The sequence below is a fragment of the Haladaptatus sp. HS23 genome, assembly GCF_056892285.1.
Genome location: NZ_JBXGLH010000004.1, coordinates 270,486 through 322,932, shown reverse-complemented (window position 1 = coordinate 322,932; position 52,447 = coordinate 270,486). Strand labels below are relative to the sequence as shown.

Below are 52,447 nucleotides of genomic sequence, written 5' to 3'. Positions count from 1 at the left end.
CGGCTTCGTACGTCGTGACGTTGATGCTGAAGTCGTCGTCCGAATCAACTCGGAGGGTCAGACGGTCGAGTTGGAAGGTCCCGACGTGCGAGAGGGGCGCGCTCTCCGTGTCCGCGTGGTCCGAGTTGGTGACGTCTACCTGTGGACCTTCGATGATGATGGGCAATCCAGCGAGGAGATGAACGTATTTGCAGGTTGTTAGAAGGGGATGTCATCGGTGACTACTCCCGTCGTTCTCTGCCCATGGTGTGGAAGTCGTCGTTCGGCCGCCAGTCGGCGAACAGCGCCATCCGGTTCGAGAGGTTGAAGAAGGCCGTCACGCTCCCGATGTCCCATATCTCCTCGGCGCTGTAGCCGACGTCGCGTAACCGTTGCAAGTCGTCATCGGACACCTCGGTCGGCCGTTCGGTGAGTTTCACCGCCACGTCCAGCATGGCCATCCGTTTCTCACTCACGTCGGCCTGTCGGTAGTTCGCCACCAATTGGTCGGCGAGGGTGGGGTGTTTCGCGTATATTCGAACGAGCGCGCCGTGGGCGACGTTGCAGTAATAACAGTGGTTGACGCCGGAGACGGCGACCACTATCATCTCTATCTCCTCGCGGTCGAGCGACGTATCGTCCACGAGGGCGTCGTGGAACGCCATGAACGCGCGGAAGTGCGAGGGCTTGTACGCGAGTGTCGCGAACACGTTCGGCGTGAACCCGGCCCGGTCGGTCTCCTCGTCGATGCGTTCGCGGAGGTCATCGGGAACCTCATCGTAGTCGGGGACCGGAAATCGTCGCTGTGCCTCGTCGGAGAGGGTCGGTTCGGGCATAACGGCGAATTTGGCGTGTTGGAACTTAACAAGGCCGTCCGAAGCGAAAGTGAACGCTACCCGATGCCCCCCCGGACGTTCACGGCGTCACTGCCGGAGAATCGTCCCTGAAGCGAACGCCGAGGGAGCGGCGTCGATTTAACAATCCTCTTCGGACTCGTCGCCGCTCGATTCGGACTCGTCCGCTTCGTCTTCGCTCCCCGATTCCGCGCCGGTCGTCCCGTCCGACGAATCGTCATCATTAGACCCGCTGTCGTCGGTCGGTTCACTGTCGTCGGTCGATTCTTCGTTCGCGTCGTCCGATCGGTCCTCCGTCTCGGTCGATGTCGTCCTATCGTCACCGCCGTCGGATTCTTCGCCACCGTCGTCGGACCCCTCGTCCTCGGTGGTAGTGGTCGTCGTCGAGTCCGAACCCCCGTTACTCTTGGCGATGACGGTCGATTCGTCCGGCGTGAGAAGGGCAACGACATCGTGGTCGTCGTTGTTCAACACTTCTCCCTCGTAGTCGAATTTCACGTCCGCTATCGGGACCTCCTTCGCACCCGTCGCGACGATGAGGGACTGACCGCCGCCGATGACCGTGTCGTCAGGCAGTTTCCTTCGCTGGTCGGTGTCCGGGTTGCCGTATTCGAACGCGACCACGTAGCCCGAGATGTCCACGTCGTCCATCTCCGTGTTCTCGAACACGACGTACTCTTCCTCGGACGCGACTTGCGTGACTTCGATGGGGAGACTCTCCCGAGCGATGACCTGACTTGCACCTGCGCCGACGGTGGCGAGCGTTGCGACTGCACCCAATACCGAGCGTCGTGTCGTATTCATGTACAGAACGGTAGAAACGTTCGGACCATAAGAAATGCAGTTAAATTATCCAGTCATGTCTGATGACATATCGTGGCGGATTTTGTACGGTGTCGGATTCGAGAGTCGATTCCTCCCTCGAATGGTCGACGACCACGACCGGGTGACATCGGTGTTAGCGAACGGTTATTATTCACGTTAGCATTCATCACAGTATGGTCTGTCCGTATCTCGACTATCGGGATGGAAAGAGCGACCCGACGGACGACGCGAACGCCACGGAACGGGTCTTCGACGAACCGCGAGCGTTCTGTACTGCCGTCGGGGAGTTCGTCCAACCGATGCGCGCCGACATCTGCAACGACCGATACGGACTGGAGCACGAACGCCACTGCGAGATATACCGGAAACACGAATCGGACGGGGAAGACGGATGAGCTACGCGGCGTATCTCGCGGGCGAACCGGTCATCGTCACGGCGGCGCTGACGGGCGGCGTCCACGGAAAGGAAGCGAACCCGAACCTGCCGGAAACACCGGGGGAAATCGGTCGCGCGGCGGCCGCAGTCGAGGATGCGGGTGCCGCCGTCGTCCACGTTCACGCTCGCACCGAAAACGGCGAGCGGTCGTTCGAAACCGAGCGGTTTCAGGCGATAGACGACGCCATCAGGGAGCGGACGGACGACGTCATCATCCAGCACTCGACGGGTGGCACCGGCGCACCCGCCGCGGACCGTCATCTCCCCTTGCGAACCGACCCGCCGCCGGAGATGGCGTCGCTCGACATGGGACCGCTGAACCGGTACGACCACCTCACCAGCGAGAACACGCGGGCGATGGTCGATTCGCTGCACGAAGAGATGGTGGAGCGGGGAATCAAACCGGAATTAGAGGTGTTCAACGACGGCCACCGAAACGAGGTGTACGGCCTCCTCGACCGGCGAAGTCTCGCCGAACCGGTGTACGCGACGCTCATCTTCGGACCGGGAACCCTCACTCGTCCGACGCCGGCGAACTTCGTGAATGCCATCGGGGATTTGCCCGACGGCGTGCTGTTCAACACGCTCGGATTCGGACGACATCAGTTGCCGTTCGCGGCGATGGGAATCCTGTTCGGCGGCCACGTGCGCGTCGGGTTGGAGGACAACGTGTACTATCGCCGCGGGGAACTCGCAGAGAGCAACGCCCAACTCGTCCGGCGGGTCGTCCGTCTCGCCGACGAACTCGAACGAGCGGTCGCGACGCCGTCGCAGGCACGCGAGATTCTCGGCCTGTACTGAAAGTCGAACGGGGGACCCTCGAGTCGATTCGCCGGTAGAGTAACACATTGAGGACTCGAACGTCCACCGAGGACAATGACGACGCCGGAAGAACACGAAACGAGGATTCACCGCCTCTACGACGGGGTATGGAACGGAAACGACCCGGACGTTGCCGACGAACTCGTCCATCCCGAGTACGTCATCCACGACCGGGAACTCGCCGAGGAACTCCGCGGCCCGGAGTTGTACGGGGCGCTCGCGGATTCGACCCGGGAGATATTTCCGGACATGACGTTCACCATCGAGGATTCGTTCGCCGCGGGTGACGAGGTGGCCGTTCGCTGGACGATGGTCGGCACGCAGGAGGGCGCGATGGTCGGCGTCGAACCCACCGGAGAACGGGTGACGCTTCGTGCCATCGAAATCGATCGATTCGAGGGCGGCCTCCTCGCCGAAACGTGGACGCAGAGCGATATGCTCTCGCTGCTGGAGCAACTCGATGCGGTGTGAGTTCGGAGAAAGAATTTACACACTCACATCCCGTTTTTCGAGTATCGAAGATGGGTTCCGACGACACGTCCGACGCGGCGACAGCCTTCGGCACGCTGAGTGACCCGACGCGGGTCGAAATCGTTCGGGAACTCTCGACCCGCCAGCGGGAGCAACCGGGAAGTCCGGCCCTCTCGTTCGCGGAGTTGCGGAAGGGCGTCGGCGTCCGTGATTCCGGGCGATTTCTGTACCACCTGAAGAAACTCCGCGGTCATTTCATCGAGAAGACCGAGGAGGGATATCGGCTCAACTACGCCGGTGGCGAGATGGCCGCGTCCATCCTCGCCGGGCCTACACCGAGCGCGAAACGCTCGGCCCGGTCGAACTCGACAGCACGTGCATCGACTGCGACGGAACCGCCAGCGGGCGGTACGAGAACGGAATCCTCACCGTCGCCTGCGAGAACGACCACCTGCTGTTTCAGTGGGGATTGCCGCCCAACGCCGCGGCGGACGCGACGGTCGAGAAACTGGTCGACCTGGCGACGACGCTCCTCTTTCACGCCGTCGAACTGTCGCTTGTCGGGACGTGTCCGAAGTGCTACGACGCGATGACGACGGTCGCGGAACCCGTCGAACCCGAACACCTCACCCCGCGATTTCGCGCGACCTGCGGGACGTGCGGGTGTCTGATTCTCGGTCCGCTCGGTTTCTGCCTGCTCGGACAGACGGACGTGAACGCGTTTTACCACCGTCACGGGCGGTCGGTGGAGACGGCCCGTCTGTGGGAACTCGAATTCGCGGGGAACGACGCAGCCCTCGTCTCCGAGGAGGACGATGGGCGATTCGTGCTATCCTTCCGGCTCGGCGGCGAGGAGCTGTCCGTCACCATAGACGACACCGCCCACGTCGTGGAAACGACCCGTCGAACGGTGGAGTAAGTGTCAATATTCGAATCGAAGAATCGTTCGCCAAACACTAAAACATCTGACCGGCCCATCTATTTCCGATGTCTGGCGCACACAGTCCGACCGATTCCGGAGACGGTGGAGAATCGACTCGACGGAGCGATTTCCTCCGGAAGGTCCCCGACCCGACGTACCTCTTCCTCCTCGGTTTCATCTCGATTCCCGGCTATCTGTTCCCCCCGCTTCGACCCCTCAAACGATTCGCTCTGTTCTTCCTCTTCGGAATGTGGCCGCTCGTCCGCGGCGTCCTCCCCTCGTTCGGCGAGGACGTGGAAGACCCGACCGATTGGATAGCTATCGGCGGAACATCGTACACGTGGCGGGTGCGTCTGTCACTCCTCCTGCTTCAGTTGAACCCGTTCGTGTTCGTACAGGGCGTGCTTCAGTTCGCCGGACACGTCCCGACACTCCTCCGATACCGTGGCCGGTTGCCGAACCCCGACCGATTCGAGCAGTCGGGGTCCTACCGGTTGCCGTTCGGTGATGGTGCGGTCGGGGATGGGTCCACTGATGGAGATGGTGTGACAGCAATGAACGGCGGAACGTGGACAGTCGTCAACGGAAGTCCCACCCGCGAACACTCCCATTCGTGGAGTATCCTCACCCAGCGATACGCCTACGACTTCGTCATAACGGACGAAGAGGGCCACACTCACGTCGGCGACGGGTCGCGCCCGGAGCAGTACTACTGCTACGGCGAACCGATACTCGCACCCGCGGACGGCGTCGTCGTCGCAGCACACGACGGCCATCGTGACGGACCTCGCGCCGGTGGATGGCTCGACCTGCGCCAGCGTAACATCCTCGGTAACTACGTCACCTTCGAACACGCGAACGGTGAGTACAGCGTGTTGGCACACCTTCAGTGCGGGAGCGTCGCGGTTACCGAGGGCGACCGCGTAGAGCGCGGACAGCGAGTCGGTCGCTGTGGCCACTCCGGCAATTCGACCGAACCCCACCTCCACTTCCACGTCCAAGACCGCCCGAACTTCTATCTCGGAATGGGACTACCGATTCGGTTCGACGGCGTTCGAACGACGACGGAAAACGATACCGAAGGAGATCGGACGGTGAGCGACGAAGAAGCCGCGGAGAGGAGGTACATATCCGCCGGACAGCGCGTGGTTTCGAACTCGGAGTGAGAACGGTCACTCCTCCCCGCGAAGTCGATGGAGGGAGAGTCCCGTTCCGATGAAACCCGAAATCGCCGTCAACACTCCCAAACCGTCCTGTCCGTCGGGGGACGTGGTTTTCGTTCCCGCGCCGCTCGCCCCCGACTCGGCGGTCGTGTCACGGGTCGATTCGCTCGTCGTGTCCGTCGTTTTCGAATCCGACGTGGTGACCGTAGTCCCTGTCGTTCGTGCGTTGGTCGTGGTTCGTGCACCGGTCGTGGTTCGTGTCCCGGTGGTTTTCGTCGTTTTTTGCGTCGTCGTTTCCGTCCCACCCGACCTGCGACAGCGACCAGCGTGAATGACGACCGGACGTTCCATGTCGAGCGACCGCCAGCGATATCCCGCCGAATCGGCGGCGAGAACGTTCCACTCCTCGACCGGTCCGACGTAGTTTCGGTTCACGTGTTGTCTGTACAACCGCGCCGCGGCGTTGAACGCGGGGTCGATGGTCACGGTATCGTCGGGGGTGATTCCTCGGAACGCGCCGCCGTCGGCACCTCCGCCGTGATGGGAATCTCCCGCCCACGTCCAATCGACCTGCCATCCGTCGTCGGATTCCGCGAAGGTGTCGTAGTTGGTCGAGGCATCGTACTGGTCGTCCGTCACCGCCCACGTCCCATCGTCCGGAAGTCCCGAGAGCTGGAACGTGACGGACCCACCGCCCTCGCTGCCGCGCTTTCCGTGCATGAAGACGAGGCTCGTCCCCTCCGGACCGCGGTAGAGATAGAGGACGCTGTTTCCAGCCTGTTCGAGCGCGGTTGCGGGACCGTACGCGCTGTACCACCCTTGTGGGTCCGTGTCCGACGAGCGGTAGTCGTAGAACTTCTCGACCGGCATATCGGACGTGACAACCCCGAGCGGAACGCAGGTGTCGCCCTGTTCGAGGATGAATCCCGAAGGGCGGATGGACCCGTTCGAGAAGGACCAATCGCCACCGTCTGCGCTTCCCGTCCCGTCACTGACCGCGCCGACTCCGCCGAATGTGCTTCCCGCTCCGACGGCGCTGGCGGTCGCGAGGAGGAACGTTCGCCGGTCGAGTCCGTCCCGTGTCGAATCCGTCATGCTGCGTGGCAAGTCGTCTTCGGCGGGAGGGGGCGACTGGCGAGCGGAACCGGAAGTCGAGGCGATTTCGGCGTCATTCCGAGACCACCCTGAGCGCGGACGGAAGCCGTCGGTACACCCCGGTCACGGCCTGCATGCGGGTCGCCTTCCGCTGGACCGTGTGGTAGGCGACCGGTTCCGGACCGAACTTCGACTTGTACCGACAGAGGCGGGGCAGGTTCGCGCCGACGAGGTCGTACCGGGACAGCCCTCGCTCCCGTGCGTCCTGAATGATGTGCCAGTCGAGCAGGTCGTTGATGGGCACGTCGAGGTCGTGTTTCGCACCACCCTGCCACCGGTAGATGGTGTCCCCGCCCTCGAGCGTGACCATGCCGCCGAGGATTTCGCCGCCGCGCTCGCAGACGTAGGGACGAACGCACCCTTCGGGCAGTCGCTCGTACAGTTCGGTGACGAACGGGGGGTCGATGCGGTATTCCTTTCCCTGTGCCGCGTGGCGGTCCTGAATCTGGCCGATGACCGCCTCGATACCTTCGACGCCCGCCTCCCGAATGGTACAGTCGTCGTCGCGGTTCCGGACGTTGCTTCGGGCGTCCCGACTGAACCCCATCAGCAGGTCCTCTTCCGTCAAATCGAGGATGTACGTGTACGACGGCGAGACGTCGAACCCGTTCCACGAGAAGGGTCGGAGGTCGGTGTACCCATCCACGGTCCGAACGTCCACGTAGTGCGGGTCGATTTCGTCGTCTATCCACGACAGACAGCCGTCGATGAACGACCGGTGTCGGCGTTCCGCCTTCCGCTGTTTCAGCTTCGAGAAGTTGAGCAACGCCGGGCCGAGGTAGTACACTTCGAGGTGTGGCGGCGGCGAGTACACCATCCGAAACGGTCCCTTCGTCGTCTCGAAAATCGGGAAGATGCCGACCGGTTCCTGTCCCTTGTAGCCGACGAGGAGTCGTAGCTCCGCGTTCGCCGTTTCGGCGAGGTGCGTGAGCGCCTCGCGTCGATGAAACGGGGTCGTTTCGTCCGATCTGTCCACGAACGAATTCCATCGTTCGAGCGTGCTGTCGTCCGCTTCCTTTACGTCTATTGTCATGCGTGTTATTCCAAGTAGCCGAGTGCCGCGAGTCGGTTCTCCATCCGCTCCTCGGATGTGGTCGATTCGTCCGATTCCGTCGTGTGGGCCGATTGGGTCGCGCGTTCGGAATCAGCGTCCTCCTGTCGTTGTGTCGAGTACGAACGCTTGCCGACGAACTCGACGGGGGACAACACCTCGCCGTCCATCTCGGTGCTCATCGGAACGCCGAACAGGGCGAGGAGCGTCGGCGTCACGTCGAAGAGGTGGGCGTTTTCGAGGGGTCCATCGACGCCGTCACCTGCCATCGCGACGACGCCGTTTCGCTTGTGGTTCCACGGTTGTCCCGGTTCGGCGAACTCGCTCCCCGAAAGCTCCGCCGAGAGGAAGTGGTCGAAGTCGGCCGGGATTGTGACGATATCGACCGCCCGGTCGGCGTCCGGCCCGTCGAAGTACGCTTCCCGACGGGCGACGTCCTCGAACAACGGTTCCCCGTCCGGCGTTTCGACGCCTTCGAGGAGGGAGATGAGTTCCGTTCGCAGCGATTCGTATCGCTCCGGCGGGACCACGCCGTCGGGGTCGCGGCCTTCTAAATTGATGCGAACGCCACACTCGATTCTGGCCCGCATGTACGCCTCCGAGGCCGGGAAGTCCACCTGCCTGCCGCTCGCTCGGACGACGCCCGAGGGGACGTGTTCGGAGGCGAAGTCCCGAAGTCCGACCGCCGACAGCAGTTTCCCCGCCCGACTGGTCGTGATGCCGTAGTCGGCGGCGACGGAGGTTAACCGGCGGACCAGGCTTCGATTTTCCGTCCCTTCGTCGTCCGCGCCCGAACCACCGCGAAGCCGCGATTCCCGCGTCGGAACCCACGAGGGCATTCCGTCGCCACCCTGCGTCACCGACGCGTAGTCGTGCTCCGCGAGGAACTCGTTGACGTAGAAGCCGGTGCCCGTCATCTCGCCCATGCCGTGGTCGCTGACGACGAGAACGGTGTCCGGGTCCGTCGCGTCGAGGACGCGTCCGACCTGTTCGTCCACCGCTTCGTACACCGCCCGAACCGTCTCCTGCTCGCCGGGGAACTCGTGGAACACCGTGTCCGTCTGCTGGAACTGGAGGAAGCCGAAGTCGGGGTCGTACCGGTCCGCGAGCAGGCAGAACGCCTCCCCGCGCATCTCCACCACGCCGCGATACTCGTCCGCGGCCTCCTCGGGCGAGACGTCCGTCGTTTCGGGGTAAACCCGATACTCGCCCATCTCCTCTCGGAGGTCGGAGAGCAGGTCCGGCGGGTGACATCGCGGGGCGTCGGGAGCCATGTACCCCGGCACGAGCGCGCCGTCGAACTCCCGCGGTGGATGCGTGACCGGGACGTTGACGACGACGCTCGTGAGTCCCTGTCGGGAGAGGTGTTCCCAAACCGACGTGGCGCGAACGTCCGACCCATCGACGACGTTCCAGTCGTAGCCGTCGTAGTCCAGAAAGCTGAACACGCCGTGCTTACCCGGATTGACGCCCGTGAACAGCGACGGCCACGCGCTCGGCGTCCACGGCGGGAGTTGCGACTCCAACGGCCCGGAAACCCCGTCGTCGAAAATCGAGCGGAGGTTCGGCAGTCTCCCCGCCGAAAACAGCGGGTCGAGAATCGGCAGACAGGCCCCGTCCAGACCGAGCACCAGCGTCTGCAAACCGCCGTCCTCGCTCATTGGTCGTCACCTCCGCCCTCGGCCGTCGGGAGCCTGATGAGGGGTTTGTCCGGGGATTGTGAGGGAGAGCGGTCGAATTCCCAATCGTCGTCCGTTTCCGTGGCGTCGCACAGTTGCTTCGTGACCGGCATCTCCAGCAGGGTCAACAGCGTGTAGAGTTCGACGGTGTTGTCCTCGCCGTCCAAGTGGTCGCGGTAGCTTCGCCGCACGCCCTCCCAATCGAGGAGCGGATGGGAGTCGATGAGTTCGCGGTTTTCGGCGAGCGCGTCCCGAACGAACCCGTTGCTCCGGACGAACTCCTCGTCGCTCGGCCACGGGCCGTGGGTAGACCACGGCGTTGGCGGGGTCTCCGCACCGAAATGCTTCCACCGGAGCGCGTTCAGGTGCTTACCGAGGTATTCGACCGGGAACGAGCGGTTCGTCGGAACGCCGGACTCCGAATGGGGGACCTCGGCGAGACGCGAGTCGAGTCGCTCGATTGCCCGGTGAACGATGTTGCGCCGGAGTTGATATTTGACCGGCATCGAGAGATGCAGGTCGATGAGACGGTTGTCGAGGAACGGCGTTCGATACGGACCGAGCTGTCTGAGGCTGTTCGTGTAGATGAGTTCGGTGTCGTTCGACAGCGGGTAGTAGTCGCTACAGAGGACGAGTTCCCGAATCGACGGATACCGAACCCCGTGGTGGTCGATTTCGCCGTCGGCAGTCACGGAGATGTTCTCGCGGAGGACGGTTTCGAGGTCCACGTTCCCGACGAGATACTCCGGCACGTCGGCCGCTCGTTGTTCGATGAACTCGTCTATCGTCCGTATCGGTGTTTCGAACGGCAGCGTCACCTTTCCCAGCGAACCGAGTGACACCTTCGGCGATGGAATCGAGTGGCCCTTGAACAGCGTGTCCGCGTACAGCCCGGATATGAGGGTGTCCACTGACCCCGTGATTTCGTCGGCGAACGCCGTCGGGTAGCCCTGTTTGTACCAGCCATCGAAGTTCGAGAGCGAGGGATTTTCCGCGAGCGAGCGTCGTCTGTACTCCTCGTTCCGGAGGAGGAGACGAAACTCGTTTCCGGCGGCGGTGGCGACCCCCTTCGCGACGCGCGCCTCGCGGTTGGGCCAGTCGTTCATGTGAAAGCCGACGATGGGACGGTCCATCGCGGCCATGATGAGCCGCGAATCGCTTCCCCCACTCAACAACAGACCGTATTCCCGGTCGTCGCGTACCCACTCGGAAAGCACCCGCTGGAACCGGTCGACGAACTCCTCCACGAAATACTCGAACGGTTCGTCCTTCGGCGTGTACCGGGGCCGCCAATATCGACGGGACTCCGTCGACAGTCCGTCGAGGTCGACGGCCGTAACGGTCCCGGGCGGAAGCCGTTCGATACCCGAAAGCGGCGTCGTCACGCCGAACGACCGCTTGAACGCGAGAAATTCGGCAAGGTAGTCGCGGTCGAACTCGGGGTCGACGCCGGGGAATCGGGCGAGCGCCTGTATGTCGGTCGAACACAGCAGCGTGTCGTCGGCGCGCGTGTGAAAGAGCGGATACGACCCCAATCTATCGGTGAGCAGGAAGACGGTTCGCTCCTCCCGGTCGTAGATTATTCCGGCAAAATCACCGTTCAGGCCGTGGACGAAGTCGATACCGTACGATTCGTACAGGTTCGCACAGTACGTCGGGGTGTCGATGGACGCCGGTCGTGGCTGATATTCCCCGTTTCGCTCAACGCCGTACACTTCGCCGAGAACCCACACCAACGCGTCGTTCGTGACGGTTTCGACGGGCTGTTCGTTCGCTAATCCGGGGTGGAATCCGGCGCTCACTGCGACCGTCTCGTCGGCGAACGTCTCGGCTTGTTCCCCGTCTCCTTCCTGCACGCTCGGAAACGCGTCTAAGCCGGCCGTACGGTCGCCGAAGGCACCGAACAACCCAGTCATGTGTCAGTGCCTCCCGGCTCACACCGGATTCCGTTCCCTCCAACAACACTCGCGTAGCCGTCGGTAGTCCGACCGTTCGACGGCGACAGATGGGCGACCCGTTCACCGGAACGGCACCCTAACTCGATTCGGCGAGGACTTTCCTTCATCCGTTCTCACTGAAATGTAACTGGCGACGCCGAACCATTGTTATTCGCGGCCTGCATGGATATCCGCGATTCGAGCGTTCGAGTAGCCCCGACGGACCGAGGAGAAGAAGGTGCCTACTCGTGCGGTAGGGAGTCTCTTCGGATTCGTCATTCATCCCAAATTAGGCGATAAGCACACGCTAAACGGTCAGTAACCGGACGTTTAACCGGTTTATAGCTATACGTATCGTCCGTATTCGGTTGGGTGGGGATACACGATGCCCCAACCACAACAAAGCGGAGATGACCGAAACGACGGACGTCACCGAACCGAACGGAAGAAAACGACCGAACGGAACGGTGCGGACCAGCAAACCGAGACGGGTCGTCGAACGAACGACGCACAGGCGTCGAGTTGGCTCGCACGGACCGGTCTCATGACCGGCCTGATAGCCATCGGATTCGTGTTGTTGCTGTTCGCACTCGGCCAAGCAGTCGGGTTCGACCTACTGGGACTGTTCGCTGATGCGGTCAGTTCCCAGACGGGGCGATGGCTCGTCGTGGCCTTCTTCGCCCTACTCCTCATCGGAGTGGCAGAGCGGGGACTTCGTGGCAAGCTGCGCCACATCTAACGCTCCCGGCTCTTTTTGTGAAAACGTGAACGTCGTGGCACGCAGTTCTCCTCAGTCAGTTCTGATGTTGCTCGTTGCACACGCACAGGTGACTGTCGGGTCGAGAACGTCTCCTATCGGCATCGCCTCGCCGCAGTCGGTACAAACGACGTGTGGCGTCGAACGACGTCGTCGCTCTCGATAGTACTCTACTGCCTGTGTTCCGATAATCGCCGCTGCACCTGCTCCGACTGCGCCGATCAGTACCGTGTCCAGTGTGGGTTCGCGTGCCATGGTGAGGCAAGGATGGGCCAGTACCTTAAATATGATGCCGAATTCATCTCAAATAATCATTTCGGCCGACACATTCGGACGGGTCGCAAGCGGTTCTTATAAAAACAGGTTCGTCGTAGGGATATTCACGATGTTATCCCTCACGGGTTCCGTCGTCGGCTTCATCGTGAACCTGCTCATCGGTGCCCTCGGCATCTACATCGGTGCGCGGGTCGTCACGGGAACGGACGACTACGGCTACGCACTCATCACGGCAATAGTCGGCACAGTCATCGGTGGAATCGTCGCAGTACTCATCGGGTGGTTGTTCGGATGGCTCATCGTCCTCGTCGCGTGGATTTGGGTCATCAACTGGCGCTATCCCGGCGGGTGGGGCAACGCCATCGGAATCGGCCTCATCGCATGGCTCTCGGTCGTCGTCATCACCTACGCGTTGGTCTTCCTCGGCGTCCTGACGTCCACCGCGCTCGGTATCCCGGCGATCTAATCCCCCAACTCTTCTCCGATCAAATCGACCGCGTTTCTGACGGCACCGACCGACGAGAGATAGCCAGCGCCGACCGTCGCTTTGAGCGCCTTCGCCGCCGTCCCCGTGAGGACGGTCGGCCCGATTTGTGCCACTGCACCGTCACCCACCGAGACGAGCCATCCCGGCGAGTCGAAGGTGAACTGGTCGAGACGCGGGTCGAACACGTCGTCGCCCTCGACCAATCGGACGATGTTCTTCGCCACGACGCGGGCCTCCCGGACGGCGGATTGGGCGCTCGCCGGGACCGCCTCGCCGTCGCCGTCGACCACCCGTGCGGCGTCCCCGACGACGAAGGTTCCGTCCCCGAGTCGGAGCGTGCTATCGACGGTGGCCCGGTCGCCGCCCATCGCGTCGGGGCCGCGAATCCCGCCCGTCCAGACGAACTCGTCGTAGGCGAGGGTTTCGCCGCTTTCCAACGTAATCGCGTCGTCGTCAGCGTTGGAGACGGCCGTTCCGGTGCGTATCTCGATGTCTCGTTTTTCGAGTTGGTTCCGAACCGCGTCCTGAAAGTTCGCCGGGAACGCGGGTGCTACACGGTCGAACTGTTCGAGTAGAACGATTTCGACGTTCATCCCCTCCTCGTCCGCGAGGGCGGCCAATTCCCCGGCGACTTGAACCCCTGAGAGTCCCGCACCGCCGACCACGACGCGCCCGCCGTCGGCCGAAAGAAAGCCCTCCCGAATCTCGCGGGCGTGTTCGAGGCGCTTCAGGGGAAGCGCGTGTTCCTCGACGCCCGGAAGGTCGTAGAACGCGGTTTCGGCACCGAGACAGACGGCGGCGTAGTCGTATTCCAATTCGCCGTCTTCGAGGGCAACGCGCTTTTCGTCCGGGTCAACGGATTCGACGCGTGTTTCCCGAACCTCGCAGTCGAGGACGTCGGTCAGCGGAATCGAGATTTGGTCCGCGAGCGAGGGACGACGGATGACGCGGTGGAGTTCGTGTTGAACGAGGTGTTCGCCCGTCTCCTCGACCACGACGACGTTCTCGTCCGCGGACAGCTTCGTTTCGAGTTTTCGGGCGAGGGACAGACCGGCATAGCCAGCGCCGAGAACTGCGATATCCATAGGAGAACAACGGACGGTGGGGCTAAAGGCCTACTCCCCACTCAAACAGGGGTTCGGGACCTCAGAACAGCGCGTCGTCTTCGGGAAGGATTTCGGCCGGGCCGCCGACCTTCCAACGCATCGTCTCGACGCCACAGTCGGCGACGACCTCTTCGACGTAGTCGGCGTGCTCGGCCGTCGTGTTGACGTACACGCTCGCTCCCGTGTCGGTGGAGTAGTAGACCGGGATTCCCTCGTCGTTGCGGAGCGACCGAATCGCATCGAAGATTTCCAGCGTCTCGGGCTTCCAGTACACCCATCCCGCCGGGCCGGTCATCGTCGTCGCGGCGAGCGAGAGGGAGTCGTGTTCCGCCGTCTCGAACACGCGGTCGAAGTCGCCGACGCGGAGGGCGTCGCGCATCTCCACGAGTTGGTCGTGGATGTGGGCCAACCGAGCGTCGAACATGTGGCTGTCGGCGGCCTCGCGGTGTGCTTCCTCGGTTTCCTTGTAGGCCGGGACGAGTCCCGCGATGATTCGAACGTCGTCTTCGAGCGGCGATTCGAGTCGCTCCGAACGGCAGTCGTGGTCGTTCAGGCCCATGTGCAGGTCCGAAAAACCGCCCGTCACGGCGCGAGCGGCGGAGGAGGACCCGAGGCGTGCGATGGTCGAGATGTCCGGATGCGAGAGGTCGAGTCCGGCGGCCTCCACGGCGGCCGTCGCGGCGGCGGCGAACCCGGACGACGACGACCCGAGACCGACGTTGGAGGGGAAACTGTTCTCGCTCTCCAGTCTGGCGCGAGTGTCGATTTCCGCTAGCTCGCGTACGCGGGAAATCACAGTACGAACGCGGTCCGCCGCGTGGCCGGTTAGCTCCTCGCCGTCGACGACGAAGGTGTCGGACTCGAGCGACTCGTCGAATTCGACCGTCGTCTTCGTGTGACTCGGCGCGGTGCAGACGCTGATGCTGTCGTGGTACGGGTATCGCTGTTCCTCGTCGCGCATCCCGTGGTACTTGACCAGCCCCTGAATGGGGTGGGCCTTGGCGGTCGCTTTCATACGGAGATGGCTGTGTGACGTGCGTTTAAACTCTCTGGAATACGAGTCGGACGGCGGACGGTTTTCCGGTCGGTCGTCTTAGAAACGACGGGCGATTTCGTAGGCGAGCGTCATCGGCACGAAAACAGCGGCGAGGACGACGGTTATTTCGTCAGTCGTCGGCCCGGACCCGGTCGATGCGCTGTAGAAGTAAAGCGCACCCACCGCGAGAACTCCGACGACTGTGGCGACATAGTTCGGGTCAGTCCACGAGGCGGGGGAGGGTTCGGTGGCCATGTTCTACCCTACGAAATCCGGGTTGTTGGTTCTTTCTTCCGGTTGACGGGTTCGGATTTCCGAAACATCGAATCACTCAAACCGACGCCTTCCGAGAACACGAACATGGGCGTCCCACTCGACACGCGGGAGGAGCAATTGGACGAAATCGTGGACCGACTGTACGACGAGTATCCCGACGCGACCATCTCGCTGAACTTCTCGAACCGCCTCGAACTTCTCGTCGCGGTCATGCTCTCGGCACAGTGTACCGACGAGCGCGTGAACAAGGAGACGGCACACCTGTTCGATAAGTACCAGTCGCCGGAGGACTACGCGAACGCGGACGTGGACGAGTTGGCCGAGGACCTGAACTCGATAACGTACTACAACAACAAGGCGAAGTGGATAAACAGCGCCTGTCGGACCATCATCGAGGAACACGGCGGCGAGGTTCCCGACACGATGAGCGAACTGACCGACCTCACGGGCGTCGGGCGGAAAACCGCGAACGTCGTGTTGCAACACGGCCACGACGTGGTGGAAGGTATCGTCGTGGACACCCACGTCCAGCGTCTCTCACGGCGGTTGGGGTTGACCGAGGAGAAGACGCCAGGGAAAATCGAGTCCGACCTGATGACGTTCGTCCCGGAGGAGGACTGGCAGTGGCTGACCCACCTGTTCATCAGTCACGGTCGGGCGACCTGCACCGCGCGAAATCCCGACTGTGCAGATTGCATCCTCGAAAACATCTGTCCGTCCTCGAAGCTCGACAACGAAATCGACCTCGCCAGCGGCGATGCGTGGAGCTAAGCGGGAATTCGACGGTCAGAGATAGTCCGTGTGCAGAATGAAAAAGCGTGCGACCCCGAGCGTCCACGCGAGCAGCCAGAAGAGTATATAGCCGAAAACGCCGACACGAAGGCGTTTTCGCCACGAATCCATGTCCTCGTGGAGTTCGCTGATGTCGACGGTGGGGTCGGGATTGCCGTACATGTCGTTGGCCAGTTTGACTTGAAAGATTCTGACGATGCCGGTGAGCGCTAGTATCAACATCGCGTATGCCTGCAACCCGAGGAACGCGTGAACCGCGGCGAGTCCGCCGCCGAAGTGGTCGATGAACCGGGGAAGCATCCACGTCAGGAAAGGCACCGTGGTCAACAGCAGTCCGACGACGATGAACTTCAGGTGGCGGGTGAGTACAGCCCACGTCACCGGGTCCGATTCGATAATTATCCACGCGCCGTAGAGATAGAACGGAAAACTCGCCGTCACGACTAGCGCGACCACGGTCGCAATCGCCGCGTCGGATACCATATCGGATGGTTAGACCGAGACGCGTTAAACCGTCCGAAACGCGGGGCAGGTCAGAAGACGTTTTAGCCATCGAAGCGTTAGGTTCGGGTAATGGCTGACTCCGACAGTGGGACGGAGGGTGTGGACGAGACACCAGAGGAATCCCGCGAGGAACTCCGCCGCGAGGTCGACGAGAAGTACGATTTCGAGAACTTCGGCCCCGAGGACATGGCCGAGATGTCGCTCGAAGAGTGGGAGGTCGCCTTCGACCCCGACTCGTGGATTACCGGAACCGAACTCCTCGACCGCGTGGAGGCCGACCTGAAACACCGAATCGCCATCAGGGAGGTGTTCGCCGTCGTCGAACGTATCACCCGTGACGGCGAACCACAATTAGCCGCGTATTCGGACGAGGGATACGCCATCGTCTACCCGGACGGAAGCGTGGAAGGACGGGGGACCGTTCTCCGCGACGTGAAACCCACCGTCGCACTGGCGTCGATGGAGGAGTACGAGGTTCCCGAGTCGACGGAGGACGACCAACTGCCCCAACCGGACGACGTTACCCAGGGGAGCGGCGAACTCGGCAACAAACTGATGCAGACCATCGGTGTGATCCACGTCCTCGGCGGCATCGGCATGTCGTTGGCGTGGCTTCTCATCGTCCTCGGTATCCTTTCCGTCCCCGAATCGGTTCGGGAGGGTGCTCCTCTCTTGGCAGTCGTCGGCGGTGCCTTCTTGGTGTTCGGGCTGTTCGTCCTTCTCATCGTGGCGAACGCCCGGCTTTCCGACAGATTCCGGTCCGAAGAGTATCGAAACAGGCTGCGTTCGGCGGGCGTCGATTCGGGGTCGCGACCCGACTTTCTCCCGCTCGACGAGAACGAGCAGGACGACTGAACACGGCCGAGATGGCTCCAAACGGCCGTTGGTGGCAATCCAGCGGCATCGGTGGGTTTAAGCAAGTCCCATCCTGACCAACACATGTATGAAGAGGCGGGACTTTCTACTGGCGGCCAGCGGTGTTGCTGGCGGAACTGCCGCGGCTGCGGCACCCGCTGGTGCGCAACAAACGACGACGTCAGGTGGCGGAAACGAGTCCGGTGGGAACGGGACGAGTGGAGGCCAAACGACGACGGCGGGTGCTGGCAACCAGTCGAGTGGAAACCAGTCCGGCGGGAACCAATCGAGCGGAAACCAATCACAAGGCGGTGGGGGCGGCGGCGGTCCGACGAAGCAGGTAATAGTCGGGCCGGGTGGCGACCTCGTGTTCGATCCGGACAAACTGACCGTCACGCCCGGCACGACCGTGAAGTGGGTGTGGAAATCCGACGGCCACAACGTCGTGCCCGAAAGCCAACCCGACGGGGCTGGCTGGAAGGGGACGGGAAGCGCGAGCGAGTTGTTCGACACGGGTTACACCTACTCGCACACGTTCAGCACGCCCGGCGAGTACGCGTACCACTGTGCGCCGCACAAGAGCGCCGGCATGACCGGCACCATCACCGTCGGAAGCGCCGGTGGTGGCGGTGCCGCCGCGGAAGCGGACCCCGAAGAGATGGGCGTTCCGTTCCAGGCTCACTACGTCGGTATCGCGACGATTCTGATGGTGATGATGTCGCTGCTCTACACGTTCTTCTTCCTGAAGTACGGCGAGTCGGCACACACCAGCGGAGGGAACAGATAGATGTCCTCATCAGGAAGCACCTACGGTGACATTCACCGATACGAACCAGCACGCGAAAGTACGACTGCCGCCATCGCTATCGTCCTGTTGACGATTATCGAAGTCGTGTTCGTCGGTATATTCACGTACGGCCTCCTCAACGGATGGGGTCTCGCGGAGACCGGCAACATGTTTCTCGGCGGCATCCTCGCGATAATTTTCATCGACCTCGCGTTCATCCTCATGCTGTATCGCAAGGAGTTCCTCCCCGACGTGATGATCGTCAAAAAGCGTCGTCGCAAATGGGAAGACCTCTACGTGCGTGAAGGCCAAGAGGAAGGTATCGAGTCGTTCGGCAACGCGTGGGATCAGTTCAAACGAGCAGTGTATCCCTACTACAAACGATAAACAATGGCAGGAGACGATAAATATCCGGAAAGCACAGGTCGCCGCCGCTTCGTCAAAGGCGTGGTCGGCAGTGCAACGCTCACTGGCGTCGGTGTCGGCGCCGGTGGCGCGTTGAAGACTGCCACCTCCCCATCCGGTGAAGGTGGCGGTGCCACGCAGTACATGGCGGTCGAAAACATCGCTGGACCCGCACCGCGCGGGATGCCCCAGATACCCATCGAAATCGACGACGAAGGGTACATCAAGGGGCAGTTCCCCGAAGGGAAGAAGGTCGAGAAGAACGGCAAAGAGGTCGTCGTCGCCAAGAAGAAGATCGGCGGCATGACGTACTCCCCCGAGTGGTTCCAGTACTGTGGTGTCCAGACGTACAAGGGCGTGGACCCCGAAGCCGACCAGGACAATTACTTCCGGTACAAGAAGGGTGCCCAGTACGAATGGCAGGCGGACGTCGAGGCGGGTGGGAAGGTCCACGTCGACGACTTCGACGACTACAAGACGTGGGGCAACGGAATCGGGAAGTCCGGTCTCGGCAAACCCGCGACGGTCACGTGGCGCTCACAGGACGTGGACAACACGCAGACGCTGACGGTTCAGGTCCTCCGAAGTCCACTCATCGAGAAACAGAAGGGGAACAAATGGGTCGACGCGAGTACGTCGCAAGGATTCGTGGCGTGGCTCGACAAATGTACCCACTTCTGCTGTGTCCCCAAGTTCAAGGGAATCACGGGGTCAGTGAAGTTCAACGCCGAGGACAAGATCTACTGTCCGTGCCACCAGTCGGTGTACGACCCGTTCAGCCTCGTAAAGAAATCCTTCGTGGCGCTACCGCGCCCGGAGGGGGACAGCTAAGATGAGTCTCGAACCAAAAGACGACTACGACCACGGCGAGTGGCTCCAAGAGAAGGATCTCACACCCATCGAGAGTACGTTCCTCACGACGTTGATGTGGTTCGACAAGCGCTTCCGCATCGTGGACTACCTCGAAATCCTGGAGACGTTGTACTACCGCGTCAACCTCCAGATGCCGAAAAGTCACACCGAACAGTACGGCCTCGACAACAAGTTCTGGTACTGGTATCCCCTGTACGCGTTGGGGAGTTTCTCCACGCTCGCGTACGTCGTCGCCGCACTGAGCGGCGCGTTGCTTGGATTCTACTACTCGCCCTCGACTGCCGGCGACCCGTCGGCCGCGTACAACCAGCTCGCGTTCATCATGACCGACCTGAACTTCGGGTTCATGCTTCGGTCGATTCACCGATGGTCGGCACAGGTGATGGTCGCGGCTGTGTTCCTCCACATGCTCCGTGTGTACTTCACGGGAGCGTACAAGGAACCCCGCGAAGTGAACTGGATTCTCGGAATCATCCTCATCAGCCTGACGCTGGTGTTCGGGTACACCGGCTACTTGCTCCCGTGGGACCAGCTCGCATTCTGGGCGGGACAGATTGGCGTCGAGATGAGCCTCTCCGTACCGCTAGTCGGCGAATGGGTCGCTCACTTGCTGTTCGGTGGGTTCAGTCTGAGCCAATCGACGCTGCAGCGCATGTACATCCTGCACGTGTTCTTGCTCCCGTTCGTCGTGACCACGCTCATCGCAGTCCACATCGGCATCGTCTGGATGCAGGGCATCGCGGAACCACACTGATACAATGACCGACGAAAACGAATCCCAACCCCGAACCGACGGAAGCGGCACCGGCATCGTCCCGCCGGACGACGAGACCCCGACGTGGCTCGAACGGAAACAGCGCACGCAGGGGCTCTCCCGGCTGACATACGAATACTTCGAGCGCTCCCGGCGCGAGGACCAGGACCTCCGACAGGAGTCCAGCTACGTCGAACGCGACGTGCTGGCGTTCCCGACGTGGCCCCACGAGATGATTCGAAACCTCTCGATCGGGAGCTTCTTCATCGGGATGATACTGTTCCTCGCTGCGGCGCTCCCGCCGCACCTCGGTCCACCTGCGGACCCGAGTTCGACGCCGGCCATCATCCTGCCTGACTGGTATCTGTACTGGTCGTTCGGACTGCTGAAGCTCGGCCCGCTCAACCCCGAACTAGCCATCCTCGGCGGACAGAAGCTGATGGCGGACCGTACGTTCGGTGTCGTCGCCAACGTCGTCGTGGTCGGCTTCATCGCCATCGTTCCCTTCCTCAACAAGGGGAGCGCACGACGGCCGGTCGAACAACCGTTCTGGTCGGCGCTCGGTGTGGCCGGCGTCACGTTCGCTACGACCATCAGCGCACTGTCCATCAAGAACCTGCTGCCCATCGCGGCACACCTGACGTTCGACTTGGCGTTCTTCGTGCCCGTCGTCGCAGGAACGATAACCTACACGGTGTTGAAGTCGATGCGTGAAGGGTACATGTTCAGCCTGAACCGCCGGTACTACCGGCTTCGACCACCGAAGTAATCCACTTTCCACTACATTTCCATGTCTTCATCTCGGGGCGACGACGAAGAGCGGCGTTACTCGACCCCCACCGACGAATCGGAGGACGAAACGACGGACGATTCGGGTGGAATCCGGTCGCGCGAGGTCGTCGTCCCGCTTCGCGTCTACAAAGCGGTCACCGTTTTCTCGACGATGTTCGCGGTCTTCGGCGTCGTCTTCGGCTTCATTCTCCTCGATTCGGCAACCGACCGAGCGACCGCACCGCTTCCGCAGGTGGACTTTCCGCTCGCCATCTTCGGCCTGTTTCTCATCGCCGCCGGTGCCGTCGTGTACGCCTTTTCGACCCGGTTCCGTACCGAGGGAATGGGAAAGTCTAAAGACGACTCCGACGAACCGTCTAACAATGGCTGACGAATTCGCAAAGGGGCTCGGCATCGCGGCTACCGCAGGTCTTGCATGGATGGTTCTCTCGGGTTGGTACACGACTCCCGGCTTCGAGGATACACAACTTCTCGGGGAGATTCCCACCGGACTGGACATGTACGGGAATCTCGCACTCATCCTCCGCGAGGTGACCTTCTGGCTCGCCATCTTCGGCATGGTGTTCTTCTGGTTGGTCGTCCCGGCCGTCCGCCAGGTTCGCCAATCCCGCGCGTAAAACGAGTTCCTTTCGGCTGTTCTCTCCTCTCGATTTCTCCGTTTCTTCCTATCCGTCGATTTTCGTCCCCGGATTCTCCCCGGCGAGGAACGCCGCCACGTCGTCCGGGCCGAAAATCGACGCGGGTGCGCCGAGTTCGAGCAGTGCGGCCACTTTTCCGGCCATACCACCGGTCACGTCGGTCGATTCGCTTTCGCCGAGGACGTCTGCGACGGCATCGTAGGAAGTGATTTCGGGAATCACGGCGTCGTCTTCGTCGAGAACTCCCGGGACGGTCGAACAGAACCCGACGCGGTCCGCATCGAGTTGGCGGGCGACCGACGCGACGAGTTCGTCGCCGCTGACGATGGTAACTCCCTTGCCCTCGTGAACGACGACGTCGCCGTACAGAACCGGGACGAATCCCTCGTTCAGCATCGTCGCGATTTGCTGGACAGGGAGCGAGAGGGTCGCGTTCGAATCGCGCGACGCGGCGGAGAAGGGGTGGACGGGAACGGCGGGAACGTCGCGTTCGTGAAGACGGGAGAGGACGAACCGGTTGAGCGTCTCCATCGCACCGTGGATGTCGATTACCGCTTCGACATCTCCGCTTCCGACCGTTTTCGACACGCCGTGCTGGCTCGCGTGATGGTGGCCGAAACTACCGGCACCGTGGACGAGTACGAGGTCGTCCGGTCGCCCGTTGGCCACCGCATCCGCGAGGAAATCCAACCGCTCACCGTCCAACGTGTCGGGACGGTCCTTGTCCGTGATGACGCTTCCGCCGAATTTGAGAACAGTGAGGCTCATTCGACGCGCACCCCCTCGGTGTCGAGTTCCGCACGGAAGACGTCCTCACAACCGGGCGTGAATCGGAGCGCCGTCTTCGTCTCGTCCGTCGGGTCGAGGGCGACGATACAACCGCCGCCACCGGCACCCGTGAGTTTCGCACCGAGCGCACCCGCATCGCGAGCAGCCCAGACCATGTTGTCGAGCGAGCGCGAGGAGACGCCGAGTGCCTCCAACAGGCCATGGTTGAAGTTCATGAGCTTTCCGAGTTCGGAAAGGTCGCCCTCGGCGAGTACCTGTTCGCCCTGTCGAACGATGTCACCGATGCTTTCTACGGTTTCGGCGGCAAAGTCGTACTCCTCGCGGAGCGCCCTGACGCCGGCCACTAATTTACCGGTGTCGCCCGCACCGCCGTCGAAGCCGACGACGATGGGAAGGTCGGGGGCCTCGATTTTGCGGCAGTCGTCGCCCTCGACCCGGACCGCGCCGCCGGTCGCACAGCAGAACGTGTCCGCACGCGACGCTTCGCCGTCCTGTACCGCGAGTTCGGCTTGATACGCACGGTCCGCGATTTCGTCCGTCGGGAGCGTAACGCCGAGTTCGCGAGTCGCGGCGTCGATTGCCGCGACGGTGACGGCGGCGGAAGAGCCGAGACCCGCGCCGAGCGGGATTTCGCTCTCGACGGTGATATCGAACCCCGCGTCGGGCGCGTCGGCCGCATCGCGCGCCTGTTCGATCGCGGCGTCGATGTAGCCGACGCCGGCCCGAACGAGCGATTCCGAGACGTCCACGTCCGGTGTCGTGTTCGTCTCGCTGCTGTATTCGACGGTGAAGCCGTCAATACTCAGGTCTTTGGCGTGAACACGGTGGCGGTCGTCGTCGCGCGCTTCGACGGTCACGCTCGCTCGGCGTTCGATGGCGCACGGAACGGCGGGTTCGCCGTACACGACGGCGTGTTCCCCAAAGAGATACACTTTCCCCGGGGCGCTGGAAACGGTCATGCTCGTGGCTCCGCACCGCGACATAACAGGGTTTTCGGACTGCGGTCCACTCGGGAGCGGAACGGTGGCCGAGAACGAGCGTCTTCGGCGGTTCGAGCACCCTCGTCCGTTCACGGAGTTTCATTTCTCCCAGTGAAAAATTATATATCTATCGATTGTTTCGGTTTGAATACATAATCTACCATGGCAACTGAACACTCGATAGGAGACGGCATTCATCCCGGAGACGACGGCGACGCTGGCGCGTTTTGGCGGCATGCGTTCGAAGGCCTCGTGACGAAACTCCCCGACCCCGTGTTCGTCATCGATAAAGAGGGAAACATAACCTACTGGAACGAAGGGGCGGAGGACCTCACGGGGTACGACACGAGTCGTGCAATCGGTATGCCCGCCTACGAACTGTTCGGCACGGACGGGGCGAGCGAAACGCTCGCGGAAGCCGTCGTCCGAACCGGCGAAGTCATCCGTGAGACGGATATTCGCTCCGCCGCCTCGTCAAGCGGCGAGACGTTCCACGGCCGCGCCCTCGGCGTCCCGATTACCACACCGAGCGGCGACTGTGTCGGTGCCGTCGAAGTCATCACTCGCGTCACCGAAATCATCGAACAGCGGGAATCCGTGCAAAACCTGCAAGAACGGATGGCGGGTGACGTGGAAAGCGCCACCACGGCGCTTCGGGATTCCGCATCGGACGTCGCCGACGACTCTCAAGCGATTCAGGAGTTAGCACGCGACCAGTCGCAAAACCTCGGCGACGTCCAATCCGAGGTCGCAACGTTCAGCGCGACCATCGAGGAGATCGCCTCCAGCGCGGAGGAAGTCAGCAGTCAAAGTACCGAGACGAAAACCCTCGCGGAAACGTCCGCCGACGCTGCGGTCGAGACGCTTGCCACCGTCGATGACGTGTCCGAGAGCGCGGGGGAAGTCGTCACCGACGCGAGCGAACTCGAAAACCGCATCGACGAAATCGACGAAATCGTGGAAGTCATTGACAACATCGCCAAGCAGACCAACCTCCTCGCGCTGAACGCGAACATCGAAGCGGCACGCGCCGGGGCGGAAGGCGACGGCTTTTCGGTTGTCGCGAACGAAATCAAGGACCTCGCCGAGCAGTCGAAAGAGCGCGTCGACCAGATAGAAACCATCGTGGACGACATCAGGGACACCGCACTGAACACGGTCGAGAGCGTCGAAGCCACCAACGACGGCATCGTTGCGGCCACCGAGGAGATAGAGACGGTCGTCGAAAACCAACAGTCCATCGTTACCGCCATTCAGGAGACGGATATAGGAATCACGGAAATCGCAGACGCGACGGACGAACAGGCCGCGAGCGCGGAGGAGATAGCGAGCATCGTCGACGACAGCGTTCGCCGAAGCGAGCAGGTGGCGAGTTCGGTCGAAAACATCGCCGCCGCCAACGAACACCAGACGGAACTCGTCGCGGAACTCGAAGCCAGCATCCAAGCCGTCAAAGAGGAGATGCAGAAGTCACTCGGCTGAGACGTCACCGAAATCCATTTTTACGCCATCACCGCGGAGGTCCGAAGTCGTATCACGACCGGAAGCGGTCGCTATCCGACGAAGCGAATCGGAAAACAACGCAGTTCGAGCCGAAAACTCGACGATTAAATCTCGCTCTCGAAGTCGTCGAGCGAGTAGGCCGGTTCGGCACCGCGGCGGTCGAGCGTCTCGTTGGCGAGCAGCCAGTAGACGACCGACAGCGCTTTGCGACCTTTGTTGTTCGTCGGGACGACGAGGTCGACGTTGCTCGTGCTGTTGTTGGAGTCACACATGGCGATGACGGGGATGCCGACCGTGATGGCCTCCTTGACCGCCTGTGCGTCTCCGATGGGGTCGGTGACGACGACGACGTCGGGTTCGATGTAGCCGTCGTACTTCGGGTTCGTCAGCGTGCCCGGGATGAATCGACCCGTGCGAGCGCGAGCGCCGACCGCGTCGGCGAACTTTTCGGCCGGGAAGCGACCGTACTGGCGCGAGGACGTGACCAGAATCTGCTCGGGGTTGTAGTCGGCGAGGAAGTTCGCCGCCGTGCGGATTCGCTGGTCCGTCTTGCTCACGTCGAGGACGTACAGGCCGTCCGTTCGAACGCGGTGGATGAACCGCTCCATGTCCTCGGTCTTCTGCTGCGTACCGATGTGGACACCAGCGCCGAGGTAGTCCTCGACGGGAATGAGGAGGTCTGCCTCCTCGTCGCCGAGAACGTCCTCGTCGAACTGCGGTTCTTCTTCTTCGGTCTCGTCCGCCTGTGCGGCGACGTCTTCGTCAGGGTCGACTTCGGGTTCCGCACCGGACTCGCCGGTCGGTTCCGCGTCGATCTCCTCTTCCGCGGCGTCGAGACCGTCCGTTTCTTCTTCTACCTGTTCGGATTCGTTATCGCTCATAATCGTGATACGTTCTGCTCGATTCGGATGAGTTCGTTGAGTTTAGCGGTTCGCTCGCCACCGACCGCACCCGTCTTGATGAACGGCGCGTCGGTCGCTACAGCGAGGTGTGCAATCGTCGTGTCCTCGGTCTCACCGCTTCGATGCGAGATAACCGGGTCGTACCCGTTCTCGACCGCGAGTTCGACGGCATCGAACGCGTCCGAAAGCGTGCCGATCTGGTTCGGCTTGATGAGGATGCTGTTTCCGGCACCCTTCTCGATGCCATCGGAGAGTCGCTCGACGTTGGTGACGAACAGGTCGTCACCACAGATGAGTGTCTCGTCACCCACCTTATCGGTGAGTTTTGCGAATCCCTCGTAGTCGTTCTCGTCCAACGGGTCCTCGACGTATGCGAGGTCGTACTCGTGCACGAGGTCCGCGATGTACTCGATCTGTTCGTCCGTCGAGCGCGTCCGGTCGCGGTACTGATACTCGTCGGCGTCGGCATCGTACATCTCGGCTGCGGCCACGTCGAGACCGAATCGAATCTCGAATCCGAACTCGTCGGAGACGGTCGAGACGGCTTCCTCCATGACTTCGAACGCATCGTCGTCGTCGATGGACGGTGCCCATGCACCTTCGTCGCCCTTCGCCGAGGGAATGCCGCGCTCATCGAGGATGTCCGCGACTTCCTGATGGACGGCGGCGTTGGCGAACACCGCGTCTTGGACGCTCGGTGCGCCGACCGGCGCGGAGAGGAACTCCTGAATCGCCGTGGCGTCGGCGGCGTGTTCGCCACCCCCGATGACGTTCCCGAACGGAATCGGGAAGTTATCGCCACGGAACGCACCGCCGAGGTGCTGGTAGAGCGGTGCACCGAGTACGTCCGACGCGGCCTTCGCGGCGGCCATGCTGATGGCGACAGCGCTGTTTGCGCCGATTTCGGAGAAGTTGTCCGTTCCGTCCGCGGCACGCAGGGTCCGGTCCACGTCACGCTGGTCGCCGACGTAGACGCTCCCTTCGAGGCGCGGAACCGCGAGTTCACGGGCGGACGCGATCGCCTCGTTCGTGTCGAGTTCGATAGCCTCGTACTCGCCCGTGCTCGCGCCGCTCGGTGCGGCAGCACGGCCGAAGCCGCCGCTCTCGGTCAGCACGTCCGCCTCGACCGTCGTGTTGCCACGGGAGTCGAGTATCTCGCGCAGGCGAACGGCTTCGATGCGCGTCATTCTGCCCCCTCACGCCGAACGGAGAACGGCAGTACACCAGCGTCGTACTCCTCCGCCGCGATGAGTATCGGCTGGGACTCGTCCGTCTCGATGAGGACGGGTGCGCCATACGACACCTGCAGTGCGCGTGCACCGAGGATTCGTGCTTTTTCGTATCGGGAGTATCGTTGTTGAGCCATTACTGGTAGGGTGCGACGATGTCCACGAGGTCTTTGTGAGCGACGATCATCCGCCGGCAGCAGTGGCGTTCGACACCGAGGTCGTCGAGGACCTTACCGGGGTCTTCGTTGCCCATCTGCGTCTCGGCGCGCGCCTTGTACTCCTGCCAGTGTTCGCTAACTACGTTGCCACACGTGAAACACCGGACTGGAATCATCATGGGGTAATCACCTTAGCGGTAGGACTTCTGGTAGCGGGCGCGGGCACCGGGGCCGCCCCACTTCTTCGGTTCGGACTGGCGGACGTCGTTGACCAGCAGGGAACGGTCGAACTCCATGAACGCATCACGGAGTTCGGCGTCACCCATATACTGGACGAGACCGCGCGCGATGGCGGTGCGGACGGCGTCTGCCTGCCCGGTGATTCCGCCACCCGAAACGCTCACTTCAACGTCGACTTCCTCCCGCTCGTCGTCCGCGATGCGGAACGGTTCGAGCATCTTGAGGCGAGCCATCTCCGGCTCCACCAGTTCGACTGGCTTCGAGTTGATCCGTACGCGACCCTCGCCGTCCGTAACCGTGGCGCGAGCGATGGCCGTCTTCTTCTTTCCGCTCGTGTTCGTTACCATGTGACGTTAGCACCTAGGTATTCGCTGACTTCGCCCAGCTGGACGAAGCGGATGTTCGAGAGTCGGTCCAGTGACGTGCCGTCGAGGATTTCGCCGTCCTCGTCGTACGGGTTGCCGACGTAGACACGCACGTTCTCGAAGGCCTCGCGCCCTCGTGGCTTCTTGTACGGGAGCATTCCCCGAATGGAGCGCTTTGCGAGCATGTCCGGGCGCTTCGGGTAGTACGGCCCCTGGTCGGAGCTGAGATTGAAGCGCGTCTCGAATTTGTCCAGTACGTCCTGTTTGCCGCCCGTGATGATAGCTTGCTCGGCGTTGACGACGGCGATCGTCTCGCCGTCCATCGCACGCTGTGCAACGTTGCTCGCGACACGACCGAGAATACAGTCGCGCGCGTCGACGACGACATCTGCGTCAAATTCTGCGATGCTCATCGAATCACCCGCACGTCGGAACCGCTGGGATTTTGTTCGATTGCCTGTTCGAGTTGGATCGGTTCGCCGTTTGCCTGCTGTATCTTCGTCTCCGCAGTCGACGAGAAGTCGACCGCAGCAACAGTGACGTTCTTCTGCAGGACGCCGCTACCGAGAACCTTACCGGGTACGATGACGGTCTCGTCCTCCTGTGCATACCGCTCGATGCGGCCCAGGTTGACCTCCGCGTGCGTACTCCGTGGTTTCTCGAGGCGCGCTGCAACGTCGGTCCACACGTCGGCGTCCGAATCGCGGGACACCGACTTGAGTTCGGCGATGAGACTACTGAGCCTCGGGTTAGTTTTACTCATGCTACTTCCTCCAAGTACTGAGAACTGAAGTGCAGGGAGCAGGATTTGAACCTGCGGACTCCTACGAGACAGCGCCCTGAACGCTGCGCCGTTGGCCAGACTTGGCTATCCCTGCACGCTGAGAACACGTGCGTACCCTCGCGGGCAACACAGTGTTGTCCGTGGCCCTTAAAACCACTTTCGATTGCCGAGGCGGATACCTCGGCTTGCGCGAACGTCCATCGTCCGCGGGTCCGGCGATTCCGAGAGTCGAAACTCTCCGTCGAATCGGCGGACTCGTCAGGGAGGTTGTAAGGGCCGGTCATGATTATAGTTGAATTGCCTGTTCGAGTTCGTCCGCACGTTCGGTGAGCGAATCGACGGCTTGCGTCACCAGCTCTTCGACGGTGAACGAGCCGTCGCTTTCGACGTCGAACACGAAGGCGTTCGGAACGTCGTGAACCTCGACCTCTTTACCGGGGAACCGCTTCGTGAGGTCGTGGTCGAACGTCTCCGTCGGAACGAGTTCACCATCGTCTTCGATGGTTCCGCGAAGGATTCGGGGTTCCTCTTCCCCGAACTCGTCCCGGTCGCCGACGACTTCGACGCGCTGCAGGTGACGATAGCCGACCGCGACGCCACCTTGGTGTTTGGCGTGGTCCTTCCCCGAACCGAGTATCGCGTCGGCTTCGAGTTCGAGACGCTGACCCTCTTTCAGGTCGATGATCGGAACGTTATCGTCGGCGGGCTTCACCATCTCGTCCGAGCTGATGAGGTCGCCCGAGAACGCGGTTCCCGGCCCGGAAACGTCGAGACTGAGCGTTACCGTGTCGCCCTCCTCGAACTCTCCGGGCGGCGTCGTCAGCGGAACGAGTCCGAGACGCAGTCCGATTTGCTCGTCGAACATCACCGAGGAGTTCTCGATGACTCGGAGCGTGTCGATTGACAGCGTCGGAACGTCCGCTATCATCGCTCGGCGAATCCCGTTCGCGAACGCCGGGGTGACGTTGCGAACGAGGAATCGCGCCTTGCGTTCGCCGCGGTCGATGAACTCTACGTCGAAGTCTTCGGTCATGGTTTAGAATCCACTACCTTTCGGTGCGCGGGTACCGTCGTGCGGAATCGGTGTTACGTCCTCGATACGACCGATTTCGATACCGGCGCGGGCGAGCGCTCGAATCGTCGCCTGTGCACCGGGACCGGGGTTCTGCTGCAGGTTGCCACCGGGGCCGCGCACGCGAATGTGCAGGCCGTCGATGCCAGCCGCTTTGACCTCTTCGGCGACCGTTTCGGCCATCTGCATGGCCGCGTACGGCGAGGACTCATCACGGTTCTGCTTCACGACCGAGCCACCGGACGACTTCGCGACCGTCTCGGCACCCGTGAGGTCCGTGATGGTGATGATGGTGTTGTTGAACGATGCGTGTACGTGGGCGATGCCCCAGGTTTCGTCGTTGTCGCTCATTCGTTACCCTCCGACCGTTCGGGGTGCAGTTCGTCCGCAAGCGGGCTGTGCTCGTCGAAGGAGATGTCGCCCTCCTCGTCGATATCGACCTTGTACGACGGAACCGACACGCGCTGACCGTTCACCGTCACGTGACCGTGGGTGATGAACTGGCGTGCCTGTTTCGGCGTGTGGGCGAGGCCCTTTCGATACGCGACAGTCTGGAGACGGCGCTCCAGCACGTCGGTGATGTCGAGGAGCAGAACGTCGCCGAGTTCGTCGCCATCGCCGAGGATGCCGAGTCGCTTCAAGCGCGACAGGAACTCGTCGCTTTCGCTCTCCTCGTCGCCGGAGATGTCCCCGAGAAGGGACCGTGCCTCGCGGCGGTAGTTGCGAAGTTCACTCTGGGTTCGCCAGAGTTCCTCTTTGTTCTTCAAGCCGTATCGGTCCATCAGACCGCTTTCCTCGGCGATTCGCTCGCCCTGGAACGGGTGGTTCGGCGTCTCGTAGAACTTGGTGTTCTCACCGGGAAGGGACATTATTCGTCACCCTCTTCCTCGGCCGCCGCGGCCTCTTTGATCTCCTCGACGTTGACACCGATCGTACCCTCGGTACGACCCGTGGACTTGGTTCGCTGACCGCGAACTTTCTGTCCACGCTTGTGTCGAACGCCTTTGTAGGAGTCGATCATCTGCATCCTGTTGAGGTCCCGGCGTCGGGACATCGACAGGTCGTTACCAGTCTCGTGGGTCGTCTCGCCGGAGAAGTATTCCTTTCGGTGGTTCGTGAGCCACTCCGGAACTTCGTCGGCGTAATTTTCGACGGCCTCGACGACACGCTCGATGTCGTCCTCGTCGAGTCGGCCGAACGTCGCCGTTCGATCGACGTCCGCCTCCTCGGCGACGATTCGGGCCGTTCGACGACCGATCCCGTTCATTCCGGAAAGGGACCGCTCTACGGTCTTCGTCCCATCGAGGTCAGTTTGCCCGATGCGGACGAAGTACCGAAGGTCGTCGTCTTCGTCCTGTGGTTGTTCGGTACTCATAGTTGATAGTTTGGAGCGTCGAGGGAGGGATTCGAACCCTCGAGGCTTGACGCCACAGAGTTAGCAACCCTGCGCCGTGGGCCAGACTAGGCTACCTCGACACACTCGTTCGTGTATGTTCGCCCTTCCGGACTCGGGACGCGTGCCCCTACAGGTGTCTGCATTGCATTCTACCGGTGGTTACTATTTAAACGCAACGAATGTCTTCCGAACCGCATGAGAGGCCGCCGCAAGCGCCACGGACGCGAAATAGGCACCGACGAAAAGCGGCCCCCAGAACACCCACAATTCGAGCGTCGGAAACAGGCGACTTCCGACTGCACTTCCGATGGTGAGTGCGACGTACCCCGGCAGGGCGAGTGGCGTCATCAACCGAGTGTCGAACGCCCCGAGGGCGACCGGACCGACCAACAGGAGGTACCATCCCCAGACGGCCCGTCCGGTGAACAATCGACGAACAGTCACGTTTTCACTCATGGGTCCCCCCGCTGTTCGATACCGTGTCGAGAGAGGAGGTCGGTCGCCGCTGCACGCTCCCATCGAACTCGGGTGTCGGCATCGAGGAAGAACTCCGTCGTCTCCACGATGTACCCGGGTCGGTCGAGTTCGCCCGCCACCTTGTGCACCAACATCGGTCTCGACCCGTCGAGTTCGCCGCCGCGCCGATACTCGTGAAACGGCATGTACCACGGGATAACGTTGCCATTCAACTCCTCCGCCGTCCGTTTCGCGTACTCGCTCGCGTTTCCGGCGTCCGTCGGCCAAATCACCTGCCCGACCGACGACTCGTGATAGCCGTAAATGCCGACGGACCGGTGTAAATCGAGGACCACGTCAGGGTCGTGTCGCTCGACCACGTTCCAGATGGCACGGGCCAACTCCGTCTCCGGTTCCTCGCCGGTCGGAAACTGGCGGTTCAAGTCACCGTGGTCGCCTTCGCGTCGGTTCTTCCGAATCGCGACTCGATTCGCCTTCGGCAACACCACTAATTTCCCTCGATCGATTTGCCATCCCGCGATGTCGCTCGCGGCACGATAGCCACACTGCTCGTCTCCGTGTACCCCACCGACGACCATGGCCGTCGGACCGTCGTTCGCCCCCTCCCGAACGAACACCTCAGTCCCATACTTCGTCTCCGGGAGAATTCGATACGACGGTTCGGGACTTTCCCGTCCGCTCCCGGCAACTGACATCGCCGTACTTCCGGCGAGGAGTATACCCGCCTTCCCAAGCACTGAGCGGCGTCGCATACGAGAACCCCCGTAAGCGAGTACTATCAACCTTATCGCCCTCGCACGCGTAGCGGATAAAGCATCAAATAGCGAAAAAACCAGAACGGGAACGGGACGAAAACGCCCTCAGGCATCGATGTACTGGTCGTCGATGTATCGGTCGTTTATTTCCCACTCACCGTCATCGTTTCGGACCATGTACTCTCCGTAGTACGGAACCCGGTTCGCCACCGTCTCACGGAACGTCGACCGGATTTCGGGTTTCGTCATCTCGCCCATCGGCCGCAGGTCGTCGTTACGGTTGAGACATCCTTTGAGGAATCCTTCGTGCGTGACGCGCACGCGATGGCAATTCGAACAAAAACTGGGGTTCTCCACCGGGTCGACGATTTCGACCATCCCACCACCGACCCAGTATCGCTTTCGCCCGTGCATCTCGCGAGTTTCTATCTCGTCCGCCTGTTCTTCGAGCCAATCGTGAACCCGCTGGATGTCGATGGCCCACTCGGGATTGCCGGTTAACTCGGGCATGTACTCGATGAGTTGCAACTGCAACCCGTCGTTCTCCGCGACGTGGTCGACCATCTTGGGAACGTACCCTGCCGTCGCCTCGAAAACCACCATATTGAGCTTTACCGGGTCGAGTCCCGCATCGAGCGCTGCCTCGACGCCTTCGAGCACCTTGTCGTATGCACCGCTCTTCGTCACCTCCGCGAACTCTTTCGGGTCGAGCGCGTCCTGTGAGACGTTCACCCGTGATAGCCCCGCTTCCCGAAGTTCCTCCGCCCGTCCCGGAAGGAACGTCCCGTTCGTCGTCAAGGATGTTTCCATGCCATCCGGCGTCCGGCGGATTATCTCCTCCAAATCCTCACGGAGCATGGGCTCACCGCCGGTGAATTTCACCTTCTCGACGTCGAACTCACGGGCGACTTCCAGAAACCGAACTACGTCGTCGGTACCCATTTCGTCGTCACCCGGTTCCATCGGTCCGCGCGTGTCTCCCAATCCCTCGTTGTGGCAGTAGACACAGTCGAAATTACACCGGTCGGTCAGTGAAACGCGTACCCCCGTAACTTCGCGCCCGAACGAATCTTCGAGCATCATTCCAATTTGTGTCTGCTGATTCTTAAAGTCGCGGGCGTAAACACACCGAACGTAACCAAATTCGATTACGGGTTGTCTCACAGCTAGTGAAAACCGACCCCACTATTCGGGGAGTCACGTCTTTCGCCTTCACAAGCCTTATCGACAAATCGAACCGTATCGTCATTATATGGATGAAACTGACGTTCGAACCGTTCTCCGAACGGTCGAGGACCCCGACCTCGGCGAAGATATCGTCTCTCTCGGCCTCGTAAACGACGTGACGGTCGAAGAAGGGACAGCACGGATTTCGCTCGCGCTCGGTGCGCCGTATGCACCCCACGAATCCGAAATCGCCAGTCGTGTCCGTGAAACGCTCGCAGACGAGGGGATCGACACCGAACTCTCGGCACGCGTCGATACCCAACTCTCGCCGGAAGAACAGGTACTCCCAGGCGTCAAAAACATCATCGCGGTCGCATCCGGGAAGGGCGGCGTCGGTAAAAGCACGGTCGCCGTTAACCTTGCCGCGGGACTCGCCAAGCTCGGTGCCCGCGTTGGACTGTTCGACGCCGACGTGTACGGTCCCAACGTTCCGCGGATGGTCGATGCCAACGAACGACCCCGAGCCACCGAGGAACAAAAGCTCGTCCCGCCGGTGAAGTTCGGCGTGAAACTGATGAGTATGGCGTTCCTCACCGGGAAGGACGACCCCGTAATCTGGCGCGGACCCATGGTCCATAAAGTCCTCACCCAACTCTGGGAAGACGTCGAATGGGGCCAGCTCGATTACATGGTCGTCGACCTGCCGCCCGGAACAGGCGACACGCAACTGACACTCCTCCAAAGCGTCCCCGTCACCGGCGCTGTCATCGTCACGACACCTCAGCAGGTCGCGCTCGACGACGCGAACAAGGGTCTTCAGATGTTCGGCAAGCACGACACCCCCGTTCTTGGAATCGCCGAAAACATGAGTACCTTCAAATGCCCGGACTGCGGTAGCGAACACGACATCTTCGGTCACGGCGGTGGGGTCGAATTCGCCGAGGACCACGACATGCCCTTCCTCGGTTCGATTCCGCTCGACCCCTCCGTCCGAAGCGGCGGTGACGAAGGAACGCCCGTCGTCCTCGACGACGATAGCGACACCGGAGGTGCGTTCCGTACCCTGACCGAAAACGTCGCCAACAATGTCGGCATCATCAACCGCCGCCGACAGCAACAAGAGTGAACCATGCCACACGAGACGGAATCGTTCGACCCCGACGAAGATAGAATGCAGACACTGCGGGACATCGGCGACGACATACGCGGCGAGTCGAGCGAGAGCAAACTGGTCGCCGCGATGCTCTACCGGGTCAGCGACCTGTTCGACCCGAACGAGGAGACGACGCCGCGTGACATCTTCCTCAACATGCGCCAGATCATTCGGACGAAAGAAGAGACGGGTCGATAGCCCACTCCGGAGGTTCTATCGCCACCGTCGAACAAAAAGCGCCCCGACGAGAACGACCATCCCAAGGTAGAACACCGGAACCCCAGCGACTTCGTGGTTCCCGCTCAGCTTTTCACCGAAACTTTGGGAGTACGTGTCGTTTTCGTACTCGTAGTGGTTGTTCATCCACGTCGGGCGAACCGGCTGGAACGATTCGTTCCATTGTTTCGTCCCCTCACCTGCTTTTCCGACGAATCCGACTTGATCGAGTCCCCCCTGCTTGTCGGTCAGGTTGCCGGTGTACAAACGGACTTCACCCGCAATCTCCGTGCCGCGTTCGTCGAGCAGCTCGACCTTTACCGTCGTCGAATTGTTGGGTTGTGGTGACGGCGCATAGAAACTACCATCCGTCCCGATAGTGTGGACGAACAGCTTCGTGGGATACCTGCGAATCGATGGATTGACCAGTGTGACGTAGGCGACAGCCGACGGCTCCCCGTCGATCGTCCCATCAGCTACCGTGACGTTTGCGATGTATGGTGTCGGGATTTCCTGTGTTGCCGAAGGGCACTGTCTAGATAAGGAAACCCAGTGACTGCGATACGATCGACAAGATTTTCGCACTGTTCGAAAGAGACGAATTATTGACAGTGAGAGTGGCTGCACCGAGAGAAGACTGAATTCGGCAGTTTTACTGAAAACCTCGTCATGATGAGACAAAGTGATTCGTTCGCTACTTCCGCTACAGACGCTGAAACGCCACTCTACAACAGAATCGCTTAACTAGACAGTGCCTGCCGAAGCGTTGATTTTCTTGGTGAAGTTGTAGGTGGTGTAATTACCGTATGTAGAGACGGTGACGGTATGTTTGTTCTCAATCACATCTAATCCCTCGGTTATGTTCATACTATAATTCAGTTGTTCCCCGGATTGAATTGCAAATGATTCATCATAGTAATCAGCTCCATCGACTTGTATAAGGATACCAGATTGCCCAACATACTTTCCGGAGGGGTTTTTTACATTAATGATAATCTCATCTCCTGAGAAATGGGATTTGACACAGAGATTGTTAAACGACTGAATAACTCTTGTTTCTCCCCGTTTTGAGACAGGACAATTTGAAGATGATTTGGTAACGTTAGCATTTACAATCGGGATACCAACACTGAATAGGACCAATAAAATGATAATTGACGAGTGTGTTTTTTGTCTCATATATCTATATTTTGTGTTTTATTATATAAGATTATTGAATTATTCTATGCAATTGTACCTCCCTGCACATTTGTTCTCATCATCTTTCTTGAAGTGTTTAAGTCGGCTACGTAGCTGAGACTTACCCAAAAGATTTTGATAGGATTCACCAACAACACGAGTTCCTACCGCCTCGTTCTGAATCTCTCCACTCTGTGTGATATATTGCTGAGCGACATCGAGTTTCGCAGTCACATAGGTCATCACGACGGTATCCGTTTGCAGATAGTGGTCAACAGTCGCAGTTTTAGTACCCATCCGTTTCTTCAGGCTCCACGTTATTTTCGGACGATAACTTCCGGTTCGCCAGTCGTCACCGCGAGTGAGCGACATTGCGACATCCCGCTTTGTCGTGGTAGACTGCTGTTGCCACTCGTACTGAGCATCTCGAACCTTTTTCCGAGTTTGTACACCGTAGGTGTAGTCGACGTGCATGTGCCGTTCCGAATACTCGAATCGATACTGCGACTTGTATTCGGCGTCCTCGACCTTCACCCGTTTTCGGTCCCCTGTCGCCCAATCATCGAAGTGGAACTTTTGGTACGACCAATAAGTGTTCGTCTCGGTGACTGTATACGTGTACTCCTCGGTTGTCGTGTAGGTTCTCGTGACCGTCGTCGTATATGTGTACTCCTCCGGAACTTCGAGGCAGATTCCGTACGGGCTGCACTGCATCACGTACTTTGTATCCGTTTTCGTCACTTCGACTTGCCTCGTCTTCGTGATCGTTCTCGTTCCCGTTTTCTCTACACTGTACTCGTGGGCGTACTCCTTCAACGTTCGATACTTGGGCGGGTGTGTTTGCACACGGCGCGTTTTCCCGGTGAAGCTTCCTCTGCCCGATTTCGAATCGCGCCATTCGTATTCGGTGGTCGTGTAGGTGTGTTTCTCCGCTTCACGACCAGTGGACCACCAGTCCGAATGGCCCTGTAGGAACGCGGACTGCTGTAACTCACTCGAGAACGAGCGATCCACTTCCTCGTATTTCGCGTCCTGTACCTTTGTGCGCTCTTCGAGCGTATACTCGAAGCCATCACGACTCTTCGAGTCAACCGAGTATCCATTCGAAAGGTAGTAGTCGCGTTTCGCCGGAGTCTTTGCGAGTTCCCACTCATAGGTTGGTCGTTTGACCAAATATCTTGTACTTTTAATTCGGGGGTTCTTCCAAACCGTTCCGTATACCCGTAGCACCTCAACCTCCGGAATTTCTACCTCTTTGTACGTCTCTGGCTTGTCCTGATTATAGACTCGAAGTTTCGGACGTCCATTCGGGTGGAACAGGTCAGAAGCGGGAATTTCCACGACACCGGTGTAGAATCGTGGGTCACTAATGACATTTTCATCCGGTGATATCACTCTTTTCTCCCATTTGTCAACAGATCCCGTGGCTCCTTCGACTGAAATCCCCAGTCCGTACTGAAGATGATAGCTATTTTTACTGAATTGATACTGATCCGTGGTAACTCGCAAACGCACTTTGTCGTTCGGTTTGTAGGGACCTTCCGAGAGAACTGTTACGTCTTCGATATTCGGCACGTACTCGTCAAGGAAGTCGAATCGGCGATACGAAGAGAGACCGTATCCGTCCCTCAATTCTAACTCGGCCAGTTCAACCGATCGGAACTTAGCAGTCATGTTGTCGGGTGTAATCGGCTCAGCACCCTTCTTCCAAATGAACTTCAATTCGGACCCATCCGGGTCAAAAGAGTCACTCGCATCAACAACCATCCCCCAATTCGATGGGTTATACCCGGTTGTTCCATCATTGATGACTGTGAGACGGATTTCGGGGGGACTAGGTTGTACATGGAGTATATTCTCTATCTCGGTAGACCATTCTTTATTATCGTGCCAGGGGTTATTCACAGATATTTCTTCTAATATTTTGTATTCATTTGGTTTCTCACCTCCCCAATATGAGTCGACAGTCAAGATGTCTTGATCTTTCCTCACTTTTTTAGACATTTTCTTCACTCTCCTCTTCTTTGCACCAAATCGAATTTCAATATCCTCCGGATCAACCCCATTCAGATCTATCTTCGTCACGTGATGTGCAGTGTACCGCTTCGGATCGATCCGCTCGTGATACGAATCAACATTGTTTTTCACGAAGCCGGATTGAATGATTTCCGGCATTTTTGCGGGGGTTAGCGTTCGTTCCAGCGTGCTCGTCTGCCCCCGTGTATCAACCGCGGTTACGGTGAGCGTGTACTGCTCACCCGCTTCGAACTCTTGGGAATCGAACGACACCGTCCGATAGTGCCGCATTCTCCCGGGAGAAGTGGCATCCATCCTAGTATGGCCGATCTCCGTGCCACCGAGTCGGACGTGTACCGACCGAAGGTTATCGTACGAATCCGACGCAGTAGCGCGACCGGAAACCGCACCGTAGCTGTCCAGTGATGGCAACTCGACGCTGGGTTTGGGGTCGGCGACAACAGTCGTCGATCCACCTGAAAAGCGGGCGATGTCGTTGGAGCCATCCGAGTAAGTGATCAGCGCGTACAAAGAATGGTCCCCCGGGTCCCAATCGGTCGTGAGTGTTCTATCGCTTCCAAGTCGAGCGCCATCCCCGAACCAACTGATAGAACGAACGTGGCTCGAACTGGGCATAGATTGTAAACTGTAGGACCCTCGAAGCGGTTGTGTCCCCGTGACTACTTCGTCACCGGTAATCGTCGGCTGGTATTCCTCAGCAGTTGAGCTAGGTGAAGAAGAGTCGGGCGTGGGTGTCGGCCGGTTCCGACTCGGTCGGATAGACAGGTCGAGCGGTTCGGTATCGATTTGTCCATCCGAATCGTACACGGTGGCGGTAACGGTTCGTGTACCGGCGTTCGGAAACGATCTCGTGATGGTGTCGACGTCGTTCACTCCCGAAAGGGAATCAGTTGCGATAACCGTCCCGTCGAGCGACCAAATGATGTGGTCGAGCGGGGCCGAACCGGCATCGACGGTCGCGGAGTAGATGGCTTGTTCTCCTACCCGAGGAGTTTCCGGACCCGAGACATCGACCTCTGGGTCCGCTCCCGGAGAGACGATAACGTAAAGTGTGTCTCGACGTTTTGCGCCGTCCTCGTCGGTGACCGTCACTGAAACGGAGTACGTTCCGACAGCGTTCGGTCGGAATCGAGTTTGGGAGCAATTCGGGCAGTTCGGTGTGATGGTTCGTCCGTCGGGAGTTTCTATCGACCAGTCGTATCGCGCGATAGTTCCATCTGGGTCGTGAGAACCGGTTGCGTCGAGGAGAACCGTGCTTCCGCGCGCGACGTGCTGGTCGAGTCCAGCGTCTGGGAGGGGCGGTTCGTTTGCCGTCGTTACTGGCGGGAGAACTGACGTAGTAAGTAATAGTAGCACGAGAGTGCTTGAAATGACTCGGTCCATTAATTCGACGGAGTTTGTATCCTATTACTTTAAAAAGTTATTTGATTTATATTCTATCAGATATTGAAATAGTAGTAACAGAAAACAATGCAACGAGTAAGTTACCCCGATAGTCCCCTTAATGAGGTACAGTTGTCCATTAATAAAGAGGAAGTTTATCCAGACGGAACGCCCGAAATCAGCCGCTAGGGGCCATCTATCACAATAGTTCCTTGCTAATCTATGGCAAAGGCTTTACCACCTAGCGACTCAACTCTTAGCCACCAGGCCCGGGAGGCCAGGAGCTTCAATTATGACGGATGACGAACTCATCTGGCGAATCGCAGGCGGTTCCGGGGACGGAATCGACTCGACGAGTCAGAACTTTGCAAAAGCCCTCATGCGAGCAGGGCTACACGTATTCACGCACCGACACTATCCGTCGCGTATTCGCGGCGGCCACACCTACGTGGAAATTCGCGCGGGAGACCATGAAGTCAAATCGCGGGGGGACAACTACAATTTCCTCCTCGCGCTCGGAGACAGCTTCGCGCGGAACCCACAGGAAGAAGCCTACTACGGCAACGAAGAGATAAAACCCCTGACGGAGAACTTGGATGAACTCCGCGAAGGCGGCGTCATCATCTACGATTCGGGACTGCTCGACACCGACGACATCCCGGACTTCGAAGAGCGTGTCGAGGAGAACAACTGGCACGTCTTCGACTTGGACCTTCGCGGACTCGCCAAGGAGTACGGCCGCGAAATCATGCGGAACACGGCTGGTATCGGCGCGACGTGCGCCATCATCGGTCTCGACCTCGATATCGTGGAAGAACTGATGAGCGAAGCCATGCCGGAGAAAATTCTCGAGCCGAACCTCGAGGTTCTCCGTGCGTCGTACGAGGACCTCCAGGAGAACTACGACACGGACGTCGGCGTCACGGTCCCCGAGAGCGACTACGACGACGATCAGGTTCTGATCTCCGGCAGTCACGGCATCGCATACGGTGCCATCGACGAAGGATGCCGGTTCATCGCCGGATACCCCATGACGCCGTGGACCGACGTGTTCACCATCATGACCCAACACCTCCCCGACCTCGGCGGAATCTCCGAACAGGTCGAGGACGAAATCGCCGCCGCCTCGCTCGCAATCGGTGCGAGCCACGCGGGGGCAAAGGCGATGAGTGGGTCGTCCGGTGGCGGATTCGCGCTGATGTCCGAACCGCTCGGACTCGCGGAAATCACCGAGACGCCCATCGTGTTGGTCGAATCGATGCGCGCAGGCCCCTCCACGGGGATGCCGACGAAGCCGGAACAGGGTGACCTCGAACACGTCCTGTACACGAGTCAAGGCGACTCGAACCGCGTCGTCTTCGCGCCGGGTGATGCGCGCGAATCGTACATCCAGACGCGAAAGGCGTTCGAGCTCGCGTACAACTACCAGATCCCGAGCATCATCCTCTACGACCAGAAACTCTCCGGCGGTCACGAGACGGTTCCGGAATCCACGTTCGACCGCGAGCCGAACCCGGATATCGGCGAAGTCGTAACCGAGGAAGAAATCGAACAAGGCGAGCGTCTCGCCGGTCGATTCAAGCGCTACCGCTACGACGGCGAGAACGGCGTCAGCCCGCGCTCCCTGCCGGGACAGAAGGGCGGCAACTTCCTCGCGTCCGGTAACGAACACAACGAGGCCGGTCACATCAGCGAGGACGCGGACAACCGCGTCACGCAAATGAACCGACGGATGGAGAAGCTCACCGCAATCCGCGACGAGCTCAACGACATGGACGAGTCCCACCAGACCGTCTACGGTGAGGATGATGCGGACTACGCCATCCTCAGCTTCGGTAGCATGAAAGGCGCCGTCGAAGAGGGCGTCGCCATGCTGAACGAGGACGGCCACTCGGTCAAGACGATGAACGTCAGCGACATGGTGCCGTTCCCGAAGAAGGAGGTCAACGCCTTCCTCGAAGATGTCGACGAGGTGCTCGTCGTCGAGATGAACGCCACGGCGCAGTTCCGCCGCCACATTCAGGCGGCGACCGGCCAGCACGGCGACAAACTGTTCAGCCTGCTGAAATACGACGGCAACCCGTTCGAGCCTTCAGAAGTCGTTGACGGCTTCGAAGCACAGATCGACGGCGATGCCGAGCCAGCGCACAACACGCGCATCGAATCCGCAACGGGTGACTGAAAATGAGTGTATTCAACGCAATCGAAGAAGAACGAGAAATCGACGTGAACGAGTTCACGCCCAGCCTCGAACCGCAGGCGACGTGGTGTCCGGGCTGTGGTGACTTCGGCGTCCTCAAGGCGCTGAAACAGGCGATGCCCGAGGTCGGCCGAACGCCGGACGAGACACTCCTCGTCACGGGTATCGGCTGTTCCGGGAAGCTTTCGAGCTACTTCCAGAGCTACGGCTTCCACTCCATCCACGGGCGGTCCCTGCCGGTCGCACGCGCGGCCAAACTCGCCAATCCCGACCTCGAAGTCATCGCCGCCGGCGGTGACGGAGACGGCTACGGAATCGGTGGGAACCACTTCATGCACACGGCTCGTGAGAACCACGACATGACCTACATCGTCTTCGACAACGAGATCTTCGGACTGACGAAGGGGCAGACGTCGCCCACGTCCCCGAAGGGTCACAAGTCGAAGACTCAGCCACGCGGGAACGCGAAGAGCCCGATTCGACCGCTCTCGCTCTCGTTGACCTCGGGTGCGACGTACGTCGCTCGAACGGCAGCCGTCAACCCGAACCAGGCGAAGGAAATCCTCGCCGAGGCCATGGAACACGATGGGTTCGCACACGTGGACTTCCTCACGCAGTGCCCGACGTGGAACAAGGACGCAAAGCAGTACGTCCCGTACATCGACGTGCAGGACAGCGACGACTACGACTTCGATATCCACGACCGTCGCGAAGCGATGGAAGCGATGCACGACGCCGAGGACGCGCTCTACGAGGGCAAGGTCCTCACCGGCCGCTTCTACGTGGACGACGAGCGTCCCTCCTATCAGCAGGAGAAGCAGTCGACGGGCGACATGCCGGAAACGCCGCTCGCAGAGCGGTACTTCGACGACGATTACGAGTGGGAGCGTAGCTACGACCTGCTCGACCGTCACAAGTAATCTCGTTTCACCGTTCTCGGCGTTTCGAACAACATTTTCGTGGTCGTCAATGTGTTTTTCACTTCGCAAGGTATTTTTTCCTGTGCGGGAAACATACCGGTAACATGAGCACGGAATCGACCGAAGACCGGATTCTCCGCGTGTTAGAGGACGATGCACAGGCGTCGTACTCGGAGATAGCGGATCGGGCCGGTGTTTCGAAACCGACCGTTCGAAAATACATCGAGAAGCTCGAAGACGAGGGCGTCATCGTCGGCTATTCGGCGGAAATAGACCCGAAGAAGCTATCCAGCCAGAGCATCGCGCTCGTCGGTATCGACGTCGAAAGCGAACGCTACGTCGAAGCGACCCGATCGCTACAGGAGTTGACGGACATCGACACGCTCTACACCTGCAGTGGCGATCACATGCTGATGGCCGAAGTGCGTGCGCCGAACGGCGGCGCTGTCGGGAGCGTCATCAGCGACGAAATTCTCACCATCGATGGCGTGACCGCGGCTCATCCGTCGTTCCTCCAAGAGCGACTCAAGTAACTCGTATCGATTCTCGACCGTCGTTCGACGCTTCAGTCACGACTTTCTCCGGGAGTTCCGTCACGGGACGGGGCGGCTCGGGGTTTTTCTCGTGAGATTGCAGCGTCCGCTGCCACCAGCCGACGCTCCGCCACGCGTCGTTTTTGTAACCCACATCCTCGTACGTTCCGACGTGTTCGAAGCCGAGCGATTCGTGCAGGCCGACGCTAGCCGCGTTCGGGAGTGCGATTCCTGCGTACGCGTTGTAGAATCCTTGCGCTTCGAGAAGCGGGAACAACGCCCGATAGAGTCCCTCTCCGACCCCCGACCGGCGATACTCGGAGTGGACGTACACGGAAACGTCCACCGACCACTGATACGCCTCGCGCGAGCGATGGGACCCGGCGTAGGCGTATCCGAGGAGGTTTCCGTCCTGCTTACAGACGAGCCACGGATAGGCCGGGAGTGTCGTTTGGATTCGGTCCGCTATCTCCTCGGAATCCGGTGGCGTCGCCTCGAACGAGATGACCGTCTCGCGGACGACGGGCGCGTAGATGGCCGCGATTCCGACGGCGTCGGCCTCTTCGGCGAGTCGAAGGCTGGGCATGGTGAGTGTAAGAGTGGAAGCGGGATAAATCGCCGTCGGACTGGTTGCGCATAAGACGTTTAAGCCGAGGGGCGGAAGCCAAAACGATGGCCACGTACCAGCGTGAAGTGTGGGTCGACGCGCCGTTCGAGGACGTCTGGCGGTTCTACTCGGCCACGGACGGCTTGGAGGCGCTGACGCCGGAGTGGATGAACCTCCGTGTAGAGGAGGTTCGTGGACCGGACGGGGAAACTGACCCGAACGTGCTGGAAGCGGGAACGGAAATCCGAATGTCGCTCCGACCGTTCGGAATGGGACCGCGCCAGCGGTGGACTTCGAAAATCGTCCAGCGGACGGAAGAGGACGGGGCCGCGGTGTTTCGAGACGAGATGAGCGGGGGACCGTTCCCCGAATGGCAACACACCCACCAGTTCTACGCCGGGGATGGGAAGACGTTAGTTCGTGACGTGGTGGACTACCGACTCCCGGCGCTCGGCGAAACGGGAAGTCCGCTCGCGACGGTAGGTTTCGAACCCATGTTCGCATATCGACATCGAAAGACGAAGGAATTGCTGGAGCGATGAAGTTTATCCCCGTTAGAGTGGTAGCTGTCACCGTATGTCAGACGTAGCTGTCATCGGCGGCGGTCCTGCCGGATTGAGTGGGGCACTGTTCACCGCGAAAAACGGTCTCGACACGGTCGTTTTCGATACGGATGATACCGCGATGCACGCCGCACACCTGTTCAACTACCTCGGAATCAAAAGCATCGACGGCGAGGAGTTCATGGAAACCGCCCGCGAGCAGGTGGACGAACAGGGTGTCGAGCGAAAGCAGGGCGAGGAGGTAACGGGCGTCGAACAGTCGGACGGGGGGTTCACGATTACGACGGACGACGGCGAGTACGACGCCACCTACGTCATCTTCGCCACCGGGCGGTCACGCGACATGGCCGAGGACCTCGGCTGTGAACTGAACGACGACGGCACGGTGAAGACGGACATGGACAACGAGACGACGGTCGAAAACGCCTACGCCGCCGGATGGTCGGCCCGCTCCGATAAGATTCAGGCGGCCATCTCCGTCGGCGGCGGCGCGGCCGCTGGCTTGGACATCCTGAGCACAGAAAAGGGACGTGCCTTCCACGACTTCGATACGCCGGAGGACGCGGAGTAGGCTACTCGATGGATTCGCCGTAGTCCCCGCCGAACTTCATGAAGAAGTAGCCCAGAGAGAGGGTGAACGCCAACGCACCGGAGGTGGCGAGGCCGAGCGTCTTCGCGTTGCCCGGAATCGCCGGTTCCGACGAACCGCCGCCGGCAGCACCGACGGTGATGGTGCCGGTCATACCGGCGCTCTTGTGCGGCGCACAGTGGTACGCGTACTCGCCGGCCGTACTGAACGTGTGCGAGTAGGTATAACCCGTGTCGAACAACTCGCTCGCGCTTCCCGAGCCTTCCCAGCCCGCGCCTTCGGGTTGGCTTTCGGGCACGACGTTGTGGCCGTCGGACTCCCAGACGAACTTCACGGTCGTGCCGGGCGTGACGGTCAGCTTGTCCGGGTCGAACACGAGGTCGCCACCCGGGCCAACCTTCACCGTCTTCGTCGCTCCACCGCCGTCGCCGGAGCTACTGTTCGAACTGCCTTCCCCGCCGGAGGTCGTCGTCCCGCTTTCCTGCGCAGCCGCCGTTCCGGCTGCACCCGCCGCGACGACACCCGCAGAACCGAGGAGAAATCCACGTCGAGTAACCGATTCGTCCGCTTCCCCATCTGTCATGGCCGGGGGTTGGTACCGGTGGGTACTGAATACTTTGGTTTGGAACCACCACCTTTCAGCCACCACCTTTTACGACGGTCGATGGGCAGGGCCAGTGCCGTTTGGCGCTGGCCCTGCCCGTCTCCCTGTAAAAGCTGGACCAAAAGCACCACGTCACCCCACTTCCGTCGCTCCTTTCAGTCGCTCCGTCGGGGGTTCCTCGGCCCGTTTGCTCACTATGCTTGCTCACGGAGAGTACGCTTGCCGAGAAAATTCACTCAGCCTGTCGCTCCCTTGGGTCGCTCACCAAGAAACAGCGACCGAAGGGAGCGGTCGGCCGGTGACACGACCGCCAGAAATCGGCTATCGACGTGAATTCTGGAGATGAGCAAGCGGCAGAACCTCCGGAATGGTTGATGACACAACCGCTTGTCTCCAGCATCTTCACCGGAAAATCTACGATTTTCCGGGCCGACGAACCCCTCGAAGGCGCGTCTCTGACGCGCCTGAGGGGGTGAGGAGTGCTTTTGGTCCAGATTTTGCCAGGGAGGCAACCGAATCCGGCGTGAACCACGCCGGATTCGGCTCCCGACCGCAGCAAAAGGTGGTTTTATAGGGAGTAATCGTGGTCGCCGTCCTCGGTTTCGAGGAAGGCTGTGAGGAGGTCGATGGTCGCCGACACGTCGTCGCCGTTGGCGCTCTCGGTGACGGTGTGAAGGTAGCGCGTCGGAATCGAAATCGCGCCGACCGGTTTCGCGCCGTAGGTGTTCTGGAACCCGGCGGTGTCGGTGCCACCCGAGGGAAGGACTTCGAGTTGGTACGGGATATCGCGTTCCTCGGCCACCGAGCGCATCCGGCGGTGGACTTTCGGCGTCGTGACGACGCTTCCGTCCTTGAGTTTTATCGCAGTTCCGTCGCCGAGGGTGGTCACGTAATCCCGTTCCTTGCTCACGCCCGGGAAGTCGTTGGCGACGGTCACGTCGAGGGCGACGGCGAGGTCGGGGTCCACATCGACACCCAACGCGGTGGCACCGCGAAGGCCGATTTCCTCCTGTACCGTGGCACAGAAGTGAACCGTCGCGTCCGGGTTCTCGATTCGTTTTGCCGCCTCCAACATGGCGAAGAGACAGATCCGGTCGTCGAGCGCCTTCCCGGAGACGTTCTCGCCGACCTGCACCGTCGTCTGCTCCATGGTGACGATGTCGCCCACGGAGACGCGCTCGTTCGCCTCGTCTGCCGGAAGACCGAGGTCGACGTAAACGTCCTCGACGTCCTCTTCCCCTTCGTCGCCGTCGAGCAGGTGCGGCGGGACCGACCCGATGACGCCTCGGAGGTCTTCTTCCTCGGTGTGGACGACGACGCGCTGTGCTCGCAGTACGCGGGGGTCCCATCCGCCGAGGGCGTCGAGCGAGACGAACCCGTCGTCGTTCACGTGCCGAACCATGAACCCGATCTCGTCCATGTGGGCTGCAACGGCGACGTCGTAGTCCGCTGTCCCCTCTATCGTCCCGATGACGTTCCCCATCGCGTCGGTGTGGAGGTCGTCCACTTCGTCCTCCAACTCCCGCCGAACGATGTCGCGGATTCGGTTCTCGTACCCCGCCGCACCGTTCGTTTCGGTCAGTTCACATAAGAGTTTGAAATCGAAATCGAATGCCATACCGAACCTCGTTCCCATCTCGGTATAAACCTCTCTGAACCGGAGAATAAACTCACAACTAGTGTATAGTGGTTCCGGAACGTTTTTGCCGTTTACTCACACAATGGCGGACATGGCTGACAAAGAAGCGGAATTCCGACAGCAGTTTCACGACGCATTCGAAGGCGCAGATTACCCCGTCAGCAACCCGATGGAACTCGTTCCGGCGCTGCCGAACGGTCCCGGGACGCGTTTCGAAGCAGGCGACACCAGCTTTACCGCGATGGAGCTGGCGACGAAGATGAACGATGCACAGGATTTCCCCTACGCCGACGTTGACGCCCTCGTCGATGACCTCATCGAGGGGCTGAAGCAGAAGGACATGCTGTAACTACGATTCTTCTTCCTTTTCCGGGAGCGCGAGGAGCAGTACCTCCCACATGTCGTGTTGGTCGTTGAACCGACTATCGAGTATCCGGTCGTTTTGCCCGAGCGGAATCGGTTGTTGTGGCTGTGAGACTTCGAGCCACGTCAGCGTCGGCTCCGTGATTTCCATTTCCGCGATGTCGGCGGTTCGTTCGGTTTCCGCCCCGTACTCACCCATTCCTCGTTCGTGACGTTCCATCGTAAACCCCGTGCCGGATACCACAGCACGGCACATAACTGTGCTGGCGACGCTCAAACCGAGGGACAAAGAGAGGAAAAACCTCGGAGTTCCGGTATTAGCGGTCCACGTCGGGATTTTCCGGAACGGCAGCGCGTTGCTCCGAGTAGCGCGGGTGCCCGTTCGCGTACACGTGGTCGAAGATGGCGTCCACGTCGTAACCGTCGTGTGCTTCGGCGGCTTTCACGGCTTCCGCCACCTGTTCTTTTGCCTCCTCGCGAAGCGCGGCGTCGTCCTCGTCGGTCCAACCGTGTTCGGTTTCGAGGTACTCCCGAGTTCGGTCGAGCGGGTCCTTCTCGGCCCACGCATCGACTTCCGCGTCGTCGCGGTACTTCGTCGGGTCGTCGGTCGTCGTGTGGGCACCCTGTCGATACGTGACCGCCTCGACGAGTATGGGTTCGCCGTCCTTCGCGCGTTCGAGTGCGTCAGAGACGGTCCGATAGACGGCGAGTACGTCGTTTCCGTCCACTCGAATGCCCTCGAAGCCGTAGGCCTGTGCCTTCTGTGCGATGGTGGCGCTCGCGGTTTGGCGCTCACGTGGCACCGAAATCGCCCACTGGTTGTTCTGACAGAAGAACACCGTCGGCGTCTCGAACACGCCAGCGAAGTTCATCGCCTCGTGGAAGTCCCCCTCGCTCGTCGCCCCGTCGCCGAAGCTCGCGAGAATGGCACAGTCGTCGGCCTTGTAGTTCGCGCCCATGCCGACGCCGACGGCGTGGGGCAACTGGGTGGCGATGGGAATCGTCGGCGGGAAGGTTCGCAATCCCTCCGCTTCCTCACGGTCCACGTAGTTTCCCGCCCCAGAGAGGTGGAGCAGAATGTCCCGAATCGCGTGTCCACGGGTGATGTAAATCCCGTGGTCGCGGTAGGTCGGGAAGCAGTAGTCGTCCGGCGAAAGCGCGTACGCCGCACCGACTTGTGCTGCTTCCTGTCCCTGCAAGGGCGCGTAGGTCCCGATTCGCCCCTGTCGGTGGAGCGAGACGGCTTTTTCGTCGAATGTACGGGCGAGTACCTGTAATCGGTACATCTTTTTCACGTCCGCTGAGGAGAGATTCACGTCCCCTTCGACATTGCCATCGAGTCCGACCACGCGCGCCATATCGGGTGCTTGTGAAGCCATATTTTGGAATCACCGACTGTCTATCGGTCAAACGCCATCACTTGTTATAAAGCATCGGCTTGAACGGTATATTGGGAAAAATCGGGAGGTGGTTTAAGTATCCAAATTATAAATCACCGAAGATTATCCCGAAAGTGACGGAATAACCGACGATTTGTCAGGATGTTACGTTTCGAAACATTTAGGCAGGGGCTGAGAGATGTGTAAGCGTATGACACAGTGGATCGGGCGGACGTTCACGAGCGACGCGGGATGGAATTTCCTCGAAACCATAGTCGATATCGGGAACCGAATGACGGGCAGTGACGGCGAACGAGCGGCCGCGGAAGTCACCCGTGATGCGCTCGCCGACGCCGGGGCACGCAACGCCCGATTGGCGGAGTTCGACGTACAGGGCTGGACGCGAGGGTCCAGTTCCATCGAGGCTGGCGAGACGACACAGGACTGTATCGCGCTCCCGCGGAGTCCCGCCGGAAGCGCGGACGGTGAGTTGGTGGACCTCGGCTACGGACTCCCGGACGACTTCGAGAAACACGACATCGAGGGGAAGGTCGTGATGGTCGCATCGAACGTCCCGAGCTATTTCGACCGGTTCATTCACCGACGGGAGAAGTACTACTACGCCGTCGACGGCGGTGCGGCCGCCTTCGTCTTTCGTAACCACGTCGAGGGCTGTCTCCCACCGACCGGCAGCGTCGGCACCGAGGAGGACCCCATCGGCGACATCCCGGCCGTCGGGGTGAGCAAGGAAGTCGGCGCACGACTCGCTCGGCGTTGGGAGGGCGATGACGTGACGGTGACCGTCGATGCCGACGTGTACGACGCGACCAGCCAGAACGTCCACGCCGAACTCGGTCCGGACACCGAGCAGGAGGTACTCGTCACCAGCCACATCGACGCCCACGACATCGCCGAAGGTGCGATGGACAACGGCGCGGGGACGGCCATGGTCGTCGAGATGGCAAACGCGCTCGCGGAGCGTGAGGACGAACTCGACACGAAGATTCATTTCGTCGCCTTCGGTGCCGAGGAGGTCGGACTCGACGGTTCGTCGCACATGGCGAGCGCCACAGACTTCGACGGCATCAAAGCCATCCTGAACAACGACGGCGTGGTCCGAGGACGAACGCTCACGTTCACCACGCACGGGTTCGACGAACTGGACGACGCGGCCCACGAAATCGCGGACCAGTACGGCCACCCCATCTCGACGATTCCCGAGCAGGGACCGCACAGCGACCACTGGCCCTTCGTCCAGTGGGGCGTTCCGGGCTACCACGTCATGAGCGAGACGGGCGACGAGGGGCGAGGCTGGGGCCACACCTTCGCCGACACGTTGGACAAAGTCGAAATGCGTAATCTCCGCGAGCAAGCCATTCTCCTCACCGAACTCGCGGTTTACCTCGCGAGCGACGAGTTCGACGTCGAACACAAAGCGCCCGAGGAAATCGCCGACGCGCTCGAGGCCGAGGACCAAGCGGCGGGGATGAAAATCATCGGCGATTGGCCGTACGACGAGTAACCCGTCACGCGTTTTTGCCCCGCGAATTCACTCGGAGCGCGGTATCCTTTTCTGGTCGGGGTGAGACTGTTCAGGTAATGACCGAACCACGCGACCACCACGAACGGAGGCCAGAATGCGTGTAGGTGTCGTACCGAGCGCCGACGGCGATTTCATCGAGACGATCGACGCCGCACTCGGCGACGAGGCCGAGCGGACGGTGAGCGAGGACGCGAACACCGTCCTCGATGCGACCCCAACCGCCGTCGTCGCGGTCGGCGAGCGAGCGGTTACGGACCTCGTACGTGCGGACGCATCGGTTCCCATCCTCCCGGTCGATGCGGGACCGGGACTCGAAAGCGTCCCGCCGACTGACATCGAACCCGCCATCGCGGACCTCCTCGCCGGGAAGTGGACGACGACGGGTCGCCCTCTCCTCTCGGCGACGGTCGACGGCGAATACATCGCCGACGCGCTGTTCGAGATGACGCTCGTCACGAGCGAACCCGCCCGAATCTCCGAGTACAGTGTCAACGTCGAAGACGAGCGGGTGTCCCAATTCAGGGCGGACGCCGTGGTCGCTGCCACGCCGACCGGAAGTTTAGGGTACGCACGCGACGCGGGGGGACCGGTGGTCGAACAGGGCGCGGGCGTCGTCTCGGTGGTCCCCGTCGCGCCGTTCGCCATCCACGTGGATAACTGGATACTCCGCGGCCCGGTGACGCTGGCCGTCGAACGGGACGAGGACGCGGTGGAACTCCTCGCCGACGACCGTTCCGTCCGTCCCGTCGAACCGCACGAGCCGGTCGAAATCACGTTCGACGGCGTGTTAGAACTCGTCAGCGTGGAATCGAGTCGGCGGTTTTTCGCCGAGTGACGGAGCGACCGAATTGGAAAGAATATAATACGCTGTCGCACTGAGTTTCGAGCATGCAACCCCTATCATTACTCGGGCCCATCGACGTGCTCGAACCTTACGCGGGTTTCGTCGTTTTCGGACTCGTGTTGGTCAACATGTTGACGCGCATCCTCGCGTCGCGTAACTACGCGAAACAGGCAAAGGACGACGACAAGGAGACGCTGAGCCGCTGGATTCCTCACGAAGTCAGCAACGTTCTGTTGGTCCTCTCGGCGTTCTACTTCCTGACGCTGCACCACCACGGCGGTATCGTCCTCTCGACGCTCGTCCTCGGTCTCGTCATCACGGACTTCTTCGAAATCGAAGCCCGTTCCGTCGAACTTCGCCGGGGCCTCCCGCTCGAAAAGCCGAAAGCTGCCGTCTTGGCGTCCGTTATCGTCCTCATGTACATCGGCTACGAGACGGTCTTCTTCATCATCAAACCGATCTGGGACGCCGTTATCTGAAGCGGCCCTGTCTGCTCACGTTTTTCTTCTCGTCTCCGGTTCGCGAGTCGTGGGGTTTCGATTTTTGATAGGTGCTTCGCTCCGAGTCCGTACTCTCGCACTCGCGTCTCACGACGCGCAGAGAATCGAAAAAGGCGAAAACTCGGTCGTCAGATTCAGTCCTTGCGCTTCACGACATCGCCCAGCGTGTAACTGCCGGTCGAACTGCCGCCGCTCCACTCCTCATCGTCGGCCCCGGCGCTACCGGTAGTAAGGCTGATATCGAGTTTCTTCTCCAGTTTCTTCTGCACGCTGTCGCTCGGCAGGATGTCGCCGTGTTCGAGTTTGCGGATGAGGCTCGCCTTCTCGTTGAGTTCCTTGGCGAGGTCCTCCTGACTCTGACCGGTCGACTCGCGCGCGTTGCGGATTCTGTCGTCGTAATCCTGCGCTATCTCCTCCATATCGTCGAACATGTCCTTCCGACGTGAGCGTGACCCGCCGGAGGACCCTGCACTGCCAGTGCTGGTGCTCGATTGACCGGAAGACGAGGATGTCGAATACTTGGTCGAGGTGGAAGAGGACTGCTGTGTCTTGACCTCGGTCCCGAAGTCGGCGCAGTTGTCGCACACGTCGAGCTCCGCGCCTTCGACTTTGATAGTCTTGGGAGACGCCGTTTCGGCACCGCACATCTCACACTGAACCATACGTGCTATTTACCGTCTCGACTCATAAATGGCACGCCACGTCAGGCCAAGGCGCGCCACGAGTAGTAAAAGCGCTGGAGCGCC

General features: G+C 60.6%; 67 protein-coding genes, 2 tRNA genes and 1 pseudogene (2 of these 70 only partly in view). 29 read left to right on the top strand and 41 right to left on the bottom strand.

Annotated elements, in window-relative coordinates:
- The 3 genes from AC1XDK_RS14470 to AC1XDK_RS14460 all read right to left on the bottom strand — a co-directional run.
- A protein-coding gene (locus AC1XDK_RS14470) for a hypothetical protein (protein ID WP_483350594.1) crosses the window boundary here: on the bottom strand, nt 1-166 show its 5' portion. The gene continues 11 nt to the left of window position 1, outside the view; 166 of the gene's 177 nt are visible here — the first part of the coding sequence; it begins with the start codon at nt 164-166; its stop codon lies beyond the left edge, outside the window.
- 55 nt (nt 167-221) lie between these two features.
- On the bottom strand, nt 222-815 hold the full coding sequence (locus AC1XDK_RS14465) for a peroxidase-related enzyme (RefSeq protein WP_483350593.1): 594 nt from the start codon (nt 813-815) through the stop codon (nt 222-224).
- A gap of 138 nt (nt 816-953) precedes the next feature.
- The gene (locus AC1XDK_RS14460) at nt 954-1,637 is read right to left on the bottom strand and encodes a hypothetical protein (RefSeq protein WP_483350592.1); all 684 of its coding nucleotides are present in this window, start codon (nt 1,635-1,637) and stop codon (nt 954-956) included.
- A 194-nt stretch (nt 1,638-1,831) separates the two neighbouring features.
- On the opposite strand from AC1XDK_RS14460, the gene AC1XDK_RS14455 reads away from it, so the two are divergent.
- From AC1XDK_RS14455 to AC1XDK_RS14440, 4 genes and pseudogenes are all read left to right on the top strand, one after another.
- Nucleotides 1,832-2,053, top strand: coding sequence for a hypothetical protein (locus AC1XDK_RS14455; protein WP_483350591.1), 222 nt, complete (start codon nt 1,832-1,834; stop codon nt 2,051-2,053).
- Nucleotides 2,050-2,895 carry a beta-keto acid cleavage family enzyme gene (locus AC1XDK_RS14450; RefSeq protein WP_483350590.1) on the top strand — a complete coding sequence of 282 codons (846 nt, stop codon included), beginning with the start codon at nt 2,050-2,052 and terminating at the stop codon, nt 2,893-2,895. The genes AC1XDK_RS14455 and AC1XDK_RS14450 overlap by 4 nt, the downstream gene beginning before the upstream one ends.
- Nucleotides 2,896-2,970: 75 nt before the next feature.
- On the top strand, nt 2,971-3,387 hold the full coding sequence (locus AC1XDK_RS14445; protein WP_483350589.1) for an ester cyclase: 417 nt from the start codon (nt 2,971-2,973) through the stop codon (nt 3,385-3,387).
- Nucleotides 3,388-3,437: 50 nt separating this feature from the next.
- Nucleotides 3,438-3,644, top strand: a pseudogene (locus AC1XDK_RS14440) (DUF7347 domain-containing protein); the annotation flags it as partial.
- A gap of 32 nt (nt 3,645-3,676) precedes the next feature.
- On the opposite strand, the gene AC1XDK_RS14435 reads toward AC1XDK_RS14440, so the two are convergent.
- The gene (locus AC1XDK_RS14435; protein WP_483350672.1) at nt 3,677-3,838 is read right to left on the bottom strand and encodes a hypothetical protein; all 162 of its coding nucleotides are present in this window, start codon (nt 3,836-3,838) and stop codon (nt 3,677-3,679) included.
- On the opposite strand from AC1XDK_RS14435, the gene AC1XDK_RS14430 reads away from it, so the two are divergent.
- Together AC1XDK_RS14430 and AC1XDK_RS14425 are read left to right on the top strand one after the other, a co-directional pair.
- Nucleotides 3,767-4,306 carry a DUF7351 domain-containing protein gene (locus tag AC1XDK_RS14430; RefSeq protein WP_483350670.1) on the top strand — a complete coding sequence of 180 codons (540 nt, stop codon included), beginning with the start codon at nt 3,767-3,769 and terminating at the stop codon, nt 4,304-4,306. The genes AC1XDK_RS14435 and AC1XDK_RS14430 overlap by 72 nt on opposite strands.
- Nucleotides 4,307-4,374: 68 nt before the next feature.
- Nucleotides 4,375-5,475, top strand: coding sequence for a M23 family metallopeptidase (locus AC1XDK_RS14425; RefSeq protein WP_483350588.1), 1,101 nt, complete (start codon nt 4,375-4,377; stop codon nt 5,473-5,475).
- A 6-nt stretch (nt 5,476-5,481) separates the two neighbouring features.
- Here AC1XDK_RS14425 and AC1XDK_RS14420 read toward each other — a convergent pair whose 3' ends face one another.
- The 4 genes from AC1XDK_RS14420 to AC1XDK_RS14405 all read right to left on the bottom strand — a co-directional run bounded on the left by AC1XDK_RS14420 (nt 5,482) and on the right by AC1XDK_RS14405 (nt 11,273).
- On the bottom strand, nt 5,482-6,567 hold the full coding sequence (locus tag AC1XDK_RS14420) for a hypothetical protein (protein WP_483350587.1): 1,086 nt from the start codon (nt 6,565-6,567) through the stop codon (nt 5,482-5,484).
- A 73-nt stretch (nt 6,568-6,640) separates the two neighbouring features.
- The gene (locus tag AC1XDK_RS14415) at nt 6,641-7,660 is read right to left on the bottom strand and encodes a lipid II:glycine glycyltransferase FemX (RefSeq protein ID WP_483350586.1); all 1,020 of its coding nucleotides are present in this window, start codon (nt 7,658-7,660) and stop codon (nt 6,641-6,643) included.
- A gap of 5 nt (nt 7,661-7,665) precedes the next feature.
- A complete protein-coding gene (locus tag AC1XDK_RS14410) occupies nt 7,666-9,339 on the bottom strand; it encodes an alkaline phosphatase family protein (RefSeq protein WP_483350585.1) in 1,674 nt (557 codons plus the stop codon).
- Nucleotides 9,336-11,273, bottom strand: coding sequence for an asparagine synthase-related protein (locus AC1XDK_RS14405; RefSeq protein ID WP_483350584.1), 1,938 nt, complete (start codon nt 11,271-11,273; stop codon nt 9,336-9,338). The genes AC1XDK_RS14410 and AC1XDK_RS14405 overlap by 4 nt, the downstream gene beginning before the upstream one ends.
- Nucleotides 11,274-11,679: 406 nt before the next feature.
- Here AC1XDK_RS14405 and AC1XDK_RS14400 point away from each other — a divergent pair, with 406 nt between their 5' ends.
- A complete protein-coding gene (locus AC1XDK_RS14400) occupies nt 11,680-12,033 on the top strand; it encodes a hypothetical protein (RefSeq protein ID WP_483350583.1) in 354 nt (117 codons plus the stop codon).
- 51 nt (nt 12,034-12,084) lie between these two features.
- Here AC1XDK_RS14400 and AC1XDK_RS14395 read toward each other — a convergent pair whose 3' ends face one another.
- Nucleotides 12,085-12,306 (bottom strand): hypothetical protein, encoded by a 222-nt coding sequence (locus tag AC1XDK_RS14395; protein ID WP_483350582.1) that lies wholly within the window; start codon nt 12,304-12,306, stop codon nt 12,085-12,087.
- A 130-nt stretch (nt 12,307-12,436) separates the two neighbouring features.
- Here AC1XDK_RS14395 and AC1XDK_RS14390 point away from each other — a divergent pair, with 130 nt between their 5' ends.
- Entirely contained in the window at nt 12,437-12,793 is a 357-nt protein-coding gene (locus tag AC1XDK_RS14390) for a hypothetical protein (RefSeq protein WP_483350581.1), read from the top strand.
- Here the strand turns inward: AC1XDK_RS14390 and AC1XDK_RS14385 are convergent.
- From AC1XDK_RS14385 to AC1XDK_RS14375, 3 genes are all read right to left on the bottom strand, one after another.
- Nucleotides 12,790-13,899 carry an NAD(P)/FAD-dependent oxidoreductase gene (locus tag AC1XDK_RS14385; protein ID WP_483350580.1) on the bottom strand — a complete coding sequence of 370 codons (1,110 nt, stop codon included), beginning with the start codon at nt 13,897-13,899 and terminating at the stop codon, nt 12,790-12,792. The genes AC1XDK_RS14390 and AC1XDK_RS14385 overlap by 4 nt on opposite strands.
- A 61-nt stretch (nt 13,900-13,960) precedes the next feature.
- Entirely contained in the window at nt 13,961-14,935 is a 975-nt protein-coding gene (gene mvaD, locus AC1XDK_RS14380; protein WP_483350579.1) for a phosphomevalonate decarboxylase MvaD, read from the bottom strand.
- A gap of 78 nt (nt 14,936-15,013) precedes the next feature.
- Entirely contained in the window at nt 15,014-15,211 is a 198-nt protein-coding gene (locus tag AC1XDK_RS14375) for a hypothetical protein (protein ID WP_483350578.1), read from the bottom strand.
- A gap of 105 nt (nt 15,212-15,316) precedes the next feature.
- Between AC1XDK_RS14375 and nth the strand changes: the two genes are divergently transcribed.
- Nucleotides 15,317-16,003 (top strand): endonuclease III, encoded by a 687-nt coding sequence (gene nth, locus AC1XDK_RS14370; RefSeq protein WP_483350577.1) that lies wholly within the window; start codon nt 15,317-15,319, stop codon nt 16,001-16,003.
- Between the two features lie 15 nt (nt 16,004-16,018).
- On the opposite strand, the gene AC1XDK_RS14365 is transcribed toward nth, so the two are convergent.
- On the bottom strand, nt 16,019-16,507 hold the full coding sequence (locus tag AC1XDK_RS14365) for a DUF7321 family protein (RefSeq protein WP_483350576.1): 489 nt from the start codon (nt 16,505-16,507) through the stop codon (nt 16,019-16,021).
- A 90-nt stretch (nt 16,508-16,597) separates the two neighbouring features.
- On the opposite strand from AC1XDK_RS14365, the gene AC1XDK_RS14360 reads away from it, so the two are divergent.
- From AC1XDK_RS14360 to AC1XDK_RS14325, 8 genes are all read left to right on the top strand, one after another.
- The gene (locus AC1XDK_RS14360) at nt 16,598-17,383 is read left to right on the top strand and encodes a DUF7319 domain-containing protein (RefSeq protein WP_483350575.1); all 786 of its coding nucleotides are present in this window, start codon (nt 16,598-16,600) and stop codon (nt 17,381-17,383) included.
- An 88-nt stretch (nt 17,384-17,471) separates the two neighbouring features.
- On the top strand, nt 17,472-18,170 hold the full coding sequence (locus tag AC1XDK_RS14355) for a plastocyanin/azurin family copper-binding protein (RefSeq protein WP_483350574.1): 699 nt from the start codon (nt 17,472-17,474) through the stop codon (nt 18,168-18,170).
- Nucleotides 18,171-18,557 carry a DUF7318 family protein gene (locus tag AC1XDK_RS14350; protein WP_483350573.1) on the top strand — a complete coding sequence of 129 codons (387 nt, stop codon included), beginning with the start codon at nt 18,171-18,173 and terminating at the stop codon, nt 18,555-18,557.
- A 3-nt stretch (nt 18,558-18,560) separates the two neighbouring features.
- Nucleotides 18,561-19,406, top strand: coding sequence for a ubiquinol-cytochrome c reductase iron-sulfur subunit (locus AC1XDK_RS14345; protein WP_483350572.1), 846 nt, complete (start codon nt 18,561-18,563; stop codon nt 19,404-19,406).
- Nucleotide 19,407: 1 nt separating this feature from the next.
- Nucleotides 19,408-20,202: a cytochrome b gene (locus tag AC1XDK_RS14340; RefSeq protein WP_483350571.1), complete on the top strand. Its 795-nt coding sequence runs from the start codon at nt 19,408-19,410 to the stop codon at nt 20,200-20,202.
- A 4-nt stretch (nt 20,203-20,206) separates the two neighbouring features.
- On the top strand, nt 20,207-20,971 hold the full coding sequence (locus tag AC1XDK_RS14335) for a cytochrome b family protein (protein WP_483350570.1): 765 nt from the start codon (nt 20,207-20,209) through the stop codon (nt 20,969-20,971).
- Between the two features lie 21 nt (nt 20,972-20,992).
- Complete coding sequence (locus AC1XDK_RS14330) at nt 20,993-21,364, top strand: DUF7315 family membrane protein (RefSeq protein ID WP_483350569.1); 372 nt, start codon at nt 20,993-20,995, stop codon at nt 21,362-21,364.
- A complete protein-coding gene (locus AC1XDK_RS14325; RefSeq protein WP_483350568.1) occupies nt 21,357-21,611 on the top strand; it encodes a DUF7314 family protein in 255 nt (84 codons plus the stop codon). Before AC1XDK_RS14330 ends, AC1XDK_RS14325 begins: the two co-directional genes overlap by 8 nt.
- A gap of 48 nt (nt 21,612-21,659) precedes the next feature.
- Here AC1XDK_RS14325 and AC1XDK_RS14320 read toward each other — a convergent pair whose 3' ends face one another.
- On the bottom strand, nt 21,660-22,400 hold the full coding sequence (locus AC1XDK_RS14320; RefSeq protein WP_483350567.1) for an isopentenyl phosphate kinase: 741 nt from the start codon (nt 22,398-22,400) through the stop codon (nt 21,660-21,662).
- A complete protein-coding gene (gene mvk, locus AC1XDK_RS14315; RefSeq protein WP_483350566.1) occupies nt 22,397-23,380 on the bottom strand; it encodes a mevalonate kinase in 984 nt (327 codons plus the stop codon). The genes AC1XDK_RS14320 and mvk overlap by 4 nt, the downstream gene beginning before the upstream one ends.
- Before the next feature lie 183 nt (nt 23,381-23,563).
- Between mvk and AC1XDK_RS14310 the strand changes: the two genes are divergently transcribed.
- Nucleotides 23,564-24,883: a methyl-accepting chemotaxis protein gene (locus tag AC1XDK_RS14310; RefSeq protein ID WP_483350565.1), complete on the top strand. Its 1,320-nt coding sequence runs from the start codon at nt 23,564-23,566 to the stop codon at nt 24,881-24,883.
- A gap of 125 nt (nt 24,884-25,008) precedes the next feature.
- Here AC1XDK_RS14310 and rpsB read toward each other — a convergent pair whose 3' ends face one another.
- The 16 genes from rpsB to moaA all read right to left on the bottom strand — a co-directional run bounded on the left by rpsB (nt 25,009) and on the right by moaA (nt 33,362).
- Entirely contained in the window at nt 25,009-25,785 is a 777-nt protein-coding gene (gene rpsB / locus AC1XDK_RS14305; RefSeq protein ID WP_483350564.1) for a 30S ribosomal protein S2, read from the bottom strand.
- Nucleotides 25,782-26,993 (bottom strand): phosphopyruvate hydratase, encoded by a 1,212-nt coding sequence (gene eno, locus AC1XDK_RS14300; RefSeq protein WP_483350563.1) that lies wholly within the window; start codon nt 26,991-26,993, stop codon nt 25,782-25,784. Before eno ends, rpsB begins: the two co-directional genes overlap by 4 nt.
- Complete coding sequence (locus AC1XDK_RS14295; protein ID WP_483350562.1) at nt 26,990-27,172, bottom strand: DNA-directed RNA polymerase subunit K; 183 nt, start codon at nt 27,170-27,172, stop codon at nt 26,990-26,992. The genes eno and AC1XDK_RS14295 overlap by 4 nt, the downstream gene beginning before the upstream one ends.
- On the bottom strand, nt 27,172-27,372 hold the full coding sequence (locus tag AC1XDK_RS14290; protein ID WP_231183614.1) for a DNA-directed RNA polymerase subunit N: 201 nt from the start codon (nt 27,370-27,372) through the stop codon (nt 27,172-27,174). The genes AC1XDK_RS14295 and AC1XDK_RS14290 overlap by 1 nt, the downstream gene beginning before the upstream one ends.
- 12 nt (nt 27,373-27,384) lie before the next feature.
- Nucleotides 27,385-27,780 carry a 30S ribosomal protein S9 gene (locus AC1XDK_RS14285; protein WP_395282387.1) on the bottom strand — a complete coding sequence of 132 codons (396 nt, stop codon included), beginning with the start codon at nt 27,778-27,780 and terminating at the stop codon, nt 27,385-27,387.
- Nucleotides 27,774-28,211: a 50S ribosomal protein L13 gene (locus tag AC1XDK_RS14280; RefSeq protein ID WP_483350561.1), complete on the bottom strand. Its 438-nt coding sequence runs from the start codon at nt 28,209-28,211 to the stop codon at nt 27,774-27,776. Before AC1XDK_RS14280 ends, AC1XDK_RS14285 begins: the two co-directional genes overlap by 7 nt.
- Nucleotides 28,208-28,561: a 50S ribosomal protein L18e gene (locus AC1XDK_RS14275; RefSeq protein ID WP_231183610.1), complete on the bottom strand. Its 354-nt coding sequence runs from the start codon at nt 28,559-28,561 to the stop codon at nt 28,208-28,210. Before AC1XDK_RS14275 ends, AC1XDK_RS14280 begins: the two co-directional genes overlap by 4 nt.
- Nucleotides 28,562-28,591: 30 nt before the next feature.
- A tRNA-Leu gene (locus AC1XDK_RS14270) sits at nt 28,592-28,676 on the bottom strand.
- Nucleotides 28,677-28,868: 192 nt separating this feature from the next.
- On the bottom strand, nt 28,869-29,615 hold the full coding sequence (locus AC1XDK_RS14265) for a DNA-directed RNA polymerase subunit D (protein WP_483350560.1): 747 nt from the start codon (nt 29,613-29,615) through the stop codon (nt 28,869-28,871).
- Between the two features lie 3 nt (nt 29,616-29,618).
- Complete coding sequence (locus AC1XDK_RS14260; RefSeq protein ID WP_007978883.1) at nt 29,619-30,005, bottom strand: 30S ribosomal protein S11; 387 nt, start codon at nt 30,003-30,005, stop codon at nt 29,619-29,621.
- Nucleotides 30,002-30,523 (bottom strand): 30S ribosomal protein S4, encoded by a 522-nt coding sequence (locus AC1XDK_RS14255; protein ID WP_483350559.1) that lies wholly within the window; start codon nt 30,521-30,523, stop codon nt 30,002-30,004. The genes AC1XDK_RS14260 and AC1XDK_RS14255 overlap by 4 nt, the downstream gene beginning before the upstream one ends.
- Entirely contained in the window at nt 30,523-31,029 is a 507-nt protein-coding gene (locus tag AC1XDK_RS14250; protein ID WP_483350558.1) for a 30S ribosomal protein S13, read from the bottom strand. The genes AC1XDK_RS14255 and AC1XDK_RS14250 overlap by 1 nt, the downstream gene beginning before the upstream one ends.
- A 16-nt stretch (nt 31,030-31,045) precedes the next feature.
- A tRNA-Ser gene (locus tag AC1XDK_RS14245) sits at nt 31,046-31,130 on the bottom strand.
- 82 nt (nt 31,131-31,212) lie between these two features.
- On the bottom strand, nt 31,213-31,506 hold the full coding sequence (locus AC1XDK_RS14240; protein ID WP_483350557.1) for a hypothetical protein: 294 nt from the start codon (nt 31,504-31,506) through the stop codon (nt 31,213-31,215).
- Nucleotides 31,503-32,279: a succinylglutamate desuccinylase/aspartoacylase family protein gene (locus AC1XDK_RS14235; RefSeq protein WP_483350556.1), complete on the bottom strand. Its 777-nt coding sequence runs from the start codon at nt 32,277-32,279 to the stop codon at nt 31,503-31,505. Before AC1XDK_RS14235 ends, AC1XDK_RS14240 begins: the two co-directional genes overlap by 4 nt.
- A 108-nt stretch (nt 32,280-32,387) precedes the next feature.
- Complete coding sequence (gene moaA / locus AC1XDK_RS14230) at nt 32,388-33,362, bottom strand: GTP 3',8-cyclase MoaA (protein WP_483350669.1); 975 nt, start codon at nt 33,360-33,362, stop codon at nt 32,388-32,390.
- 172 nt (nt 33,363-33,534) lie between these two features.
- Here moaA and AC1XDK_RS14225 point away from each other — a divergent pair, with 172 nt between their 5' ends.
- Complete coding sequence (locus AC1XDK_RS14225) at nt 33,535-34,575, top strand: Mrp/NBP35 family ATP-binding protein (RefSeq protein ID WP_483350555.1); 1,041 nt, start codon at nt 33,535-33,537, stop codon at nt 34,573-34,575.
- 3 nt (nt 34,576-34,578) lie between these two features.
- Nucleotides 34,579-34,800 carry a DUF7976 family protein gene (locus AC1XDK_RS14220; protein WP_483350554.1) on the top strand — a complete coding sequence of 74 codons (222 nt, stop codon included), beginning with the start codon at nt 34,579-34,581 and terminating at the stop codon, nt 34,798-34,800.
- A gap of 15 nt (nt 34,801-34,815) precedes the next feature.
- Here AC1XDK_RS14220 and AC1XDK_RS14215 read toward each other — a convergent pair whose 3' ends face one another.
- The 3 genes from AC1XDK_RS14215 to AC1XDK_RS14205 all read right to left on the bottom strand — a co-directional run bounded on the left by AC1XDK_RS14215 (nt 34,816) and on the right by AC1XDK_RS14205 (nt 39,417).
- Complete coding sequence (locus tag AC1XDK_RS14215) at nt 34,816-35,403, bottom strand: hypothetical protein (RefSeq protein ID WP_483350553.1); 588 nt, start codon at nt 35,401-35,403, stop codon at nt 34,816-34,818.
- 159 nt (nt 35,404-35,562) lie between these two features.
- Entirely contained in the window at nt 35,563-35,997 is a 435-nt protein-coding gene (locus tag AC1XDK_RS14210) for a hypothetical protein (protein WP_483350552.1), read from the bottom strand.
- A gap of 39 nt (nt 35,998-36,036) precedes the next feature.
- Nucleotides 36,037-39,417 carry a PKD domain-containing protein gene (locus tag AC1XDK_RS14205; protein ID WP_483350551.1) on the bottom strand — a complete coding sequence of 1,127 codons (3,381 nt, stop codon included), beginning with the start codon at nt 39,415-39,417 and terminating at the stop codon, nt 36,037-36,039.
- A 292-nt stretch (nt 39,418-39,709) separates the two neighbouring features.
- Here AC1XDK_RS14205 and AC1XDK_RS14200 point away from each other — a divergent pair, with 292 nt between their 5' ends.
- From AC1XDK_RS14200 to lrpA1, 3 genes are all read left to right on the top strand, one after another.
- Complete coding sequence (locus tag AC1XDK_RS14200; protein ID WP_483350550.1) at nt 39,710-41,599, top strand: 2-oxoacid:acceptor oxidoreductase subunit alpha; 1,890 nt, start codon at nt 39,710-39,712, stop codon at nt 41,597-41,599.
- Nucleotides 41,600-41,601: 2 nt separating this feature from the next.
- Nucleotides 41,602-42,537 (top strand): thiamine pyrophosphate-dependent enzyme, encoded by a 936-nt coding sequence (locus AC1XDK_RS14195; protein ID WP_231183597.1) that lies wholly within the window; start codon nt 41,602-41,604, stop codon nt 42,535-42,537.
- A 104-nt stretch (nt 42,538-42,641) separates the two neighbouring features.
- Entirely contained in the window at nt 42,642-43,070 is a 429-nt protein-coding gene (lrpA1, locus tag AC1XDK_RS14190) for an HTH-type transcriptional regulator LrpA1 (RefSeq protein WP_483350549.1), read from the top strand.
- Here the strand turns inward: lrpA1 and AC1XDK_RS14185 are convergent.
- Nucleotides 43,063-43,656 (bottom strand): arsinothricin resistance N-acetyltransferase ArsN1 family B, encoded by a 594-nt coding sequence (locus AC1XDK_RS14185; protein ID WP_483350548.1) that lies wholly within the window; start codon nt 43,654-43,656, stop codon nt 43,063-43,065. The genes lrpA1 and AC1XDK_RS14185 overlap by 8 nt on opposite strands.
- Nucleotides 43,657-43,742: 86 nt before the next feature.
- Between AC1XDK_RS14185 and AC1XDK_RS14180 the strand changes: the two genes are divergently transcribed.
- Both AC1XDK_RS14180 and AC1XDK_RS14175 read left to right on the top strand, forming a co-directional pair.
- Complete coding sequence (locus tag AC1XDK_RS14180; protein WP_483350547.1) at nt 43,743-44,219, top strand: SRPBCC family protein; 477 nt, start codon at nt 43,743-43,745, stop codon at nt 44,217-44,219.
- A gap of 34 nt (nt 44,220-44,253) precedes the next feature.
- Nucleotides 44,254-44,811 (top strand): NAD(P)/FAD-dependent oxidoreductase, encoded by a 558-nt coding sequence (locus tag AC1XDK_RS14175; RefSeq protein WP_483350546.1) that lies wholly within the window; start codon nt 44,254-44,256, stop codon nt 44,809-44,811.
- 1 nt (nt 44,812) lies between these two features.
- Here the strand turns inward: AC1XDK_RS14175 and AC1XDK_RS14170 are convergent, their stop codons facing one another.
- Together AC1XDK_RS14170 and AC1XDK_RS14165 are read right to left on the bottom strand one after the other, a co-directional pair.
- Nucleotides 44,813-45,412 (bottom strand): plastocyanin/azurin family copper-binding protein, encoded by a 600-nt coding sequence (locus AC1XDK_RS14170; RefSeq protein ID WP_483350545.1) that lies wholly within the window; start codon nt 45,410-45,412, stop codon nt 44,813-44,815.
- A 589-nt stretch (nt 45,413-46,001) separates the two neighbouring features.
- The gene (locus tag AC1XDK_RS14165) at nt 46,002-47,051 is read right to left on the bottom strand and encodes a M42 family metallopeptidase (RefSeq protein ID WP_483350544.1); all 1,050 of its coding nucleotides are present in this window, start codon (nt 47,049-47,051) and stop codon (nt 46,002-46,004) included.
- A gap of 112 nt (nt 47,052-47,163) precedes the next feature.
- On the opposite strand from AC1XDK_RS14165, the gene AC1XDK_RS14160 reads away from it, so the two are divergent.
- Entirely contained in the window at nt 47,164-47,421 is a 258-nt protein-coding gene (locus AC1XDK_RS14160; protein WP_231183585.1) for an MTH865 family protein, read from the top strand.
- Here the strand turns inward: AC1XDK_RS14160 and AC1XDK_RS14155 are convergent, their stop codons facing one another.
- Together AC1XDK_RS14155 and pdhA are read right to left on the bottom strand one after the other, a co-directional pair.
- Nucleotides 47,422-47,655 carry a hypothetical protein gene (locus tag AC1XDK_RS14155; protein ID WP_483350543.1) on the bottom strand — a complete coding sequence of 78 codons (234 nt, stop codon included), beginning with the start codon at nt 47,653-47,655 and terminating at the stop codon, nt 47,422-47,424.
- A 97-nt stretch (nt 47,656-47,752) separates the two neighbouring features.
- A complete protein-coding gene (pdhA, locus tag AC1XDK_RS14150) occupies nt 47,753-48,814 on the bottom strand; it encodes a pyruvate dehydrogenase (acetyl-transferring) E1 component subunit alpha (protein WP_483350542.1) in 1,062 nt (353 codons plus the stop codon).
- Nucleotides 48,815-49,025: 211 nt separating this feature from the next.
- Between pdhA and AC1XDK_RS14145 the strand changes: the two genes are divergently transcribed.
- From AC1XDK_RS14145 to AC1XDK_RS14135, 3 genes are all read left to right on the top strand, one after another.
- On the top strand, nt 49,026-50,336 hold the full coding sequence (locus AC1XDK_RS14145; protein WP_483350541.1) for a M28 family peptidase: 1,311 nt from the start codon (nt 49,026-49,028) through the stop codon (nt 50,334-50,336).
- 115 nt (nt 50,337-50,451) lie between these two features.
- A complete protein-coding gene (locus tag AC1XDK_RS14140; RefSeq protein ID WP_483350540.1) occupies nt 50,452-51,192 on the top strand; it encodes an NAD(+)/NADH kinase in 741 nt (246 codons plus the stop codon).
- A 53-nt stretch (nt 51,193-51,245) separates the two neighbouring features.
- Nucleotides 51,246-51,680 (top strand): DUF7313 family protein, encoded by a 435-nt coding sequence (locus AC1XDK_RS14135; protein WP_483350539.1) that lies wholly within the window; start codon nt 51,246-51,248, stop codon nt 51,678-51,680.
- Nucleotides 51,681-51,835: 155 nt separating this feature from the next.
- Here the strand turns inward: AC1XDK_RS14135 and AC1XDK_RS14130 are convergent, their stop codons facing one another.
- A complete protein-coding gene (locus tag AC1XDK_RS14130; RefSeq protein WP_483350538.1) occupies nt 51,836-52,363 on the bottom strand; it encodes a multiprotein bridging factor aMBF1 in 528 nt (175 codons plus the stop codon).
- 41 nt (nt 52,364-52,404) lie between these two features.
- Nucleotides 52,405-52,447, bottom strand: partial view of a CDP-alcohol phosphatidyltransferase family protein gene (locus AC1XDK_RS14125; RefSeq protein WP_483350537.1) — the final stretch only. 560 nt of this gene lie beyond the right edge of the window; only the last 43 of its 603 coding nucleotides appear in the window; its start codon lies beyond the right edge, outside the window; it ends in the stop codon at nt 52,405-52,407.

Coding starts and splice junctions, on each gene's coding strand:
- AC1XDK_RS14140 (WP_483350540.1), top strand. CDS start 50,452: ATGCGTGTAGGTGTCGTACCGAGCGCCGACGGCGATTTCATCGAGACG.
- AC1XDK_RS14290 (WP_231183614.1), bottom strand. CDS start 27,372: ATGATGATTCCAGTCCGGTGTTTCACGTGTGGCAACGTAGTTAGCGAA.
- AC1XDK_RS14145 (WP_483350541.1), top strand. CDS start 49,026: ATGACACAGTGGATCGGGCGGACGTTCACGAGCGACGCGGGATGGAAT.
- AC1XDK_RS14465 (WP_483350593.1), bottom strand. CDS start 815: ATGCCCGAACCGACCCTCTCCGACGAGGCACAGCGACGATTTCCGGTC.
- mvaD (WP_483350579.1), bottom strand. CDS start 14,935: ATGAAAGCGACCGCCAAGGCCCACCCCATTCAGGGGCTGGTCAAGTAC.
- AC1XDK_RS14225 (WP_483350555.1), top strand. CDS start 33,535: ATGGATGAAACTGACGTTCGAACCGTTCTCCGAACGGTCGAGGACCCC.
- AC1XDK_RS14135 (WP_483350539.1), top strand. CDS start 51,246: ATGCAACCCCTATCATTACTCGGGCCCATCGACGTGCTCGAACCTTAC.
- rpsB (WP_483350564.1), bottom strand. CDS start 25,785: ATGAGCGATAACGAATCCGAACAGGTAGAAGAAGAAACGGACGGTCTC.
- AC1XDK_RS14320 (WP_483350567.1), bottom strand. CDS start 22,400: ATGAGCCTCACTGTTCTCAAATTCGGCGGAAGCGTCATCACGGACAAG.
- AC1XDK_RS14280 (WP_483350561.1), bottom strand. CDS start 28,211: ATGAGCATCGCAGAATTTGACGCAGATGTCGTCGTCGACGCGCGCGAC.
- AC1XDK_RS14160 (WP_231183585.1), top strand. CDS start 47,164: ATGGCTGACAAAGAAGCGGAATTCCGACAGCAGTTTCACGACGCATTC.
- AC1XDK_RS14455 (WP_483350591.1), top strand. CDS start 1,832: ATGGTCTGTCCGTATCTCGACTATCGGGATGGAAAGAGCGACCCGACG.
- AC1XDK_RS14155 (WP_483350543.1), bottom strand. CDS start 47,655: ATGGAACGTCACGAACGAGGAATGGGTGAGTACGGGGCGGAAACCGAA.
- AC1XDK_RS14295 (WP_483350562.1), bottom strand. CDS start 27,172: ATGGCTCAACAACGATACTCCCGATACGAAAAAGCACGAATCCTCGGT.
- AC1XDK_RS14210 (WP_483350552.1), bottom strand. CDS start 35,997: ATGAGACAAAAAACACACTCGTCAATTATCATTTTATTGGTCCTATTC.
- AC1XDK_RS14275 (WP_231183610.1), bottom strand. CDS start 28,561: ATGAGTAAAACTAACCCGAGGCTCAGTAGTCTCATCGCCGAACTCAAG.
- AC1XDK_RS14205 (WP_483350551.1), bottom strand. CDS start 39,417: ATGGACCGAGTCATTTCAAGCACTCTCGTGCTACTATTACTTACTACG.
- AC1XDK_RS14415 (WP_483350586.1), bottom strand. CDS start 7,660: ATGACAATAGACGTAAAGGAAGCGGACGACAGCACGCTCGAACGATGG.
- AC1XDK_RS14400 (WP_483350583.1), top strand. CDS start 11,680: ATGCCCCAACCACAACAAAGCGGAGATGACCGAAACGACGGACGTCAC.
- AC1XDK_RS14175 (WP_483350546.1), top strand. CDS start 44,254: ATGTCAGACGTAGCTGTCATCGGCGGCGGTCCTGCCGGATTGAGTGGG.
- AC1XDK_RS14170 (WP_483350545.1), bottom strand. CDS start 45,412: ATGACAGATGGGGAAGCGGACGAATCGGTTACTCGACGTGGATTTCTC.
- AC1XDK_RS14360 (WP_483350575.1), top strand. CDS start 16,598: ATGGCTGACTCCGACAGTGGGACGGAGGGTGTGGACGAGACACCAGAG.
- AC1XDK_RS14200 (WP_483350550.1), top strand. CDS start 39,710: ATGACGGATGACGAACTCATCTGGCGAATCGCAGGCGGTTCCGGGGAC.
- AC1XDK_RS14330 (WP_483350569.1), top strand. CDS start 20,993: ATGTCTTCATCTCGGGGCGACGACGAAGAGCGGCGTTACTCGACCCCC.
- eno (WP_483350563.1), bottom strand. CDS start 26,993: ATGACGCGCATCGAAGCCGTTCGCCTGCGCGAGATACTCGACTCCCGT.
- AC1XDK_RS14185 (WP_483350548.1), bottom strand. CDS start 43,656: ATGCCCAGCCTTCGACTCGCCGAAGAGGCCGACGCCGTCGGAATCGCG.
- AC1XDK_RS14325 (WP_483350568.1), top strand. CDS start 21,357: ATGGCTGACGAATTCGCAAAGGGGCTCGGCATCGCGGCTACCGCAGGT.
- AC1XDK_RS14260 (WP_007978883.1), bottom strand. CDS start 30,005: ATGAGCGACAACGACGAAACCTGGGGCATCGCCCACGTACACGCATCG.
- AC1XDK_RS14450 (WP_483350590.1), top strand. CDS start 2,050: ATGAGCTACGCGGCGTATCTCGCGGGCGAACCGGTCATCGTCACGGCG.
- AC1XDK_RS14355 (WP_483350574.1), top strand. CDS start 17,472: ATGAAGAGGCGGGACTTTCTACTGGCGGCCAGCGGTGTTGCTGGCGGA.
- AC1XDK_RS14425 (WP_483350588.1), top strand. CDS start 4,375: ATGTCTGGCGCACACAGTCCGACCGATTCCGGAGACGGTGGAGAATCG.
- AC1XDK_RS14220 (WP_483350554.1), top strand. CDS start 34,579: ATGCCACACGAGACGGAATCGTTCGACCCCGACGAAGATAGAATGCAG.
- AC1XDK_RS14265 (WP_483350560.1), bottom strand. CDS start 29,615: ATGACCGAAGACTTCGACGTAGAGTTCATCGACCGCGGCGAACGCAAG.
- AC1XDK_RS14340 (WP_483350571.1), top strand. CDS start 19,408: ATGAGTCTCGAACCAAAAGACGACTACGACCACGGCGAGTGGCTCCAA.
- AC1XDK_RS14365 (WP_483350576.1), bottom strand. CDS start 16,507: ATGGTATCCGACGCGGCGATTGCGACCGTGGTCGCGCTAGTCGTGACG.
- AC1XDK_RS14255 (WP_483350559.1), bottom strand. CDS start 30,523: ATGTCCCTTCCCGGTGAGAACACCAAGTTCTACGAGACGCCGAACCAC.
- AC1XDK_RS14130 (WP_483350538.1), bottom strand. CDS start 52,363: ATGGTTCAGTGTGAGATGTGCGGTGCCGAAACGGCGTCTCCCAAGACT.
- AC1XDK_RS14345 (WP_483350572.1), top strand. CDS start 18,561: ATGGCAGGAGACGATAAATATCCGGAAAGCACAGGTCGCCGCCGCTTC.
- AC1XDK_RS14250 (WP_483350558.1), bottom strand. CDS start 31,029: ATGAGTACCGAACAACCACAGGACGAAGACGACGACCTTCGGTACTTC.
- AC1XDK_RS14375 (WP_483350578.1), bottom strand. CDS start 15,211: ATGGCCACCGAACCCTCCCCCGCCTCGTGGACTGACCCGAACTATGTC.
- AC1XDK_RS14405 (WP_483350584.1), bottom strand. CDS start 11,273: ATGACTGGGTTGTTCGGTGCCTTCGGCGACCGTACGGCCGGCTTAGAC.
- AC1XDK_RS14395 (WP_483350582.1), bottom strand. CDS start 12,306: ATGGCACGCGAACCCACACTGGACACGGTACTGATCGGCGCAGTCGGA.
- AC1XDK_RS14240 (WP_483350557.1), bottom strand. CDS start 31,506: ATGAGTGAAAACGTGACTGTTCGTCGATTGTTCACCGGACGGGCCGTC.
- AC1XDK_RS14410 (WP_483350585.1), bottom strand. CDS start 9,339: ATGAGCGAGGACGGCGGTTTGCAGACGCTGGTGCTCGGTCTGGACGGG.
- AC1XDK_RS14180 (WP_483350547.1), top strand. CDS start 43,743: ATGGCCACGTACCAGCGTGAAGTGTGGGTCGACGCGCCGTTCGAGGAC.
- AC1XDK_RS14235 (WP_483350556.1), bottom strand. CDS start 32,279: ATGCGACGCCGCTCAGTGCTTGGGAAGGCGGGTATACTCCTCGCCGGA.
- AC1XDK_RS14445 (WP_483350589.1), top strand. CDS start 2,971: ATGACGACGCCGGAAGAACACGAAACGAGGATTCACCGCCTCTACGAC.
- nth (WP_483350577.1), top strand. CDS start 15,317: ATGGGCGTCCCACTCGACACGCGGGAGGAGCAATTGGACGAAATCGTG.
- AC1XDK_RS14385 (WP_483350580.1), bottom strand. CDS start 13,899: ATGGATATCGCAGTTCTCGGCGCTGGCTATGCCGGTCTGTCCCTCGCC.
- AC1XDK_RS14420 (WP_483350587.1), bottom strand. CDS start 6,567: ATGACGGATTCGACACGGGACGGACTCGACCGGCGAACGTTCCTCCTC.
- AC1XDK_RS14390 (WP_483350581.1), top strand. CDS start 12,437: ATGTTATCCCTCACGGGTTCCGTCGTCGGCTTCATCGTGAACCTGCTC.
- lrpA1 (WP_483350549.1), top strand. CDS start 42,642: ATGAGCACGGAATCGACCGAAGACCGGATTCTCCGCGTGTTAGAGGAC.
- AC1XDK_RS14195 (WP_231183597.1), top strand. CDS start 41,602: ATGAGTGTATTCAACGCAATCGAAGAAGAACGAGAAATCGACGTGAAC.
- AC1XDK_RS14350 (WP_483350573.1), top strand. CDS start 18,171: ATGTCCTCATCAGGAAGCACCTACGGTGACATTCACCGATACGAACCA.
- AC1XDK_RS14165 (WP_483350544.1), bottom strand. CDS start 47,051: ATGGCATTCGATTTCGATTTCAAACTCTTATGTGAACTGACCGAAACG.
- pdhA (WP_483350542.1), bottom strand. CDS start 48,814: ATGGCTTCACAAGCACCCGATATGGCGCGCGTGGTCGGACTCGATGGC.
- AC1XDK_RS14285 (WP_395282387.1), bottom strand. CDS start 27,780: ATGGTAACGAACACGAGCGGAAAGAAGAAGACGGCCATCGCTCGCGCC.
- mvk (WP_483350566.1), bottom strand. CDS start 23,380: ATGACCGTTTCCAGCGCCCCGGGGAAAGTGTATCTCTTTGGGGAACAC.
- AC1XDK_RS14335 (WP_483350570.1), top strand. CDS start 20,207: ATGACCGACGAAAACGAATCCCAACCCCGAACCGACGGAAGCGGCACC.
- AC1XDK_RS14310 (WP_483350565.1), top strand. CDS start 23,564: ATGGCAACTGAACACTCGATAGGAGACGGCATTCATCCCGGAGACGAC.
- AC1XDK_RS14460 (WP_483350592.1), bottom strand. CDS start 1,637: ATGAATACGACACGACGCTCGGTATTGGGTGCAGTCGCAACGCTCGCC.
- moaA (WP_483350669.1), bottom strand. CDS start 33,362: ATGCTCGAAGATTCGTTCGGGCGCGAAGTTACGGGGGTACGCGTTTCA.